General features: G+C 63.7%; 55 protein-coding genes. 27 read left to right on the forward strand and 28 right to left on the reverse strand.

Annotated elements, in window-relative coordinates; translation table 11 throughout:
• Window positions 1–111: 111 nt before the first annotated feature.
• The 4 genes from VLT15_01110 to VLT15_01125 all read left to right on the forward strand — a co-directional run bounded on the left by VLT15_01110 (window position 112) and on the right by VLT15_01125 (window position 3,538).
• A complete protein-coding gene (locus VLT15_01110; GenBank protein ID HSR43812.1) occupies window positions 112–963 on the forward strand; it encodes an ArsA-related P-loop ATPase in 852 nt (283 codons plus the stop codon).
• Window positions 960–1,742, forward strand: coding sequence for an AAA family ATPase (locus VLT15_01115; protein HSR43813.1), 783 nt, complete (start codon window positions 960–962; stop codon window positions 1,740–1,742). The genes VLT15_01110 and VLT15_01115 overlap by 4 nt, the downstream gene beginning before the upstream one ends.
• On the forward strand, window positions 1,739–2,506 hold the full coding sequence (locus VLT15_01120; protein HSR43814.1) for a DUF166 family protein: 768 nt from the start codon (window positions 1,739–1,741) through the stop codon (window positions 2,504–2,506). The genes VLT15_01115 and VLT15_01120 overlap by 4 nt, the downstream gene beginning before the upstream one ends.
• Window positions 2,507–2,590: 84 nt before the next feature.
• On the forward strand, window positions 2,591–3,538 hold the full coding sequence (locus tag VLT15_01125) for a sigma-70 family RNA polymerase sigma factor (GenBank protein HSR43815.1): 948 nt from the start codon (window positions 2,591–2,593) through the stop codon (window positions 3,536–3,538).
• A gap of 57 nt (window positions 3,539–3,595) precedes the next feature.
• Here VLT15_01125 and VLT15_01130 read toward each other — a convergent pair whose 3' ends face one another.
• Window positions 3,596–3,901, reverse strand: a complete 306-nt coding sequence (locus VLT15_01130) for a WhiB family transcriptional regulator (protein ID HSR43816.1) — start codon at window positions 3,899–3,901, stop codon at window positions 3,596–3,598.
• Between the two features lie 416 nt (window positions 3,902–4,317).
• On the opposite strand from VLT15_01130, the gene VLT15_01135 reads away from it, so the two are divergent.
• Window positions 4,318–4,875 (forward strand): DUF4870 domain-containing protein, encoded by a 558-nt coding sequence (locus VLT15_01135; GenBank protein ID HSR43817.1) that lies wholly within the window; start codon window positions 4,318–4,320, stop codon window positions 4,873–4,875.
• A 4-nt stretch (window positions 4,876–4,879) separates the two neighbouring features.
• On the opposite strand, the gene VLT15_01140 is transcribed toward VLT15_01135, so the two are convergent.
• Both VLT15_01140 and VLT15_01145 read right to left on the reverse strand, forming a co-directional pair.
• Window positions 4,880–6,541, reverse strand: a complete 1,662-nt coding sequence (locus VLT15_01140; protein HSR43818.1) for a GMC family oxidoreductase — start codon at window positions 6,539–6,541, stop codon at window positions 4,880–4,882.
• Between the two features lie 55 nt (window positions 6,542–6,596).
• Window positions 6,597–7,604 carry an adenosine deaminase gene (locus tag VLT15_01145; protein HSR43819.1) on the reverse strand — a complete coding sequence of 336 codons (1,008 nt, stop codon included), beginning with the start codon at window positions 7,602–7,604 and terminating at the stop codon, window positions 6,597–6,599.
• Window positions 7,605–7,707: 103 nt separating this feature from the next.
• Between VLT15_01145 and VLT15_01150 the strand changes: the two genes are divergently transcribed.
• Entirely contained in the window at window positions 7,708–9,075 is a 1,368-nt protein-coding gene (locus VLT15_01150; protein HSR43820.1) for an 8-oxoguanine deaminase, read from the forward strand.
• Between the two features lie 16 nt (window positions 9,076–9,091).
• On the opposite strand, the gene VLT15_01155 is transcribed toward VLT15_01150, so the two are convergent.
• From VLT15_01155 to VLT15_01165, 3 genes are read right to left on the reverse strand one after another with little or no spacing between them, the layout of a single operon-like run.
• On the reverse strand, window positions 9,092–11,314 hold the full coding sequence (locus tag VLT15_01155; protein HSR43821.1) for a molybdopterin cofactor-binding domain-containing protein: 2,223 nt from the start codon (window positions 11,312–11,314) through the stop codon (window positions 9,092–9,094).
• The gene (locus tag VLT15_01160) at window positions 11,311–11,775 is read right to left on the reverse strand and encodes a (2Fe-2S)-binding protein (GenBank protein HSR43822.1); all 465 of its coding nucleotides are present in this window, start codon (window positions 11,773–11,775) and stop codon (window positions 11,311–11,313) included. Before VLT15_01160 ends, VLT15_01155 begins: the two co-directional genes overlap by 4 nt.
• Window positions 11,772–12,572 carry an FAD binding domain-containing protein gene (locus tag VLT15_01165; protein ID HSR43823.1) on the reverse strand — a complete coding sequence of 267 codons (801 nt, stop codon included), beginning with the start codon at window positions 12,570–12,572 and terminating at the stop codon, window positions 11,772–11,774. Before VLT15_01165 ends, VLT15_01160 begins: the two co-directional genes overlap by 4 nt.
• Window positions 12,573–12,665: 93 nt before the next feature.
• On the opposite strand from VLT15_01165, the gene VLT15_01170 reads away from it, so the two are divergent.
• Window positions 12,666–13,352, forward strand: coding sequence for a hypothetical protein (locus tag VLT15_01170; GenBank protein HSR43824.1), 687 nt, complete (start codon window positions 12,666–12,668; stop codon window positions 13,350–13,352).
• A 33-nt stretch (window positions 13,353–13,385) separates the two neighbouring features.
• Here the strand turns inward: VLT15_01170 and VLT15_01175 are convergent, their stop codons facing one another.
• From VLT15_01175 to VLT15_01190, 4 genes are all read right to left on the reverse strand, one after another.
• Window positions 13,386–14,375: a zinc-binding alcohol dehydrogenase family protein gene (locus VLT15_01175; protein HSR43825.1), complete on the reverse strand. Its 990-nt coding sequence runs from the start codon at window positions 14,373–14,375 to the stop codon at window positions 13,386–13,388.
• Between the two features lie 143 nt (window positions 14,376–14,518).
• Window positions 14,519–15,736, reverse strand: a complete 1,218-nt coding sequence (locus VLT15_01180; GenBank protein HSR43826.1) for an ABC transporter substrate-binding protein — start codon at window positions 15,734–15,736, stop codon at window positions 14,519–14,521.
• 85 nt (window positions 15,737–15,821) lie between these two features.
• The gene (locus tag VLT15_01185) at window positions 15,822–17,228 is read right to left on the reverse strand and encodes a TRAP transporter large permease subunit (protein ID HSR43827.1); all 1,407 of its coding nucleotides are present in this window, start codon (window positions 17,226–17,228) and stop codon (window positions 15,822–15,824) included.
• Complete coding sequence (locus tag VLT15_01190; GenBank protein ID HSR43828.1) at window positions 17,228–17,959, reverse strand: TRAP transporter small permease subunit; 732 nt, start codon at window positions 17,957–17,959, stop codon at window positions 17,228–17,230. Before VLT15_01190 ends, VLT15_01185 begins: the two co-directional genes overlap by 1 nt.
• 83 nt (window positions 17,960–18,042) lie before the next feature.
• Here VLT15_01190 and VLT15_01195 point away from each other — a divergent pair, with 83 nt between their 5' ends.
• Window positions 18,043–18,747, forward strand: coding sequence for a serine protease (locus VLT15_01195; protein ID HSR43829.1), 705 nt, complete (start codon window positions 18,043–18,045; stop codon window positions 18,745–18,747).
• Here the strand turns inward: VLT15_01195 and VLT15_01200 are convergent.
• Both VLT15_01200 and VLT15_01205 read right to left on the reverse strand, forming a co-directional pair.
• A complete protein-coding gene (locus VLT15_01200; protein ID HSR43830.1) occupies window positions 18,744–19,196 on the reverse strand; it encodes a hypothetical protein in 453 nt (150 codons plus the stop codon). The two genes, VLT15_01195 and VLT15_01200, sit on opposite strands and share 4 nt — an antisense overlap.
• A gap of 29 nt (window positions 19,197–19,225) precedes the next feature.
• Entirely contained in the window at window positions 19,226–20,026 is an 801-nt protein-coding gene (locus tag VLT15_01205; GenBank protein HSR43831.1) for an NUDIX hydrolase, read from the reverse strand.
• Window positions 20,027–20,140: 114 nt separating this feature from the next.
• Between VLT15_01205 and VLT15_01210 the strand changes: the two genes are divergently transcribed.
• Window positions 20,141–20,932 (forward strand): DUF5996 family protein, encoded by a 792-nt coding sequence (locus tag VLT15_01210; GenBank protein HSR43832.1) that lies wholly within the window; start codon window positions 20,141–20,143, stop codon window positions 20,930–20,932.
• Window positions 20,933–21,073: 141 nt separating this feature from the next.
• Here the strand turns inward: VLT15_01210 and VLT15_01215 are convergent, their stop codons facing one another.
• Both VLT15_01215 and VLT15_01220 read right to left on the reverse strand, forming a co-directional pair.
• Window positions 21,074–21,706, reverse strand: coding sequence for a response regulator transcription factor (locus VLT15_01215; GenBank protein HSR43833.1), 633 nt, complete (start codon window positions 21,704–21,706; stop codon window positions 21,074–21,076).
• Entirely contained in the window at window positions 21,703–22,959 is a 1,257-nt protein-coding gene (locus VLT15_01220) for a PspC domain-containing protein (GenBank protein HSR43834.1), read from the reverse strand. The genes VLT15_01215 and VLT15_01220 overlap by 4 nt, the downstream gene beginning before the upstream one ends.
• Before the next feature lie 112 nt (window positions 22,960–23,071).
• On the opposite strand from VLT15_01220, the gene VLT15_01225 reads away from it, so the two are divergent.
• The 4 genes from VLT15_01225 to VLT15_01240 all read left to right on the forward strand — a co-directional run bounded on the left by VLT15_01225 (window position 23,072) and on the right by VLT15_01240 (window position 26,785).
• Window positions 23,072–24,244: a PspC domain-containing protein gene (locus tag VLT15_01225; GenBank protein ID HSR43835.1), complete on the forward strand. Its 1,173-nt coding sequence runs from the start codon at window positions 23,072–23,074 to the stop codon at window positions 24,242–24,244.
• Between the two features lie 2 nt (window positions 24,245–24,246).
• Window positions 24,247–24,510: a hypothetical protein gene (locus VLT15_01230; protein ID HSR43836.1), complete on the forward strand. Its 264-nt coding sequence runs from the start codon at window positions 24,247–24,249 to the stop codon at window positions 24,508–24,510.
• Window positions 24,511–24,597: 87 nt separating this feature from the next.
• Window positions 24,598–25,587: an LLM class F420-dependent oxidoreductase gene (locus VLT15_01235; protein ID HSR43837.1), complete on the forward strand. Its 990-nt coding sequence runs from the start codon at window positions 24,598–24,600 to the stop codon at window positions 25,585–25,587.
• A gap of 7 nt (window positions 25,588–25,594) precedes the next feature.
• A complete protein-coding gene (locus VLT15_01240; GenBank protein ID HSR43838.1) occupies window positions 25,595–26,785 on the forward strand; it encodes a GNAT family N-acetyltransferase in 1,191 nt (396 codons plus the stop codon).
• A gap of 33 nt (window positions 26,786–26,818) precedes the next feature.
• Here the strand turns inward: VLT15_01240 and VLT15_01245 are convergent, their stop codons facing one another.
• From VLT15_01245 to VLT15_01275, 7 genes are all read right to left on the reverse strand, one after another.
• A complete protein-coding gene (locus VLT15_01245) occupies window positions 26,819–27,793 on the reverse strand; it encodes an NADPH:quinone oxidoreductase family protein (protein ID HSR43839.1) in 975 nt (324 codons plus the stop codon).
• A gap of 3 nt (window positions 27,794–27,796) precedes the next feature.
• Entirely contained in the window at window positions 27,797–28,978 is a 1,182-nt protein-coding gene (locus VLT15_01250) for an acetyl-CoA C-acyltransferase (GenBank protein HSR43840.1), read from the reverse strand.
• Window positions 28,979–29,019: 41 nt separating this feature from the next.
• On the reverse strand, window positions 29,020–29,934 hold the full coding sequence (locus VLT15_01255) for an SDR family NAD(P)-dependent oxidoreductase (protein HSR43841.1): 915 nt from the start codon (window positions 29,932–29,934) through the stop codon (window positions 29,020–29,022).
• A gap of 14 nt (window positions 29,935–29,948) precedes the next feature.
• Window positions 29,949–30,407, reverse strand: a complete 459-nt coding sequence (locus tag VLT15_01260; protein HSR43842.1) for a MaoC family dehydratase — start codon at window positions 30,405–30,407, stop codon at window positions 29,949–29,951.
• Window positions 30,408–30,417: 10 nt separating this feature from the next.
• Window positions 30,418–31,458 carry a phosphotransferase family protein gene (locus VLT15_01265; protein HSR43843.1) on the reverse strand — a complete coding sequence of 347 codons (1,041 nt, stop codon included), beginning with the start codon at window positions 31,456–31,458 and terminating at the stop codon, window positions 30,418–30,420.
• 211 nt (window positions 31,459–31,669) lie between these two features.
• Window positions 31,670–32,176, reverse strand: a complete 507-nt coding sequence (locus VLT15_01270; protein HSR43844.1) for a hypothetical protein — start codon at window positions 32,174–32,176, stop codon at window positions 31,670–31,672.
• 53 nt (window positions 32,177–32,229) lie between these two features.
• Window positions 32,230–32,682 carry a DUF732 domain-containing protein gene (locus VLT15_01275; protein ID HSR43845.1) on the reverse strand — a complete coding sequence of 151 codons (453 nt, stop codon included), beginning with the start codon at window positions 32,680–32,682 and terminating at the stop codon, window positions 32,230–32,232.
• Between the two features lie 84 nt (window positions 32,683–32,766).
• Between VLT15_01275 and VLT15_01280 the strand changes: the two genes are divergently transcribed.
• The gene (locus tag VLT15_01280; protein HSR43846.1) at window positions 32,767–34,857 is read left to right on the forward strand and encodes a S9 family peptidase; all 2,091 of its coding nucleotides are present in this window, start codon (window positions 32,767–32,769) and stop codon (window positions 34,855–34,857) included.
• Between the two features lie 28 nt (window positions 34,858–34,885).
• On the opposite strand, the gene VLT15_01285 is transcribed toward VLT15_01280, so the two are convergent.
• Genes VLT15_01285 through VLT15_01305 form a run of 5 tightly spaced genes read right to left on the reverse strand, consistent with a single transcriptional unit; the run spans window position 34,886 to window position 40,009 of the window.
• A complete protein-coding gene (locus VLT15_01285) occupies window positions 34,886–35,752 on the reverse strand; it encodes an ornithine cyclodeaminase family protein (GenBank protein ID HSR43847.1) in 867 nt (288 codons plus the stop codon).
• Window positions 35,752–36,990, reverse strand: a complete 1,239-nt coding sequence (locus tag VLT15_01290; GenBank protein HSR43848.1) for an FAD-dependent oxidoreductase — start codon at window positions 36,988–36,990, stop codon at window positions 35,752–35,754. Before VLT15_01290 ends, VLT15_01285 begins: the two co-directional genes overlap by 1 nt.
• Window positions 36,991–37,024: 34 nt before the next feature.
• The gene (locus tag VLT15_01295) at window positions 37,025–37,624 is read right to left on the reverse strand and encodes a TetR/AcrR family transcriptional regulator (GenBank protein ID HSR43849.1); all 600 of its coding nucleotides are present in this window, start codon (window positions 37,622–37,624) and stop codon (window positions 37,025–37,027) included.
• 56 nt (window positions 37,625–37,680) lie between these two features.
• Window positions 37,681–38,817, reverse strand: coding sequence for an acyl-CoA dehydrogenase family protein (locus tag VLT15_01300; protein ID HSR43850.1), 1,137 nt, complete (start codon window positions 38,815–38,817; stop codon window positions 37,681–37,683).
• Window positions 38,810–40,009, reverse strand: coding sequence for an acyl-CoA dehydrogenase family protein (locus VLT15_01305; GenBank protein ID HSR43851.1), 1,200 nt, complete (start codon window positions 40,007–40,009; stop codon window positions 38,810–38,812). The genes VLT15_01300 and VLT15_01305 overlap by 8 nt, the downstream gene beginning before the upstream one ends.
• A gap of 83 nt (window positions 40,010–40,092) precedes the next feature.
• Here VLT15_01305 and VLT15_01310 point away from each other — a divergent pair, with 83 nt between their 5' ends.
• The 3 genes from VLT15_01310 (at window position 40,093) to VLT15_01320 (ending at window position 42,802) form a co-directional block, all read left to right on the forward strand.
• Window positions 40,093–40,878: an SDR family oxidoreductase gene (locus tag VLT15_01310; GenBank protein HSR43852.1), complete on the forward strand. Its 786-nt coding sequence runs from the start codon at window positions 40,093–40,095 to the stop codon at window positions 40,876–40,878.
• Between the two features lie 66 nt (window positions 40,879–40,944).
• Window positions 40,945–41,919, forward strand: a complete 975-nt coding sequence (locus VLT15_01315; GenBank protein HSR43853.1) for a nitronate monooxygenase — start codon at window positions 40,945–40,947, stop codon at window positions 41,917–41,919.
• 127 nt (window positions 41,920–42,046) lie between these two features.
• A complete protein-coding gene (locus tag VLT15_01320) occupies window positions 42,047–42,802 on the forward strand; it encodes an SDR family oxidoreductase (GenBank protein ID HSR43854.1) in 756 nt (251 codons plus the stop codon).
• Window positions 42,803–42,873: 71 nt separating this feature from the next.
• On the opposite strand, the gene VLT15_01325 is transcribed toward VLT15_01320, so the two are convergent.
• Window positions 42,874–43,332, reverse strand: a complete 459-nt coding sequence (locus tag VLT15_01325) for a PaaI family thioesterase (protein ID HSR43855.1) — start codon at window positions 43,330–43,332, stop codon at window positions 42,874–42,876.
• Window positions 43,333–43,386: 54 nt separating this feature from the next.
• A complete protein-coding gene (locus VLT15_01330) occupies window positions 43,387–45,513 on the reverse strand; it encodes an acylase (protein HSR43856.1) in 2,127 nt (708 codons plus the stop codon).
• A 95-nt stretch (window positions 45,514–45,608) separates the two neighbouring features.
• Between VLT15_01330 and VLT15_01335 the strand changes: the two genes are divergently transcribed.
• The 10 genes from VLT15_01335 to VLT15_01380 all read left to right on the forward strand — a co-directional run bounded on the left by VLT15_01335 (window position 45,609) and on the right by VLT15_01380 (window position 57,170).
• On the forward strand, window positions 45,609–45,998 hold the full coding sequence (locus VLT15_01335; protein ID HSR43857.1) for a PPOX class F420-dependent oxidoreductase: 390 nt from the start codon (window positions 45,609–45,611) through the stop codon (window positions 45,996–45,998).
• Window positions 45,991–47,166 (forward strand): aminotransferase class V-fold PLP-dependent enzyme, encoded by a 1,176-nt coding sequence (locus tag VLT15_01340; protein HSR43858.1) that lies wholly within the window; start codon window positions 45,991–45,993, stop codon window positions 47,164–47,166. Before VLT15_01335 ends, VLT15_01340 begins: the two co-directional genes overlap by 8 nt.
• Window positions 47,167–47,303: 137 nt before the next feature.
• Window positions 47,304–48,512 (forward strand): hypothetical protein, encoded by a 1,209-nt coding sequence (locus VLT15_01345; protein HSR43859.1) that lies wholly within the window; start codon window positions 47,304–47,306, stop codon window positions 48,510–48,512.
• Between the two features lie 201 nt (window positions 48,513–48,713).
• Window positions 48,714–49,658: an ATP-binding cassette domain-containing protein gene (locus VLT15_01350; GenBank protein ID HSR43860.1), complete on the forward strand. Its 945-nt coding sequence runs from the start codon at window positions 48,714–48,716 to the stop codon at window positions 49,656–49,658.
• Window positions 49,655–50,377 (forward strand): ABC transporter permease, encoded by a 723-nt coding sequence (locus VLT15_01355; GenBank protein HSR43861.1) that lies wholly within the window; start codon window positions 49,655–49,657, stop codon window positions 50,375–50,377. The genes VLT15_01350 and VLT15_01355 overlap by 4 nt, the downstream gene beginning before the upstream one ends.
• 137 nt (window positions 50,378–50,514) lie before the next feature.
• Window positions 50,515–52,713: a catalase/peroxidase HPI gene (katG, locus tag VLT15_01360; GenBank protein ID HSR43862.1), complete on the forward strand. Its 2,199-nt coding sequence runs from the start codon at window positions 50,515–50,517 to the stop codon at window positions 52,711–52,713.
• Window positions 52,714–52,864: 151 nt separating this feature from the next.
• The gene (locus VLT15_01365; GenBank protein ID HSR43863.1) at window positions 52,865–54,469 is read left to right on the forward strand and encodes a cation:proton antiporter family protein; all 1,605 of its coding nucleotides are present in this window, start codon (window positions 52,865–52,867) and stop codon (window positions 54,467–54,469) included.
• Between the two features lie 170 nt (window positions 54,470–54,639).
• On the forward strand, window positions 54,640–55,107 hold the full coding sequence (locus VLT15_01370) for a sigma-70 family RNA polymerase sigma factor (GenBank protein HSR43864.1): 468 nt from the start codon (window positions 54,640–54,642) through the stop codon (window positions 55,105–55,107).
• Window positions 55,097–56,605 (forward strand): hypothetical protein, encoded by a 1,509-nt coding sequence (locus VLT15_01375; protein ID HSR43865.1) that lies wholly within the window; start codon window positions 55,097–55,099, stop codon window positions 56,603–56,605. The genes VLT15_01370 and VLT15_01375 overlap by 11 nt, the downstream gene beginning before the upstream one ends.
• A gap of 22 nt (window positions 56,606–56,627) precedes the next feature.
• A complete protein-coding gene (locus VLT15_01380; GenBank protein ID HSR43866.1) occupies window positions 56,628–57,170 on the forward strand; it encodes a hypothetical protein in 543 nt (180 codons plus the stop codon).
• Window positions 57,171–57,396 lie beyond the last annotated feature (226 nt).

The following is a 57,396-nucleotide window of genomic DNA, read 5'->3' on the forward strand; positions in this document are numbered from 1 at the left end:
GTGGGAGGCGATAGTGCCGCGCCTCGTCACAGAAGCCGGGCTTCTGCCGCCGGACTTCACCCCCCCGCCTGCCCACGAGGACCTGGTCGCAGCAGGTGCCGGAGCGAAACGGTGAAGATCGCCATCGGCGGCAAAGGCGGAGCAGGCAAGACAACACTGTGCGCGCTGCTGGCAGAGACCTATTCCGAGACGGGCCGGCGGGTACTCGCAGTCGACACGGATCCATCGCCGTCCCTGGCGCAGGCTCTGGCGGTTCCGGACCAGGTGCGGTCGGCGCTGCATCCCATCGCCGAAATGGGAGACCTGATCGAGGACCGTACCGGCGCCCGACCCGGCGCAACGGGCAGCTTCTTCACATTGAACCCGCGCGTGGATGATCTGCCCGATCGCTTCAGCGTGGTTCATCGCGGGATCAGGCTCCTGGAAATGGGGAGGGTCGAGTCGGGCGGCTCCGGCTGCATCTGCCCGGAGAGCGCCCTACTGCGAGCCCTGCTGGCCCAGCTCCTCTACCGGCCGGATGAGGTGCTGCTGCTCGACATGTATGCAGGCGTCGAGCATCTCAGCCGGTCGACCGTCGACTTCGTCGATGCACTGGTCGTCGTCATCGAACCGACCAGGCGAAGCCTCTTGGTAGCTGCTCAGATCGAGACAATGGCTCGTGACATCGGCCTCGACCGGATCTGGCCGGTCGGCAATCGAATCCGCAACAGGGAGGACCGGGAGTTCCTCGAGAGTGCCGTCGGCCCCCTCCTCGGATACCTCCCGGACGACCCAGCCGCCATCGACGCAGATCGCGACCGCACGCCCGTCTACCAGGCTTCCGGGCAGCTGCGCACGGCGGCCGCCGCGATCGCCGGTGAGCTCGATCGAGTCGTGCGGAGCGAGCAACAAGGCATCTCTGCTCCGGGCGGCGCAGCCTCTCCATTCCTCACCGCCGGCGGGTCGACGGGAGACGGGCGATGACTACCACGATTGCAGTGGCAGGCAAGGGCGGCGTCGGCAAGACGACGTTGGCCGCATTGATCGTCAAGTACCTGGGCGCCGTGAATGGTCCGGTCCTCGCCATCGACGCCGACCCGAGCAGCAACCTCAACATGCTGCTCGGTCTCGACCTCGAATCAACGGTCGGGGACATTCGAGAAGGCCTACTCGCGCAGGTGAGAGGTGGCGTTTCGAACATGGGAGGCGGGAACGCCGGGCCTCCGGCGGGAATGGCCAAGGGCGACTATCTCGATTACGAGATCCGCTCGTCGTTGGCCGAGGGTGTCGACTTCGACCTCATCGTGATGGGGCGCCCGGAAGGACCCGGCTGCTACTGCGCGGTCAACAACACGCTGCGCCGGGTGATCGATTCCATCAGCGAGAACTACCGCTACGTCGTCGTGGACAACGAGGCAGGAATGGAGCATCTCAGCCGCCGGACGACCCGCGACGTTGACTTTCTGCTGATCGTTTCGGATCCGACCCGCCAGGGGGTGGTCGCCGCCAACCGGATCGCCGCCCTTCGTCGCGAACTGGACATTCAGGTCGCAGAGGCATATCTGATCGTCAACAAGCTGCGCGGCGAAATGCCGCCTGCTTTGGAGGACCTCATCGGAAACCCGGATTGCCCTCTCCTGGGCACAGTCCCATACACCCCCGCAATCACCGACTTCGAGTTGTCCGGACGGCCGCTGGTCGAACTCGACACCGATTCGAGCTCCTATGCCTCCCTGGCCGCCCTGCTCGGAACGATCCTGTGAGCGAACCCGGCTTGCGAATCCTGGCGATCGTGACAGGCGAATACGGGAAACGTCAGGTCGCCAACATCCTCGAGCGCGGCCCCTCGACCTGGCTGGTGAACGATTGGCGGCCCCCGTCCCCACTTCCCCATATGATCGACGATCCGGATGAGCTGGTACCGGAAACACTGCCGCCCTCGGATCTGCTCCTGTCTTTCGCCGAGACACCGGCCGTCGCACAGCTGCTACCCAGAATCGCAGCGATCACCGGCGCCGGATCGGTGATCGCCGGGGTCGACAACGAAACCTGGTTGCCCAGGGGCCTGGCCGCCCAGCTCATCGGTTGGCTGGGCGAGATGGGTGTCACCTGCATCACGCCCAAGCCGTGGTGCTCGCTGACCCAGACCCAATACGGCGTCAGTCGAAGGCATCAGGAGCCCTATGACGACCGCCATATCGCCGCCTTCGCGCGCTGGTTCGGCAAACCCGACCTCCGCGTGTCGGTCGATCCGGCAACACGGACCATCACCGCGGTCGAAGTGCTGCGGGACGCCGTCTGCGGAAGCGCCGCCTTCGTGGCCGCGCAACTCAAAGGCATGCCGGTGGACGACGCCGAACAGGCGGCCGGGTTGCTGCATCATCACTATCCCTGCCTGGCCGGCATGAACGTGGACGCAGATTTCAACGACACTCTCATGCACGTTTCCGGCAATGCCTTGAAAGAATGCATTGCGGAACAGACCCGGTCGTTCAAGCTCGTCAACTTCATCGTGCCCGGTCGGTGATCCGATCGGAGCATGCCCGGACCCGCCGGCCGACCGCGTGGAGATACCCGATTCCGGACGCCGGTGCATCTACCATCCGCGGCGATGGCGAACCCAACATCGAGACGAAAAGCCGCGGAGACCGATGCACGCGAGGACGCCGTCAGGCAATACCTGGACGAGATCGGCAAATATCCGCTGCTGGACGCAGACGACGAAGTCGACCTGGCCAAGCGCATCGAACGCGGCAACCGCGCCGCCGATGCCCTGGAGCAAACCGAACTGAGTCCCACCGAGCGGGCCAAACTTCAGGCCCTGGCCAAGCGTGGAGTGGACGCCCGGCGCCAGTTCATCAACTCGAACCTTCGTCTGGTCGTCTCAATCGCCAAACGGTATGCGAAGTCCGACCTGCCTTTCCTGGATCTCGTGCAGGAAGGAAACCTCGGACTCATCAGAGCTGTTGAGAAGTTCGAATATCGGAAAGGCTTCAAGTTCTCCACCTACGCCACCTGGTGGATCCGCCAGGCCATCACCCGGGCCATCGCCGACAAGGGCCGGACCATCCGCGTGCCGGTCCACATGATGGACACGATCGGTCAAGTGCGCACAACCGAGAATCACCTGTTCAAAATGCTGGGACGCATTCCCACGGCCGACGAGATCGCCCTCGAATCCGGGCTGACGGCCGCCCGTGTACGCGAAGCGCAAAAGGTGGCACCGGAACCCGTGTCGCTGTTCGAGCCGGTCGGCGAAGACGACGCCGTCCTGGGTGACTTCATCGAGGATCACGACGCGACCACACCGTTTGAGATGGTTGCCGCCGGTTTCGGCCGTGCGGATCTCGAACGGGTCATGATGAAGTTGAACGACCGTGAACGCACTGTTCTGGCAATGCGCTACGGGCTCGAGTCCGGAATCCCCCAGACGCTCGACGAAGTCGGCCGCCATTTCAACCTCACCCGCGAACGTATTCGACAGATCGAGGCAAAGGCCCTCGCCAAGCTGCGGCATCCGTCTGCACCGGGAAGTCTCCGCCACCTGCTGGCCAGATAGGACAGACGCGGTTCGGCCCGGATGTCACACACCCGGGCCGAATCCTGAGGATGGGCCTCACGCAGTTCTGACCAGATCCCACAACTCGTTGCGGTTCGCCTCGAGTGGCAGTTCGACATCGTCCTTGCGGGGGCGCCCTCTGGTCCGTTTCCGGTAGAACGGTGCACCGTCCCAGAAGATGACGCCGCCCCAGACGCCCCAATCCTCGCTGTTTTCCAGGGCGGCCTCCAGGCACTCGATACGAACCCTACATCGGAAACATATCGCCTGAGCCGCCGTCAACTCATCAGGTTGCTCACTGAAGAACAAGTCTCCCTGTCCCCCATCGACGCATAACCCTTGCTGGTAGATCTCGTACACCATGATGTGCCCTTTCAAGAAAAAAACCGCCTTGCTTGCGCTTGGCGGCCTTGCTCGTTGAGGTTTGAAAGTCCTACATCATGAAACGAGCGGCCGCTCACGCGCGCCGGAAACCGTCGGGAGCATCCCGAACAGCTTCGTTGCGTTGTGTGACGACCGAATAATCATCAACCCTGCCTTGGTTACGTCAGGTCAACATATCGAAAACGAGCGCAAGCGTCAAGGTAATAAAGTCCATAGGTTCTAGGTTCTAGGTTCTAGGTTCTAGGTTCTAGGTTCTAGGTTCTAGGGCAGTAGGCCATCGGCAACCGGCAACGACAGGCGGCCGGTTGGTTCTTCCCGGGTATTGCGGCCGAATGCTGGTACCGCTTGGCCCGCAGCCGTTAGTGTTCGTCCCGACTCATCTGGAGGAACACGCGATGGCCACGTGCAAGAACTGCAAGGCAGAACTCACGGAGGGATACGATTTCTGCCTGGCGTGCGGCATGCCGGTCCCGACCGATATTGCGGTCCCGAATCTCGGCGAGCGACCCGAACCCGAGGTCCTCCCTCCACCGCCGCCGGCCGAGCAACCCCCTTTCATGCCGCCCCCACCGCCGGCCGGCCGGGAATCCCCGCCCGCCTATGCCGGCGGGGGCATGCGTGCGGAGGACGAACGCACCTGGTCGATGGCCGCCCACCTATCGGCGTTCGTGCAACTCGTCGGCATCCCCTCAGTCGTCGGGCCGCTCGTGGTGTGGTTGATCAAGAAGGACTCGTCGCCGATGGTCGACGCCCACGGCAAGGAAGCTGTCAACTTCAACATCTCGATCATGCTGTACGGGGTGATCTCGTTCCTGCTGTTGTTCGTGCTGATCGGCTTCCTGCTGCTGCCGGTGATCGGGGTCGCCTGGTTCGTCCTGGTGCTGGTCGCCACCGCGAAGGCCACCAACAACGAGTTCTACCGCTACCCGCTGACGATTCGTTTCATCAAGTAGCCGGCTACATCCATCCGATTGACCCGCCGGCTGAAGCGGGAACGATCGGCGCGTTGGGCGGGACGGGATCGATCCTCGAGTATCCGGCGCCCAGATCGGGCCTCCGGTCCTCCTCACCGCGGTTGGGCCACAGCGCTACCGCCCGCTCGGCCATCGCCGTTATTGAGAGAGAAGGGTTGACCCCCAGATTGGCACCCACCGCCGCTCCGTCGATGACGTGCAACCCGGGATACCCGAAAACACGGTGATAGGGATCGACCACGCCCTCTGCGTCGGTAGCACCGATCGGCGCCCCTCCCAGAATGTGGGCCGTCAGGGGCACGTCGAGAAGCGCCTCGTTGATGGAGCTGCCGGGGTACCCGCCGATGGCGGCGGCCGCCGCCCGGGCCGCCTCATTGGCGATTGGAATGTATGTGGGGTTCGGTTTCCCCTGGTCCGGGGTGGTCGTGAACCGGCCATTCCGGCGCAGCAACCGCAGACTGTTGTCGAGACTCTGCATCACGAGCAGGATCACCGTCCGCTCCGACCAGTGCCTCAGGTTCATGGCGCGCAGGACCTTGAGCGGACTCGCCAGGGCCGCACCGACGAACCTCATCCAGCGAGGCATCTTTCCACCGCCGTCCACGAGGATCGTTGTCAGCAGTCCCATCGAGTTGCTGCCGACCGGATAACGCACCGGTTCAATATGAGTATGTGGTTCCGGGTGGATCGAGGAAGTGATCGCCACTCCCTCGCTGTAGTCGACTGACGTGTCGCGCGCGCTGGCCCCGAGGATCGCCTCGCTGTTGGTGCGGAACTGATATCCGAGGCGATCAGACAGGCCGGGCAGGCTCCCCTCTTTCAACCGCAGCAGAAGCTTCGACGTTCCCAACGCTCCGGCTGCGAACACCACCTGCTCGGCCGTCAGCGTCTTCGGCTTCTTGTTGAACCAGGAGCCGGGTTTCTCTGCGACAACCGAGTATCCGCCGCCGGCCAGCGGAATCACGTTTGTCACCTGGTGGAGCGGATGTACCTCGGCACCGTGTCGTTCTGCCATATAGAGGTAGTTGCTGTCGAGGGTGTTCTTGGCGTTGAAACGGCATCCGACCATGCAACCGCCGCATTGCCGGCATCCCGTCCGGGTCGGTCCCTCGCCTCCGAAATAGGGGTCGGGAACCTCGACCTTCTCCTCACCGAAATAGACGGCGACCGGCGTGGGACGGAATGTCTCCTCGACGCCGAAATGGGCCGCGACCTCCTTGACCACCCGATCCGAGTTTGTTTCGGTCGGGTTGTCCTCGACCCCGAGCATCCGTTCTGCCTGGTCGTAGAAGGGATCGAGTTCATCTGCCCAGTCGGTTATGTCACCCCACTGTGGGTCTGTGAAGAAGGCCTCGTGCGGACGGTACGAGACGTTGGCCCAAACGAGTGACCCCCCGCCGACACCCGCACCCGAGAGGATCATGACGTGTTTCAACAGCGAGATTCTCTGGATGCCGCGCATTCCCAGTCGCGGGAACCAGAAGAAGCGACGCGAGTCCCAGTTCGTCTTGGGGAGCGTGTCGGCGCTCCACCGTTTGCCGGCTTCGAGTACGCCTACCCGATATCCCTTCTCGGTGAGTCGCATGGCTGCGACACTGCCACCGAACCCGCTACCGATGATGATGACGTCGTAATCGTGGCTCACGGCACGATCCTAGGAGAGAAGTCACGGGCGGCGGGTCGTCGGTCGCGAACAGTTCTCATCGGCTTCCGGCGACGTATTCGTTCAACTTGGCGAGAAGACCCTGTTTCTCGTCTTCCGGCAGGAACGTCGCCTCGATCGAGTTGCGGGCGATGCCTGCCAGTTCCTCGTCGGTCAACTCGAGGGCAGTCTGAACTCTCTCGTAGTTGGCACCTATGTAGCCGCCGAAATAGGAAGGGTCATCACTGTTGATCGAGACGTTGAGCCCGAGCTGGAGCATGTCGCGTAACGGATGATCCTCGAGCCGCCCGACCACCCGGAGTTTCAGGTTCGAGAGCGGACAGACGGTCAGCGGCACCTGCTCGGCGACCAGCCGATTCACCAGGGCTTCGTCTTCGAGTGCACGATTGCCGTGATCTATCCTCTCGGCTCCGAGAATATCGAGCGCCTCCCATACGTACTCAGGAGGGCCTTCCTCGCCGGCGTGTGCCACAACCCTCAAGTCCTCGTCTCGAGCCGCGGCGAACACTTCTGCGAAATCTCCGGGTGGATGACCGACTTCCGAAGAGTCGAGCCCGACGCCCAGCAACAGATGTCGATAGGGAAGGGCAGCCTCGAGAGTCGCCATTGCCTCCGCCGCGGGCAGATGACGGAGGAAACACAGGATGAGACCGGACGAGATCCCGAGGCTTTCCGTCGCTGCATCCAGTGCATCTGTGATGCCGCCGATGACGGTACCGATCGGCACGCCCCGCTCCGTGTGGGTCTGCGGATCGAAGAAGATCTCGGCTCTCGCCACCCCGTCCTTCGCCACACGGTCGAGATACTCGAAGGTCAAGTCGAAGAAATCCCGACGTGTGAGCAGCGTTCGGGCGGCCTCGTAGTAGACGTCGAGAAACGACTGGAGGTTCGTGAACTCATAGGCGGCTTCGACTTCCGAGACGTTCGAGTAGCTCAACTGCACCCCGTTGCGTTCACCGAGCGCCAGCATGAGGTCCGGCTCGAGAGTACCTTCGATATGCACATGTAACTCGGCCTTGGGCAAACCCTTCACGAACTCAGTCACGGTACCCCTTTCGGTTCTCTTGGAGTGAGACTATCCGGCCGACCGCGCCAAATGCGTCCTCGACTACCGCGCAGCCGGTGGTCGGGCCACTAACTTCGAAGCTATGAGCACACTTCTTGTCCGCAACGCGGCCGTCGTCGCCACCATGGACGACGAGCGGCGAGAGATCCCCGACGGCGGTTTGTTCGCCAGAGATGGATGGATCGAACAGGTAGGTCCCACCGATCAACTTCCCACCTCGGCCGACGAGATACTCGACGCCCGCCACCATGTCGTTCTGCCCGGTCTGATCAACACACACCATCACCTCTACCAAACCTTGACCAGAGCGGTCCCGGCTGCGCAGGACGCCGGTCTCTTCGGTTGGCTGAAGACCCTCTATCCGATCTGGGCCCGAATGACCGGCGCCGACGTGTTCATCTCCACACAGGTGGGGTTGGCGGAACTCGCATTGTCCGGTTGCACCACCGCCTTCGACCATCTCTATCTGTTTCCGAACGACGCCAGACTGGATGATGAGATCGAGGCTGCGGGCACCGTGGGCATTCGGCTGCACGCCTCCCGCGGGTCGATGAGCCTCGGAGAGACGGACGGTGGACTCCCCCCCGATTCGGTCGTCGAGTCGGAGGATTCAATCCTGGAAGACACACGTCGCCTGATCGAGACTCACCACGATGCGGAACGCGGCGCCATGGTCAGGATCGTGGTCGCTCCGTGCTCCCCGTTCTCCGTCACAAGCGCCGGGATGCGGGAGTCGGCCGAGTTGGCCAGGCAGTACGGAGTGCACCTCCACACCCATCTGGCCGAAACGATCGACGAGCAGGAGTTCTGTCTCGAGATGTTCGGGTTGCCTCCGCTGGCCTATGCGGAGAGCGTGAACTGGGCGGGGCCGGACGTATGGTTCGCCCATGCCGTGCACATCGACGGGCCGGGCGTCGAATGGATGGCTTCCACAGGTACGGGCGCCGCGCACTGTCCTACTTCGAACATGCGGCTCGCCTCGGGTATCGCTCCGGTTCGCTCCTACCTCCAGGCCGGTGTTCGTCTCGGCCTGGGCGTTGATGGTTCGGCATCCAACGACGGATCACATCTCCTCGGGGAGGTTCGCCAGGCGATGCTCTTGAGCAGGCTGGCGGCGTCCCCGACGCTCGAGGGCGGCCCGCTTCTGACCGCCCGCACCGCCCTCGAGCTGGCCACCCGGGGCGGAGCCGAGGTTCTCGGCCGCAACGACGTCGGTTTCCTGGCGCCGGGATTGGCCGCCGATTTCATCGCCATCGATCTGAATCGCCTCAGCTATGCAGGGGCGCTGCACGACCCCGTCGCCGCAGTCGTGTTCTGTCAACCAGGCACCGTCGACTTCTCGTTCGTTCACGGCCGCCGCATCGTCGACCGGGGACGGTTGACCACACTCGAACTCGGGCCGGTCGTGGAGAGCCACAACGCAGCGGCCCGGCGCCTGGTGAACGGCTGAGCACTCCCCACCGGCGCTATAGAGCGATGTCCTCGGGGCGAACCGGGACTCTGGTGAGTGCCTTGCCGGTCGCGTCGCGAATCGCCGCGACGACCGCCGGAGTGGAACTGATGGTCGGCAGCTCGGCAAAGCCTTTCGCTCCGAAAGGCCCCCAACTGGAAGGCTGCTCGATCAGGACTGCCTCGACCGGAGGAGCATCGAGGAACGTCGGCAGCAGGTAGTCGGTGAAGTTGGGGTTTCGAACGATGCCGCGGTCGACGATCAGTTCCTCCATGATGGCGAGGCCGATGCCCTGCATCGTCCCCCCTTCGATCTGCCCTATCACGGACATCGGGTTGAGCGCGAAGCCAACGTCCTGCGCCGTGTCGATCTTGACCACCCTGACCAGGCCGAGCACCGGATCGACGTCCACGACGGCCCGATGCGCCGAGACGGCGAAGTCGACGTGGAGGTTTCCCTGTCCGTTCTCATCCGGTTCATCCGATCCCCGATGCCGGTGCCGGACATGGGCGGAGAAGTCTCCGGCAAGACACGCCTCCGGCAAAGTCGCCACGAGCCGGTCCCCGCGCCAGATGCCGTCTCTCGAAAGGCCGTCTGCGTCGAAGTGCTCGAGAAGTTCGCTCCTGAGTTGCTCGGCTGCTTTCAACACGGCACCACCCGACATCTGCGTCTGTCGGGAGGCAGACGTGGAGCCGGCCGAGCCGATCTTGGAGGTGTCGGCGAACACGACCCGGACGTCCTCGATACCGGTAACGCTCCTCGCAATCTGCTCCAGCACGGTCACCATTCCCTGCCCGACCTCGATGGCCGCCGTGTGAATATCCAGGCCGACCGGTGTCAAGGTGACCCGCGCCTCCGCGTAGTCGTCGAATCCTTCAGAGAACGCCAGGTTCTTGAAACCCACCGCGTAGCCGACACCGCGGACAACGGCAGAGGCGGGAGTGGTCAGTCCGGTTCCCCCCGGAAGTTCTCGAGGATCGATGGAGATCGCCTCATCGGGAAGCGGCATCGCCCGCACCGATTCGATCACCTCTCGGGTCGGAAGAGGTTCGGTTATCAGTTGTCCCGTTGTGGAGAGCACGTCGCCCGGACCGATCGCGTTGCGCAACCGGAACTCGAGGGGATCCATGCCGAGTTCCTCGGCGAGTCGATCCATCTGCGATTCGACGGCGAAGCCCACCTGCACGGCCCCGAATCCTCGCATCGCACCGGCCGGCGGATTGTTGGTTCGTAGGGCGAATCCGTCCACGAACACATTCGGACACCGGTAGGGCCCTACGGCAAAACCCACCGCGTTGGCGATGACCGCCGGGCTCGTCATCGAGTACGCCCCGCCGTCGAGCAGCAGTTTCGCATCCACACGCACGAGATTCCCGGCGCGGTCCGCCTCGTGCCGGTAGTACATACGCGCCGAATGTCGCTTCACGTGGGCGGCGAAGCTCTCCTCCCGTCCGAACACCATCCGCACCGGCCGCCCCGTCCGGAGGGCCAGCAGGCACAAGTGCGTCTGGAGGCTCAAGTCCTCGCGGGCACCGAACGCTCCGCCGAGCCCGGTCGGGTGAACCCGCACCTCTGCGGGTTGAAGCCCGAGGCACTCGACGATCTGCTCGTGATCGACATGTGTCCACTGGGTCGGCCCGTAGACGTCGACGCCGCCTGCGCCGTCCGGCACTGCGATACCCGCCTCGTTGCCGAGCGGCGCCTGATCCTGTGTGGCGGTCTCATAGGTGGCCTCGACCACCACTTCGCCGTGCACGCCCCGGTCACCGCGATAGGAGACGGCCTTCCTCAAAACCTCGTCGCGCGCCAGAGCCTCATCCACATCCGTCAAAGGGTCGAGAGGCTCATAGGCCACATCGATTGCCTGCGCCGCTTGCGCGGCGGTCGTGGGATCGTCGGCCGCCACGATTGCCACCACTTCGCCCCAGTAGCGGATGGTTCCATCGGCCAGTACTGGTTGGTCGGCGACTATCTGACCCTGGAACCGCTTGGCGGGAAGATCATCGTACGTGAGGACCGCCTGCACGCCGCTCATGGCAAGGGCCGGACCGACGTCCAGATGCGTCACCCTGGCATGAGCCAGCGGACCGCGTCGCGCCGCGCCCCACAACATGTCCTGGGCATAGAGGTCGGAGGCATAGGCGAAGCTCCCGGTCACCTTCGGAATCGAATCAGGACGGGGAACCGATTCACCCACGCCCCTGCGTACCTTTCCGGCGGTCTCGGTTCGCGTGGTCATAGCTCATCCACCTCGATCAGGCTCATGATCGCCCGCTCGATGGCACCGTATCCGGTGCATCGACAGAGATTCCCCGACAGTGCTTCCCGGATCTCACCGGAAGTAGGCGAAGGATTGCGCTCCAGCAGGTCGACGCCGGCGACTACGAACCCGGGAGTGCAGAAACCACATTGCACGCCTCCATGGTCGATCAGCGCTTGTTGCAGCGGGTGGAGCTCGCCGTCGGAGACGATCCCCTCGACCGTCGTCACCGGCAGATCGTGAGCGTCGGCCGCCATGACCAGGCAGGAACACACCAGGTCACCATCGAGGAGCACCGAGCAGGAGCCGCACTCCCCCTGCTCACAGGCGTCCTTCGTGCCGAGCAGATTCAGTTCATCCCGCAGCACCTTCAACAGGCTGATCGGCGTGGTCACTTCCGCGTCGAGGACCTCTCCGTTGACTATCAACCGGACGTTCATGCCAGGCACCTCTCCAGAGCACGGCGGGCGAGCACACCGACGGCCATCCTTCTGTACTCCTCTGTCGATCGATGATCGGTGATGGGTCGCGCTTCCTCCGAAACGAGCCGCTGAAACTCATCGAGTGCTGTTTCACCGGGCGCAGCTTCTCCGGTGATCATCTCCTCGGCCCGCCGGGCACGGAGAACCGTGGGTCCGACTGCGCCCATCGCCACCGTCGTTGCTCCCGCTCGATCCCTGGTGACACAGACGGAGGCAATCGCGATCACCATCGCTTGTCTCACCCCTATCTTGGCGAACGCCGTCCGCTCCGGCACGACCTCCGGAAGGTGGGCGCCGAGGATCACCTCGCCCGGCTGCAATGCGTTCTTCTTCGGCCCCGTGAGGAACTCGTCCCATCTAATCAGTCGAGATCCGGCACTCGAGACCAGCTCGACCGTGGCGTCGATTGCAGCCAGGAACGGCAGGGCATCTCCTGCCGGACTGGCGGTTCCGAGATTTCCCCCGATGGTGCCGGCCGCTCGAATCTGCGGTGAACCGACCGTCCTGGACAGCTGGGCAAGGGCCTCTGTTTCACTGTGCTCCAGCCGTGCGTAGGTGACGCCGGAACCGATGAACGTGCTGTTCCAGATCTTGAGTTCCTGCACATTCCTGAGCGAGATGACGTTGTCCGGTCGCAAAACTCCTGCATTGACCAGAACCATGGAATCCGTGCCTCCGGCGAGGAGCAGAGCGTCCGGGAACGACGCGAGTGCATCAAACACGCCGGCCAGGTCCTGGGGTCGAACGATCTCCATGAGTGACACGCTAGTGGGCCGTCGGCACGACTGTGGAACAAGACCCGTCCGGCACCGGCTAGCTTCGTATCGAGCGATTCGGAGGTGACGCACGTGGCCGACATCGAGGCAGTTCTGGAAACATGCGAGAGGCGGTTGGAGGCCGGTTCACCCGTTCAACTGGGGGCAGAGGGATTCTGGACGGTGATCGGGCGGGTCAAGCGGGATCCGGCACTCGTAGAGAAGTACGCCGATCGGATCGGCCACATCGACAGACTCGCCTTCGAGGCCTGGGTGTTCCGCAGTTTTTCGATACGGTTCGGCGAGGTCTTGCTCTGGTTCGGAACGATCGTCGGTCTGGCGATCATCTCGGCGGGCTATTACGTCGACGAACCCTGGAGCGCCTTGCTGCTCCTTGCCGGCACCGGAGTGCTTCTCACCACTACACACGGACTCGGCCACCTGATCGTCGGCCGGATGGTCGGTATCCGGTTCACGCACTGGTTCATCGCGGGATTGAGCCGCCCGCAACCGGGCGTCAAGACCGACTACGCCAGCTACTTGCGGGTCCCGGCTCGCAAGCGGGCCTGGATGCATGCCTCGGGTGCCCTCGTCACCAAGGCTATGCCCTTTCTGATGCTGGGTGCTGCCTGGGGCATGGAAGCCCCCGGCTGGTCGTGGATTGCGCTCATCGGACTCGGCCTGGTGTTGATCACTACCGATGTGACGTTGTCGACCAAGCAATCGGATTGGAAGAAGTACGGGCGAGAAATGGCTATTGCACGGGAACTCGGCGAATAGCAGAGGGGGTCAGACTCTCCGCGAATGCTCGAACTAACCCATCAGAAGGACGGCTGTACCTCCAAGAGACCCGGCCCGCAGCGCACCGAGTGCCTCATTGGCTCCGGCCAGAGGATATCCGTCCGTTGTGGTGACAACCGGAATCCGGACCGCCAGATCGAGGAACTCCAGCGCATCGCGCCGCGTGTAGTTGGCAACGCTGCGTATCTGCCGCTCCAACCACAGGTCGTCGTAGTCGAACCGGGGAACCTCGTCGAGGTGGATGGCGTTTATCGCCACCACTCCTCCCCTTTCCAGCGCCCGGAGGGCCTGGACGACCACGGAGCCGGCCGGTGCAAAGGTGATTGCCGCGTCGAGCCGTTCGGGCGCCCGGTCGGCATAGCTTCCGGCCCAAACTGCCCCGAGTTCGATGGCCCGCCGTTGTTCGGACTCAGATCTGGTGAAGACGTATGTCTCACAACCCCAGTGGGCAGCCACCTGAATGGTTAGTGATGCCGACGCCCCGAAGCCGAACAGGCCGAGCCGCCCCCCGGGCTGGATCCCCGCAACCCGCAGTGACCGGTAACCGATCACACCGCCGCACAACAGGGGGGCGAGCTGCGGGCCGGTCGGTCCGGCTGGAAGCGGAAATGCGAAGTCGGCCCTCACCTTCACCTGGTCGGCGAATCCACCGTCCCGATCCCAACCGGTGAAGCGGGCGAACCTGCACAGATTCTCACGTCCGCCGGCACAGAACACACATTCCCCGCACGCCCCGGCCACCCATCCGACGCCGGCCCGGTCACCGATCTTCCAGCCCGCCACACCCGCCCCGAGCGCGGCGACGGTCCCGACTATCTGATGACCCGGCGTGACGGGTAGCCGGTGTGCCTCGATGTCGCCCTCGACCAGTTGAAGATCCGTCCGGCAAACCGCGCAAGCTTCGACCTCGATGGCCAGCTCGAGTGGGGCGGGCTCGAGGTCGGGCAGTTCGACGAGCTGCAGAGGCGAATCCTCGACGGATGACTGCCGGACGAGTCGCATGGCGCGCATGCCTTGAGTCTGCCACGGTCGAACCGCGTTCAATGAAGAATCGGCCTTAGACCAGGCGGATGCGAAGGTGGATCAAAACGCGGCGAGGCCCGGCGATACCGAACGCATCGCCGGGCCCACCGTTGATTAGGCCGTTACAGAGTGAAGGCTCGGAGCATCGATGACTCGGCCAGAGCATGCCACTCCTGCACCGAGTCGCGGAACTGACGCCACGGGCCGAGAATCTCGTTGAACCGGCCGTCGGTAGCGGCAACCTCGTCGAGCACACCCTCGAAGTCGGTCTTGAAGGCCGTCAAGACGTCCTCGGGGAACTCCCTGATCTCGGCAACCTGCTTGACCTGGGCGAGGGCATCCGAGTTGAGCACGTCGTAGTTGGCCATCGTGCCGAGATTGGCTGCTTTGGCGGCGTTCTCCACGGCGGCTTGATACTCCTCTGGCAGTTCATTCCACAAAGTCAGCGGCATCTGAACCTCGAGCGTCGAGCCAGGCTCCCACCACCCCGGGTGGTAGTAGTAGAGCTGGCTGCCGAGTTCACCCAATCCGAGGATGAGATCGTCGTACGGTCCCACCCACTCGGCCGCGTCGATCGCCCCTGTTTCGATCGATGTGATGATGTCGCCACCGGCCACAGTCACCTGCTCGGCTCCGAGATTGTTGAAGCTGCGGCCTGCCAGACCGGGAATCCTCATCTTGAGGCCCTGGAGATCGGCGACCGAATTGATCTCCTTGGTGAACCAGCCACCCATCTGCACGCCTGTGTTGCCGGCCGGGAACTGGATGAGGCCGAACTCTTCCGCGTAGTACTCGCGCAGCATCTCCAGACCGCCGCCCGCGTAGAGCCATGCGTTCTGCTGGCGTGAGGTGAGGCCGAAAGGCACAGCCGTTCCGAACTGCGTCGCCGGGCTGAGGCCTACGTAGTAGTAGGACGCGGTGTGGCCTGCCTCGGCGCCACCGTCGCGCACCGTCGGCAGAACCTCGAGGCCACCGACCAGCTCGCCGGCCACGCGCGGAGTCACGGTGAACTTTCCACCCGTCATCTTCTTCAGTTCGTCGGAGAAGATCTGGGCTCCGGCTCCAATGGTCCCGATCAGCGATCCGGGCCAGCTCGTCGGCATCTGCCAGTTGAGAACCGGCAGGTCGGATTGCGACAGAATGACTTCGGTGATCTCCGTGGTGTCATCGGCCAGGGTGGTGCTGACCGCGGCGTCTTCGTCACTGCTGCATGCTGCCAGGATCGATCCGGCAGCAGCAAGTCCGGCGACGCCGATGCCACTCTTGATGAAATGGCGTCGACTTACGCTTAGGTCTTCGACTCTTTCGTCCGTCTCCTGCGGAGATACGTGCTGAGACATGTCGCGGTCCTCCTCCGATCGCTCGAACCGTTTTAGCACGCCGCCGTAGGTGATGTCGACCGATCGCGAGAAAAAATGATCCGGTCTATCCGCTCGGCACGAAGAGATTGAAGGACGCCTCGACGATTCCGGGGAAGAAACCCAGAACCAGGAGCGCGAGCCCCTGAAGGGCCATGAAGGGCAGAGCACCCTTGTGGATGTCTGCAGTTTTGACCTCGGGCGGAGCGACGCTCTGCAGGTAGAACAAGGAGAAACCAACCGGCGGCGAGATGAAGGCCATGTTCAGGTTCACCGCCATCATCACCGTGAACCAGATCTTCTCCTGGATGGTGAACCCGAGCGTGTCCATCGCCGGCAGGAATATCGGGACGACTATGAACGTGATCTCGAGGAACTCGAGGTTGATCCCGAGCAAGAAGACGGCAATCATCGCCACGATCACGAAGCCCGTCTTGCCGCCGCCTATGCCGGCCAGGAAATCGGCAGTGGCGTCGGACCCTCCGAGCTGGAGAAACATCAGCGAGAAGAAAGAAGACGCAAACAGAAGTGTCATCACCAGGACGCTGATGTTGGCGGTCGATCTGGCAGCTTCCCGGAGCGCTTTGGGTGTCAACCGCCAGCGCGGTGTGATGTGCTGCGCACCAGCCTTGATGAGTATCTTGTCGAACAGGTAGGCGAGCACGGCCAGAAGGAGAGCTCCGAAGACGCCGACGGCTCCGGATTCCGAGGGAGTCGCAATGCCCGCGAAGATCGAGTACAGGACCCCGATTATCAACATGATGATCGGCACCACGGAGAACAGGACCTCGAGAGCCAGCACCTTGCCGGTCAGAGTCCTCTCCTCGATCGGCATGGCCGGACCGACGCCGGGACGGAGGTAGGAGATGCCCACCGCGTATGCGATATACAGGCCGCTGAGGATGAGGCCCGGTATCAATGCACCGGCGAACAAGCCGAGAATGCCGACGCCCATCTGCTGAGCCAGCAAGATCAGCACCAGGCTCGGGGGAAGCAACTGCGCGAGGGTTCCGGACGCGGTGATGACCCCTGTCGCCAGCTTGTGGTCGTAACCCAGGCGGACCATCGTCGGCAAAGACAGCAGGCCCATCACGATCACCGTGGCGGCGACGACACCGGTTGCAGCTGCCAGCAAGGTGCCGACCAGCACAACTGCGGCGGCGACCCCTCCCTTGAGCGGTCCGAGCAGCATCCCTATTGCATCGAGCAGCCGCTCGGCCAGGCCCGATCGCTCGAGAATCGCTCCCATCAATACGAAGAACGGAACCGCCAGCAATGTGGAGTCCGACACGGCTCCGAACCACCTGCCCGGCAGCACGTTGAGAGTGCCGGGATCAAAAGTCCCGGTGAGATCACCGATGAAAGAGAAGAGAAGGGCGGTCGAGGCGAATGAGAACGCCACGTTGTATCCGATGAGGATCAACACCAGGAATATGAGGAACATGACGAGTGAGAGGGCGACGCCGAGTTCCATCATTCCACCCGCAAAGGCGCTTCGTAGGCAGCGACTCCGGCCAGTTCCTCGTGCCCGAGCAGGACCAGGATCTGCTTGATGATCTCGGCAACGATCTGAGTGGCCATCAGGAAGAATCCAATGAGGATGAGCAACTTGATCGGACCCCTGGGGAGCCCGCCGGCATCTGTCGACTGCTCCCAGATCTCCCACACCTTCCAGGTCGACCACGATCCGTTGAAAGACCGACCCATTCCGGACAAGGACCAGGCCCACAGGACCTTCATCGACAGGACCAGGAACGGCAGGAAGAGAAACACGTGTATGAACAGATCGATGACGGCTTTCGTCTTGTTGGAGAAGTCGGCCCACCAGAAGTCGATACGGGGATTGACCCCTTCACGGACGCCGTAGTTGAAACCGAGGAGGAAGAGGGCCCCGAACAGCATCCATTGGAGGTCGAAGATCTCACCGACGATCACATCGCGTTGTATGAACCGCGCCGCATAACGCGTGACGACGTTGAAGAGACCAAGAAGGAAAACAACCCATACCAGCCCCAGCGAAACGCTTCCGGTGAAGGAAGTGAACGCCTCGATGGCACGACGCAACCGGAAAAGCAGGCCCACCATCCCGCCGGGAATCTCTATGGGTTCCGCCAGTTCGCGATGCCTGGCAAGTCCCTCCAGAAGGTCCTCGGCAGCCTGCGTAGCGTCGGATTTCGAGCCCGTTTCGCTCAATAGCCTCTCCATGCGTGTGATACGTTGGGATTCTCACGTTACCGCAAACGGTTCTCCGGAGCGCTCAAAAGTGGAGGGACTCTCTCATACGCAAGTTGCGAGTAGCCAGAGCGTTGACGTTTGCGGCTTTTCTCCTTGCGGCGAACGGCTGCGGATCAGACACCCCCGCCGCCAGCGGCGAACCTACCGCGAATGAGTTCAATGCCGCCCGGCGAGCCGCTCGAATCGAAACGACCGGATGCGGCCTGGCCCCGGACCGGACCGGGTCCGGAGTGGCGGTCGGCGATGGTCTTGTGATCACCGTCGCCCACCTGGTTGCCCGCGCCGACACCATCGAGGTGACGGTCGGGAACGGCGAGGCAGTCGAAGCCGCCGTCACGGCCGTCGACCTGAATCTGGACCTGGCCGCCCTTCGGATACCGTCCAACGGAATACCCGACATCGAACTGGCGGATGCAGCCAGAGGAACAACGGGGCTCATCGTCGGCGGAGCGGCCTCGGGCACGGTGGCGTTCGAGGTGAAAGATGTGGTCAGCTTGTCGATCGAGGAGGTTCTCGGCAGCGCCCGGCACAGCCGATCGGGCTATGAGCTCCGGTCCGTCACCACCACGGGAGATTCGGGAGCGGGAGTCTACGATCCCGAACACCGACTGATCGGTATCGTGTTCGCCACAGGACGTGACGGTGAGTCCACCTGGATCACATCCAGCGCCGAGGTCGCGGGTTTCCTCGCCGAAACCGGTGGCGACCGCACACCGATAGCCTGCAACGCAGAGAGTTCCCGGCTCGAACTCCCCTAGGGTCCGGCCCGGCCGGCAATTCGGTTGATGGCTTGTTCGGACGACCTGGGAACCGTGTAGACCGATCCGGCAATCTCCCAGTCGGCGGCGAGCACGGTGCCCCCGACCGGCTCGATCGCAACGTCCGCCGGCAGCTTCTCGATCATTCTGGTGGCCGCTTGTCTGATCCGGCTGGCCTGCAGCAGGATCACCCCCGTGGAGGTCAAGGCCACCACCTTGTAGTCGGTTGAAGCCGCCACGGCGAGCGCGGCACCCGCCAGACCGATCACGACACGCGTCGCCCAGTCTTCCCAGCCGACCCATTCCGCCACGATCACCATCCCCACGAAGGAGGCTATCCCGAAAGGCAGCATGAGCCGGTGACGTCTCCACATGTACGCCGCGTCGATCACATAGGTTCCGTCGTCGAGGAACCGCGCGATCGATCGAAGAAGATTGGCCTTGCGCACCGTCGGGTCAGGTTACCCGAGCACAGGCGTCACATTTCCTCGACTACCCCGAACGACTCATGGCGAACGACGACCCGATCCCCCAGGCGGACGATCTCGGGGCCGATCCTCAGCGGGGTCCGGCCGGCGGCCCACTCCACGGCAGCCCGAGCCGTCGGGTGTCCTGCCAGTTGCTCCAGGTTCTTGCGGGTGGGGAGGATGACCGTTGCCCTGCCCTCGGCGGCCGCCGCCAGCGCCCGATTCGGCGTGGTCCAGACGGAATGCACGGTCTCGACCCGGTCGTGCCCGGCCTGCTGATCCTCTGGAGCCACCGCAACGAAGAAACGCGTATCGAATCGGCGGTGAACACCGATGGGGGTCACCCACCACGACCACCAGACCAGCGAACCGAGATCCAGGGTGAGGTTCTCCGAGCGAAGCCAGTCTGCCCAGTCCCAGTGCGCTTGCCTCGCGTTGAGACGCTCCCTTGCCGCGCTGAACGACGTCGACGCCAGATCTTCAGCAGCCAATCGCTCCCCGGCGCGGGTGGCGAACAAGAGTCCGGCTTCCTCGAAGGTCTCACGCACCGCCGCCACGTAGAGGCGGAGAGCGAGATCAGGCGCGACACTCATCCGCTCACCTTCCGAATGCGGGTCTATCCCGCTCCACAAGTCGGCGTCCAGATCGTCGGAAGCGTCCAGCTTTCCCCCCGGAAACACGTATGCGCCTCCGACGAAATCGGAATCGAGGTGGCGCTCCAGCATGAGGACTTCGACGCCGTCCACTCCATCTCGCAGCACCATCACCGTTGACGAGTCGACGGCGGGAACGGGCGGGCTGGATTGGCTCATGACCCGCAGTGTATTGACAGTCTGCTTCGTGCGGTGCGGATGCGAAGACAGATCGGAATGGATCGGGCCGGCCGATGGTTGAACGCACCGGACCGCCGACACCGGAGCAGATCGATGACATACCCAACCCTGACGGACCGATCACCGACGATCGTTTCGATGCACGCGTACAGCAGGATTCTCGGATCCATCCGTGGCGCACAGTCGGAGCCTCATCCCCGCTGGTGGCATGCTTCCCTGCAGGTCACGCCCGAAGGTCTGGCCACCGGGGACTTTCCGCTGGAAGGGTCGACCGGCCGCCTCGTGCTCCAACCGGGCGGCCGGGTGATCAGTGGAACGGGAACCAACGGCGATTTCACCGTCGCACTTGCCGGTTCGGCCGCCACCGTGGGCCGACAGGTCCTGGACGGACTCGGCGCAACGATCGACGTCGACCCTGAGAGCTGGAATGCCATCGCAGCCGGCGAATATGATGCCGCCGTCGCAGATCACTATCACCGGGCGCTGCTGACGGTCTGGGAGACGCTGGAGGAGAGCGCAGGTTGGATCGCGGTAGATACGGGTCCACTGAATCTGTGGCCGCATCACTTCGACGTCTCCTTCGAATGGTTCAGCAATGCGGTCGAGGTCTACCAGGAAGAAGGCGGCCCGAAGGAGTACAACAAGCAGGTCGGCTTCGGCTTCAGCCCGGGAGACGACGGCGACCCGCAGCCCTACTTCTATGCCAACCCGTGGCCGTTCGACGAGGCGTTCCGAGCGGTGGAGCTTCCGGAAGGGGCCTCATGGCACGCGGAAGGATGGTCGGGTGCGTTCCTGCCCTACTCCGCGGTCGTCCAACGTGGGTCGGGGCTCCTGGCGGAATTCTTCAGCGTGGTCTTCGACGGAACGCGTGAGGCGTTGAGCTGAGACCCAAATACGCCCGTGGTCCGAAGTCCTGGGTCCTGGGTTCTAGGTTCTAGGTTCTAGGTTCTAGGTTCTAGGTTGCAGGTGCAGGTTCGAGGTCGTGGAGCGCAGCACTCAGAACCTGGAACAGGCCGCCGCCGGCGCCTACACGATCCTTCGGTCGCTGGCCCAGCGCGCCAGCTCGTAGCGGCTGGAGAGCTGCAGCTTCCTGAGCACGGCGGACACGTGTGATTCCACCGTCTTGACGGAGATGGACAGCTTGGTAGCCACCTGCTTGTACGCGTAGCCGCGGGCGATCAGACGCAAGACCTCGCGTTCGCGAGAGGTCAGCTGATCCAACTCCGGGTCGGCCGGCGCAGGCACGGTGTCGGCGAAGGCGTCCAGCACGAAGCCTGCCAGGCGCGGCGAGAAGACCGCGTCGCCGTCGTTGACACGGCGGATCGCATCGGCCAGTTCCGCAGGCGCAATCGACTTCGTCACATAGCCCCTGGCACCGGCCCGGATCATGGCGATAACGTCTTCGGCTGCATCGGACACAGACAGGGCCAGGAACTTGATGTCGGGGTTGGTCTCGAGCACTGCGTTGACGACTGCCAGACCTCCGCCGCCCGGCATGTGGACGTCGACCAGCACGACGTCCGGCAGCGTGGAGCGGATCCGTTCGATCGCGTCGTCGACGTCCGAAGACACACCGGCCAGGGCGAACACCTCGCTCAACTCGGCCTTGACTCCCGACAGGAAGAGCTGATGGTCGTCGACCAGGAATACGTCGATCACGTTAGCCTCACAGACATATGTACTTCGGTTCCTTCCCCGGGGCCGCTGCTGATGACGGCTTCGCCACCGGCTCTCTCCATCCGACCGATGATCGACTCTGAAATGCCTTTACGATCCGGGTCGGTTCCCTCGAGAGCGAAGCCGCACCCCTGATCAGAAACGAACACGTCGGCCGTGCCGTCGGAGGCTTCGGCAAACACCGAGATCAGCCCGGCTCCCGAGTGTTTGGCCGCATTCGTGATCGCCTCGCCGGCCGCGGCTACCAAGGCTCGCACCGCCTCGTCCATCGGGGCGTCACCGACTACCACGACATCGATCGGGACCTGATGGACCGATTCGAGCCGGGCCGCCGAACCCTCGAGGGCCGACCGCATGGTCTCGCCGTCCGCCGAAGGCTCGGGGCCGTACAGCCAGCCGCGCAGTTCACGCTCCTGCTGACGGGCCAGCATCGCCATCGATTTCGGATCATCCGTTCGCTGCATGAGAGCAAGGGTCTGCAGGACCGAATCGTGGAGATGAGCGGCCATCTCGGCCCGCTCTTCAGACCTGATGCGCTCACCACGTTCCGCCCCCAACTGACCGACCAGCCTCCACACCCACGGACCAAAGATGAGCAGAATACCGGCGATCGTCAACCCCACAGCCAGAGAAACACTTCCCACCAGTGCGTAGGCATCTACGGAGTTGAGATAGATGGCCAGACCACCGGTCATGAGTACCCCGCCGGCCATGATTCGGACCGCCACCGATCGCCAGTTGCCGCCTTCCCCCACGAATGTCTGTGTCGCCCATCGGCTCCGCCGTGACGGATCGACCCGCGACCAGGTCAGGGCAAAGCCGAACGAGATGAAAGTCGCCGACCAGACAAGCGAGTCGCCGAACCAGGATCCCAGGCTCCTCAACGTCAGAAGCACTCCGGCGAAGAGTATCCAGAGCGCCAACCTCTGACGCGGGAGCCGAGCCGCGAATCGCTCGCGCATCACGTCGACCCTCTCGGCGGGGACCTCATCGAGTGACAGGACCCACAGGACGCCGTACAACAGCAGTCCGATTCCGCCGGCAAATGCCAGCGAGACAAAGGCGGCCCGGACGTAGACGACCTCGATCTCGAGCACGTCGGCGATGCCGCCGCTCAGGCCGGCGACCATGCGGTCGTCGACGCTGCGCACGAAGGCGAAGCGCCGGCGCTGCGTTTGCTCGACTGTCTGGTCGGTGATCGAATCCTCCTCGGGCTTACGCGAGAATGATCCCACAGCAGAGAACTCCACCCAACAAGGGATCACCCTCACAAAACCCTGATCTCTCAGGGAATCGGTGGGGCCATACCTCATAGACGGGACCGACGCAGTGCAGGACGATGCGGGCATGTCAAACGAAACGAATCTCCAGCAGCCGCCCGCCGGCACCGAAGGACAGCCGGTTGGTGGTGGTGTAAGGGGTTCCCGCCCACCCCTCCGTCGAACCGACGGGATCCTGGGCGGCGTCGCGGCAGGCACGGCCCGCTACTTCGACGTGGAACCATGGATCATTCGGCTGCTCTTCTTGCTGCTGATATTCCCGGGTGTCGGCATATTGCTGTATGCAGCCGGGTGGCTCCTGATTCCGGCCGAGGGAACCGACCACTCGATCGGCGAGCGGTGGCTCTCGAAATTGGGCGGTGACAGCATGATCGGGACGATCCTGATTGTCCTCGCCGCCATCTGGCTGGTGGCCCTGCTCTCCGATGGAATCGGCGGGTTCGGACTCGCCGTTGCTCTGCTCATCATCGGCATCCTCCTCTACAAAGGAGAAATCGGGCAGAGCAAAGGTTCCCGAGACCCGGCAGCACCCGTATCTGCCGGGATGCAACAGACGACACCGAAGGTTGAAACGAGAGAAATCATGCCCCCACTTCCGCCGACACCCGCATACCAGACACCTCCACCTCCCCCCAGGCCGAAGAGACCGCGCTCGATGCTCGGCCGGTTGACGTTCGCGGCGATTCTGGTCGGGGTCGGGAGCATGGCGATCCTTGATACCGCCGGCGCCATCGAACCCTCCAGCCGGCACTATCTGGGACTTGCACTCGCAGTAACGGCCGCCGGCCTCCTCGTAGGAACCTTCTGGGGCCGGTCGCGGGCGCTCATCGCTCTCGGTCTGGTGCTCCTGTTCGCTATGGGTGGTGCGGTGATCACCGACGTGGTGACCGACATCGAAGCCACCACAGAGCTGTATTCGCCGGCCTTCGTCAACGAGATCCAGGCGGACTACCACCTCGATGCGGGCAAACTGGTGCTCGACTTCACAGACCTGGACCTTGCCGGCGAGACCGTCGACGTCAGAGCCGACATCGGCGCCGGACAAATCGAGGTCAGATTGGCGGCCGACCAGGGAGCCGACGTCGAAGCCCGCACGGGCATCGGACGGGTGGAAGTCTTCGGACGCTCGAGCGAAGGCCTCGGAGTCGGTCGAAGCGACGACTTCGCCGGCACGTCCGGAACATTGATTCTCGATCTCGACGCAGGCGTGGGCGAGATCGTCGTGACGCAGGAGAGATGACGATGCAAGAACGACACCAAATGGACATCCTTTCCCTCGTATTCGGCCTTCTGTTTGCAGCGCTGGCGTTCCCGGTTCTGGTAACCGACACACCGCTGGACTTCGAGGCCGGCTGGGTGGTGCCGGCCGTGATCGTCGCCATCGGCGTCGTCCTCGGCGCCAGCGCCTTCCGCAGGCGTCCGGACGAAGCGACGCTCGAATCCTCGGCCGACCCGGCCGTGGCCGCCGCCATGGGTGAACTCCCCGACTCACCCGAGTTCGAATAGCGGTCGCGCAGCGGTAACTCCGCCAAGACCAATACCGAGAGGCCGGTGCCCACAGGCACCGGCCTCTCCCTTGCTATCGTCGCAACCATGCGTTTTGGAGCTTTCATACCCCAGGGCTGGCGTCTCGATCTCGTCGGACTCCCGGCTGAAGAACAATGGCCGGCGATGGTCACCGCCGCGAAGACGATCGAGCGACTCGGGTTCGAGTCTGCCTGGGTCTACGACCATTTCCACACGGTGCCGAAACCCACCCAGGAAGCGACCTACGAGGCGTGGACGCTCATGGCCGCACTGGCTGCCGTCACCGACACGGTTCGCCTCGGCCAGATGTGCACGTGCAACTCGTACCGCCCGCCGTCCTACCTCGCCAAAGTGGCAGCCAACATAGACGTCATCTCGGGCGGCCGTCTGGAGATGGGCATTGGAGCCGGCTGGTACGAGCACGAGTATCTCGGGTACGGGTACGGGTTCGACAAACCGTCGGTGCGAATCGGCATGCTGCGCGAGAGCGTTGAGATCATGCAACGGATGTGGACGGAAGAAGAGGTCACCTACGAAGGCAAGTATTACCGGCTCGCCGGCGCGATCAACCAGCCCAAACCGGTGCAGGATCCGCACATCCCATTCTGGATCGCCGGCGGTGGAGAGAAACTGACCCTGAACGTGGCTGCCCGGTATGCCGGGTACACGAACTTCGGTGGCACGATCGAGAACTTCAAACACAAATCCGAGGTACTGGCCGGTCACTGCCGCGAGGTAGGCCGCGACTTCGACGCGATCACTCGGTCGGCGAACTTCAACGTGATCATTGGAGAAACTGAAGCCGACGTGAAGGACAAGTACGACTGGCACCTCGACCACTACACCCCGCTGATCGGCGCCGAGCGGGCCGAGAGAACCATGCGGAACTTCGATGGACCGGGAGGACTCGCAGGCACGCCGGAGCAAATCGTCCGGAGCCTCCAATCCTGGGAGGCAGCCGGTATGGGCTACTCGATCGTGTACTTCGCCGATGCCGCCTACGACACCTCCAGCATGGAACTGTTCATGCGGGAGGTCGTCCCGCATCTGCGCTGAGGAACAGATGTCCGACCATGAGGAGCTGGTCGTCAGGGTCGGACGGCCCGAGGACGCCGACGGAATCGTCGCCCTGGTCAACGAACGGATCGGCACGGAGGACGGGCCGGAAGCTCGCCTGACGCTCGACGATCCGCGCTTCGGTCCCGGCGGCTGGACGGTAGCGGCAGACGGCGACCGGATAGTCTCGGTTCTCGGACTGTTTCCCGCCTCGACGCGTGTCGGGAGCGTCGCGGTGCAGTCCGCCTTCATCGAGTTCGTGGCCACAGCGCGAGACTACGAAGGCCGTGGACTAGTCCGGGACCAAATGGAGCTGGCGCATCGGATATCGGCTGAACGCGGCGACCTCATCATGTGGATGGTCGGCATTCCCTACTTCTACCGGCAGTTCGGATACGAGTACGCAGTGCCAACGCCGCCCACGATCGCCGTCACGGGATCGGGGGTTGGGGCTGCCCCGGACCTGTCCTTCCGGGTGGCAACCGCAGACGACATCGACACGGTCACAGCTCTGCAAGGCCACATGGCGGCCTCCGCCGTGATCGTCGCTGAGCACGATCAACTCCTGTGGTCTTGGTATATCGCCTCACCCGTCTACCGGGTGGTGATAGCCGAGCGGCAGGGAACGCCGGTGGGAATGATGCGCATCTACGACGATGACGGTCACCCGCTCGTATTCGACGTGGCAGCCGGGGACCCGGCCACGTTTCTCGCCCTGGCAGGGGAGGCTGCCGGGCCGGGCGGCACAGCCACCGTGGCGTTGAGACCCGGCCTCGAGGACTTCGCAAGTGGCCTGGGCGAGACCGACCGGGACGGTTACGCCTACTACACGCGCGTCCCCGACCCCTGCGCGCTACTAGAGGCGGTGCTGCCGGAACTCAACTTCCGGATGGCCGACTCAGGGGCAGAGTTCGAGGACGGCGAGCTCCTCATCTCCCTGTACAGAGAGTCGATAACCGCGCAGATACGCAACGGACAACTCGAGTCGTTCGGGCGCGGCGGCACCGTGCAAGCACCCGTTTCGCAAGGAGGCTGCGGCGTTCCCCCGGATCTGATCGCTCACCTCATCCTGGGACCGCTCGGCGCCCTGGAACTGGAGCGGCGCCACGCAGACGTCCTCCTGGGCAGACGACGGGAGTTGATGGATGTTCTGTTTCCGCCGCAGACGGTCGACGTTCAATCGTGGGTGTGGCCGTAGGAAGAGAACACGGGCACCCGGCGTGAGAGAACCTCAGACGGTGAGGACTACTTTGCCTCTGGCCCTTCGCCCGGTGAGCGACCCGAACGCCTCTTCGTAATCCTCGAGCCGAAATACGTCGGTGACCCTTGGATGCAACTTGCCCTCGTCCACCATCGAGAACAGCTCACCGAAGTTCTGCATCGAGGCGGCCGGGTCACGGCCGGCCCAACTCCCCCAGAAGACGCCGACAATCGAGAGTCCTTTCAGAAGGGCCAGGTTCAAAGCGATCTCAGGAATGGGCCCTGCTGCAAAGCCGATGACCAGGAAGCGACCGTTCCACGCTGTGGAACGCAGGGCAGGTTCGGAGAGATCTCCCCCGACCGGGTCGTACACGACGTCCGCTCCGGCACCGCCGGTGAGCTCCTTGATGCGGCCGCGCAGATCCTCGGTCGTGTAGTTGATGCCCTCGTCGGCGCCCATGTCGGCGGCGAAGACGAGTTTCTCGTCTGTAGACGCGGCGGCGATCACCCTCGCCCCCATCGCCTTGCCGATCTCCACCGCCGACGAACCGACGCCGCCTGCCGCACCGAGCACGAGCAGCGTCTCACCCGGCTGCAGACCGGCACGCTGCTTGAGCGCGTAGTAGGAAGTCCCGTAGGTGAGACCGAATGCGGCGGCTTCTTCGAAACTGAGCTTGTCCGGCTTCGGCATCAGCGAGTGAGCCGGAACCTTCCATTTATCGGCGAACGCTCCGACGAGGCCCATCGAGATGAAGGGAGCTCCGATCGGAACGCCGGCAACACCTTCACCGACCGCCGAAACGACTCCGGATGCCTCACCGCCCGGGATGAACGGCAACTCCGGCTTCATCTGGTACTTGCCCTCGATGACAAGCGTGTCCGGGAAGTTGAGGGCGGCCGCCCGAACGTCGAGGACGACTTCGCCCGGCCCGGGAACCGGATCCGGCAAGTCGACGAGAGAGAGCTTCTCCGCCGGCCCGAGCTCAGAACAGACCACTGCCCTCATGAGCTATGCCACCTCGAACAGGCCGGCTGCGCCCATACCGCCGCCGACACACATTGTGTTGACGACATACCTGGCGCCGCGGCGCTTTCCCTCGATGAGTGAGTGTGCGACCATTCGCGATCCGCTCATGCCGTACGGGTGCCCGATCGAAATGGCGCCACCGTTGACGTTGTAGATCTCGTTGTCGATACCGAGTTCGTCGCGGCAGTAGATGGTTTGCACGGCGAATGCCTCGTTGAGCTCCCACAGATCGATGTCGTCGATCGTCAGATTGAAGCGCTCGAGGAGTTTTGGAACGGCGAACACGGGGCCGATTCCCATGATGTCGGGATCGGTGCCGGCCACCGCGATTCCCCGGTAGTAGCCGAGTGGCGACAGGCCGCGACGCTCGGCCTCCCCGGCTTCCATCAGGACACATGCCGATGATCCGTCGGAGAGCTGACTGGCGTTGCCGGCGGTGATGGTTCCGTCTGGAAGGACGACCTTCAGGGAGGCAAGGCCTTCGAGCGTCGTGTCGGCCCGGTTGCCTTCATCCTTGCTCAGCGTGACTTCATCGATGCCGACTTCGCCGGTCTCTTTGTCCATGACCATCTTCTGAGCCGTCATCGGCACGATCTCGTCATCGAACTTCCCGGCTGCCTGAGCAGCGGCCACTCGCTGCTGGCTCTGCAGGCCGTACTCGTCCTGCGCCTCACGGGCGATTCCGAACCGCGCGGCAACTACCTCGGCCGTCTGCAACATCGGCATGTAGGCGTGCGGGTAGTTGGCGATTACGTTCGGATCGATGAACCTATCGAGCCGCATGTCGTTGGTCTGAACGAGGCTGATCGACTCGACGCCGCCACCAACGACGATGTCCATCTGGTCGTGAATGATCTGCTTGGCGGCGGTGGCGATCGCCATCATGCCCGAGGAGCACTGACGGTCGATTGTCATGCCGGGAACGGTCGACGGGAATCCGGCGGCCAGGACCGTGGTCCGCCCCAGGTTGTATCCCTGGGTGCCCTGTGCCTGCGCACAGCCCATGATCACGTCGTCGACCTCGCCCGGTTCGATACCTGCCCGCTCAACGGCGTGACGCAGGCTGTGTGCGGCCAGCGTCGGCGCCTCGGTGTTGTTGAAAGCTCCCCGATAGGCCCTTCCGATAGGTGTGCGCGCAGTCGATACGATTACCGCTTCTCTCATGAAACTCTCCTCATGTTCTCGTCGTGGACCTATTCGTTTGTCTAGAGGGAGAGGCCCAGCTTGGCGGCAGCCTGTCCGAGGAACTTCTGCGTTTGCAGGCCTCCCATCTCCAGGGCCAGCTGCCCTTCTTCGTCGGCGATTTCCGCCCAGTGCTGTGCGACTCCTTCAGGCGTGACCTCATCCGGCAGCAGGCTCACGCCGGTTGTCTCGTGGATCCTGGCGACTGCGAACGAACCTGCGCCTGCCGAGAGAATCGTCCGGCTGGGCGCGTCCTCTGATACGAGGTAGACCAAACCGGCGGAAACCGACTCTGGAGTCAGGAGAGGGGCAATCGCATCGGGAATCAGGCCTTCCAGCATCCGCGTGGCAGCCGCCGGTGCAAGGCAGTTGACCCGGATGTTGTACTTGGCCCCCTCGAGATGAAGAGTATTCATCAGGCCGACGACGCCCAGCTTGGCCGCCCCGTAGTTGGCCTGGCCGAAGTTGCCGTACAGGCCGCTCGAAGAGGTCGTCATGACGACCCGCCCGTAGCTCTGTTCACGCATCAGGGGCCAGACGGCCTTGGTGGCGTTGACCGAACCCATCAGGTGGACGTCCACGACGGTCTGGAAGTCGGACAGCTCAACGTTGGCGAAGGACTTGTCACGCAGGATGCCGGCGTTGTTGACCAGGATGTCGACGGAACCCCACTTCTCCTTGGCTTCCGCCACCATCGCCGTCACCTGATCGAAGTCGGTGACGCTGGCCCCGCTGGCCATTGCTTCGCCACCCCTCTCGACGATGAGAGACACGACTTCCTGCGCAGCATCGCTGGATGATCCCGTTCCGTCCAGAGACCCGCCGAGATCGTTGACAACGACTCTTGCCCCACGTTCGGCCAGAGCCAGAGCGTGGGCCCTTCCCAGGCCTCGTCCCGCCCCGGTGACTATCGCTACCCGTCCGTCGAAATTGAGCATTGCTGTTTCCTCCGTTACTGAACTACGAACAGTGAGAGCGTTTCGGCGACCAGGGCGGGTTTGTCGGAACCCTTGATCTCGATGGTGACGTTGGACTTGAAGAGAAACCGGCCCGGTCCCTTCGGCGTCACCTCGGCGAGATGAATCCTGGCGCGCACGTCGCTTCCCACCTTCACGGGTTCCAGGAATCGCACCTTGTCGGACCCGTAGTTGATGGCCATCACGAGCCCCTCCGGAATGATCCCGGCGGCGGCCGTGAGGTAGGGAATCAGTGAAAGGGTGAGGAACCCGTGTGCGATCGTCGTCCCCCACGGGGTCATCTTGGCCGCCTCCGGGTCGACGTGTATGAACTGGTGATCGTTGGTGGCTTCCGCGAACGCGTCGATACGGTCCTGATCCACGGTGAACCAGTCGGACTCTCCGATGTCTGTGCCTACGTAGTCGGCCAGCTGGTCGACGGGTACAACCTTCATCGTCATACTCCTATCTCGAATCTCTCAACTTGTCTGCGGCGGCTTCGGCGAGCGAGACGGCCTGGGCGGCGAATAGTTCCTCGGTCGCCGGGTCCACCTCGCCGTACGCGCCCCCTGCGTACCGCGTGTAAACACCCTCCATGATCATCGCCAGCTTCCAGGTGGAGAAGGCGACGTAGAAATCGATCTGGCTCACGTCCAGGCCCGAACTCTGCGCGTAACGCTCGATGAGCGCGGCGCGGGGTGGGAACCCCTCGATGCGGCTCGGCGAAGGCGGGAACGGCGCCGGTGGATCGCCGGCCTCCTGCCAGGCCGACAGGACGGTCCCGAGATCGGCGAGCGGGTCACCGAGTGTGCACAGTTCCCAATCGAGGACTGCCAGGACGTTGCCTTCCGCATCCACCCGGACGTTGTCGATCCGGTAATCACCGTGAACGACCGAAACTCGCTGCTGGGCGGGGATGGTGGCGGCGAGGATGTCGTGGGCCTCCCTGGCACCGGGCAGCTCCCTGGTCTTGGCCGCCTGCCACTGATGATGCCAGCGACGGAGTTGCCGCTCGAAATAGCCATCGTGGCGACCGAGATCCCCGAGTCCGACTTCGTGAACGTCGAATGCATGCAACTCCGCCAGCGTGTCCATCAGCTGCATCGAGACACGATGGCGTGACTCGATGGGCAGGTCGCGCTCGGCGTCCTCTGCCAGTTCCACGGTGAAACCGTCAACGTATTCGGTCACATAGAACTCCGCACCGGTCACCGACTCGTCATCACAGAATCCGATGGTTGCCGGCACTCGATAGCCACTGCCTGCCAGGGCCGTGATTATCCGGTACTCCCTGCCCATGTCGTGCGCGGAAGGCAGCCTGCCGGACAGAGGGGGCCGCCGGAGCACCCATCGCCTGTCGGCGGCATCGGTCACGACGTAGGTGAGGTTGGAGCGGCCGACGCTCGGACGATCGAAGCGGAGCGGTTGGTTCACGTCGGGAACCCGGGCGGCCAGCCAACGGGTCACCTCCGCGACGTCTACTCCGGTCGACGCTTCGTCTGCCACCGTCGCTACTCCCTTTCGCCGTACTCGACACTAGTGACCGCGCCACTGCGTGCGATCGCCCCACTCCGGGGTCGATCGGCATGCTCTTCATATTAGTGATCGTTAACTTGCATTTGCTCAGCGCGCCGGCGAGACGGCGCGAGCTGAGGGTTTCGAGTTACCAATCGGGAGTTACGAAGTACAAGACGCCGGGTGCGGATCCCGAGTTGGGTCAGTCGTCGCCGTCGGTGCCCTTGTCGTTGCGACCGAGGCCGCGACCCGGCTTCTCGACGGTGAAAGCCTCAACGGCCTTGACCATTCTCAGCGCCTTGTCCCCGCTCGGAGCAAGCGTTGATGGGCTGAGCTCGTGCGACAAAGCAGCATGGACCAGCTCGGCGTGGCCACGCCCGTACGCATTGCCTTTACCGCTGTCGTTCTTCTCGTAGCCCTTCAGCTTCAGGGCTGCGGCCTCCACCCTTTGCTGCGCTCGTGCCAGACCGGTTGCATGATCAGGATTGCCCAGCGCGTGGATCGGTATGCCCGTATCGGGGTTGCGAGTCTCGGCCGCTTCCAACATGGCCAGGGCTTTCGAACTGCCACGAACGAGTCCCTCAATCGCCTTGTCGAGGACATGCTGCGCCGGCCCGGTTTGACTGTCTGCCGTTGCTGCCGGCGCCGGTCCCACGACCAGTGCGATCGATAGTCCGGCTGCTGCCACTGTGAGTGCTGTTTTTCCCATATCTCGCTCCTGTGAGTGAAGTCGCAGCAAGGCGCCGGACGTTACGCCGATACTCAGCGGTGTTCCGGACAGACGATTTCGATCGATGCGCCCAGCAGCACTCCGGCCATCAGCCCGTCCTCTTCGTCGACGTCCACGAGTCCACCGTCTGAAAGCCGGTCGAGGTATTCGGTTAGGAGTTCTTCTGCGGTCATGCCCTCCTCCAGGAGATCACAGAACAACTCCGCCGTGGCTATGAAGACCTCCGGATCCTCGAGGGCGGCACCCTCGTATGTGGTTGATTCCATGGCGCTTTCGACGGCCGCGATGAGAGCTGCATAGTCGGGTACGAACTCGTCAACCGGCGAAGACGTAGCAGTCGTCGAGGGAGCCGGCGTGGTGCTCGACGGGAGCCCGGCTGCCGTGGGCGAGGTTGCAGTGCCTTGCTCATTCGCTTGCCCGGCACACGCGCTGAAGAGCACGAGAGTGGCGATCAGGAGCGAAGGGCGATGACGGGCACTGGCCATAGTGAATGATCGGCGGGACCTCTGGTGAACTCAAGCACTCTCTGCCGAACACCTCCGGTTGCCGCCGGTTAGGCTCGGTCGCCGATGTCACACGAGGGAGCCATGTCCGTCCAACCGCCGGTTGCCGATCGCAGACCCCATTCAACGACCAGCCACGGCCATACGAGAGAGGATCCGTATGCCTGGCTGAAAGACGTGAACTGGCAGCAGGTGATGCGAGACCCATCCCTCCTCGATCCCGACATCCGCGCTCATCTCGAGGCGGAGAACGACTACGCCGACAGTCGGCTCGACGGTGCATCCGGTCTCCGCGACGAGCTCTTCACCGAGATGAAGGGACGGATCAAGGAAGACGACAGTTCGGTCCCTACCCCGGACGGGCCGTGGGAGTACTACCGCCGCTTCGATACGGGCGGTCAGTATCCGATCTTCTGCCGCAGACCTCTGGATTCAGACGAGGAAGAGATCCTCTTCAACGGGGATCTCGAGGCGGAGGGCAAGGAGTTCTTCCGTATTCACACGCTCGAGCCGAGCCCCGATCACCGGTTGCTCGCCTACTCGGTCGACGTTCACGGGAGCGAGTTCTACACCATCCGGGTACGCGATCTCGACAACCTCGAGGACCTCGATGATCTTGTCGAGGATGCGAACGGCACAATCGAATGGTCGGCCGACTCCACGGCCTTCATGTACCTGAAGCTCGATCAGAGCAACCGCCCCGTCTGGGCCTACTTGCACGGGCTCGGGACCGATCAAGCCGAGGACGGACTCATCTACGAGGAACCCGACGCGGGTTTCTACGTAGGACTCGGCAGGACCGAGAGTGGCAAGTACATCGAGATCGCGGCAGGAGACCACGAAACCTCCGAAGTCAGGCTTCTGGATGCGGCCCGGCCAACCGGCCCGCCGGTCCTGATCGCCGCACGCCACCCGGGCGTCCTCTACTCGATCAGCGAGCAAGGCGACCGGCTCTACATCAACACGAACGCGGACGGAGCCGAAGATTTCCAGATAGTCACCGCCGAAGCATCGGCCCCCGGACGCTGGTCGACTCTGATTCCACATCGGCCCGGCACCCTCATCCTGGGCGCGGTCGCCTTTCGGAACCACCTTGTCCGCCTGGAAACCGAGGAGGGTCTGCCGCGAATAGTCATCCGTGACATCGATTCAGGCGATGAGCGCTCGATCGCGATGGACGATGCCGCCTACGACCTGGGATTCGCCCCTTTGCGGGAGTACACCGACACACTCCGATTCACCTACAGCTCGCCGTCTACCCCGCTGCGGGTCTACGACTTCGATCTGGAGACCGGCGACCAGACACTGCGCAAGGAACAGGAAGTACCGAGCGGACACGATCCCAAGGACTACACGACCGCACGGGTCTTCGCGACCAGCCACGACGGCGAGCGTATCCCGGTAACACTCCTGTACAGGAGCGGCCTGGACCTGGACGGTTCGGCACCCTGCCTGTTGTACGGATACGGATCGTACGGATACAGCATGCCGGCTTCCTTCAGTACGAATCGATTGAGCCTCGTCGATCGGGGCTTCGTCTACGCGATCGCCCACGTCCGCGGTGGCAAAGAGGGCGGTTATCGCTGGTACACGACGGGCAAGCGAGAGCACAAGCTCAACACGTTCCTCGACTTCCTGGCCGCTGCCGGGGCCCTGATCGAGATGGGTTTCACATCGGCCGGCAAGATCGTCGTCTTCGGAGGAAGCGCCGGAGGGCTCCTGGTCGGGGCCACCGTGAACATGGCTCCTCCCGGATTGCTGGCGGGCGCCATCGCCGAGGTTCCGTTCGTCGATGTGCTCACGACGATGCACGACCTGGATCTGCCGCTCACTCCGATGGAGTGGCCGGAGTGGGGCAACCCGATCCAGGATCCGGCCGCATACGAATACATCGCCTCGTACTCGCCCTACGACAACGTCGAAGCGAAGGAATACCCTCCGATGCTGGTCACCGCCGGACTGACGGACCCGCGGGTCACCTACTGGGAGCCGGCCAAGTGGGTCGCCAGGTTGCGTGAGATGAAGACCGACGACAACCTGCTGGTATTGCGCACCCGTATGGGAGCCGGCCACGCCGGAGCCTCCGGCCGCTTCGACGCCTTGAAAGAGCTGGCAGAGGACTACGCATTCGCATTGATGGTGACGGACTCAGGCTGAGTCCGTCACGCCCCCTCACCAAACCCGTTCACCCAAACTCCGCTCCGATGCCCAGGCGGGCGGCATTGCGCAACGCGGTCACGGCGGCGGCCACGTCCTGGCTGGCGATGCCCACCGACTTGAAGACCGTCGTGCCCTGGGGCGCCTCGAGCCTGCCCTCCAGCACATCGGTGATCGTGGCATCGGGGGTGCGTCGCACCCGGATCAGATCTCCGGCTTCGGCGGCGGCTGCATCCAGATCGTCGACGACCACGAACGCCTCGCTCAACAAAGCGCCCGGCAGCTCCACCATTTCGGGTGTGAACGCCCCGACCGCGTTCACGTGGGTTCCCGGCCTCACCGCAGAAGCGGAGAACAGCGGTTCACGAGCGGGCGTAGCGCAGGAGACCACGTCCGCCTGCTCGACCGCCGCATTGGCGTCCGGCTCCACCTCACCTCCCACGCGCTCGGCCAGAGCACGCGCCCGGGAAAGCGACCTGCTCCACACGATCACTCGCTCGATGCGCCGGACCTCCCTCACGGCGGCCACCTGATCGAACGCCATAGCTCCGGCACCCAGCATGGCCATGGTCGCGGTCTGCTCGGACGCAAGTAATCGCGTGGCGAGCCCGCAGGCCGCACCGGTCCTGATCGAAGTCAAGGTCGATCCGTCGACCATGCCCAACGGAGTTCCCCGCTCGTCGAAGACCGCCACCACACCGATCGGGTTGCCGGGCACGATCGAGACGACTTTGACCCCTGTCGTTTCACCCACCCTTCCCGGCATGAACAGCGAACCCCCGAGCAGCCGGCGGAGCGGCACTTCCCGGTTCGATGCGAACGCGGCCTCCATCGACTCGATAGCTTCCGACATCGGCAGCGCCAGCCGCAAGTCCTCCGGGCCCAGCCAGTACATCAAGCGAGCACACTCTTGGCGGCCACATCGATCGGATCCCTGTCGACGGAGAGCAGAGACATCGGCACATCGGTGTCGAATGAGGCCCGCTCCCCGGTGATCGCCTGGGCGACCATCGATCCGATCATGGGTGCGAGTTTGAATCCGTGCCCGCTCAACCCGTTGGCCAGCCAGTATCCGTCCATTCCACTGGGACCGACAACGGGATGCACATCGGTGCGGTTGATTGTGTAGAGGCCGGCGATACCGGTCACTCCCCCGCGATGAGGAAGCCCGGGAATCCGATGATGAAGACCGTGGATCTTGATGTCGCGAAACGCCGCGTCGGCACTCGTCTTGAAGTGGTCTGGGTCTTCCACCCGCTCTCGCTCGTCTTCCTCCAGGACCGAACCGAACAGGATCCGGCTGCCGGCTGCGTCGGGCCGTAGGTAGATGCCGGTCGACGCTTCCACGACTATCGGAAGCGAACCGAGCTCCTGGGGCCAGTCCCGATAGACAACCTGAACCCGGGTTGGTTCCAACGGCCAATGAAGATCGAGTCCGGCCAGCTGGTTCAGCCGATTGCACCATGGACCGGCCGCATTGACGACCAGACCGGCTTCGATCGCACTTCCGTCGGCGAGTTCGATCCCGGCGACCCGTTCTCCGTCCTTGCGGATGCCGGTGACCCCGGAGCGGAAACGGACGGATCCTCCCCAGTTGCGGGTCGCTTCGATGAGATCCGCGTTGGCTGCGGACGGATCGGCGTAGCCGGCATCCTCTTCGAAGACCGCCAGTTCGATCTGACGGCACTCGTGTTCCACCGCGCCGGTCAGGTCGAAAGGTGCAACGCAAGTCGAGAGGCTGGGAAACCGCGCGGTGATTTCGTCGGAGGAGAGCAGCGAGATCGCCACTCCTGCTTCTCCGAGGCGGTCACGCTCCGCTTCGAGACGGGCCCTGTCCTCGTTGAGCAGCCACAACACCCCCGTGTGCGTGAACTCGTTCCCCGGCCGCTTCAGTCCCGTGAACTCCGCCCAGTTGCGATAGGCGGCCAGTCCGTCACGCGCCAGGCGGATGACGTCCGGATTGGAGTAGCGGCAACGGCAGATGGACGAGGAAGCGCCGGTCGAGCCCTCCGCCGGCCCGGCTCCCTTGTCGAGCAACGTGACGCTCAGCGAGGACCGGCGAGCGATCTGATAGGCGATCGCGCTCCCGACGATCCCGGCCCCGACGACGACGACATCAGCGGTTTCACTCATGGAGCCAGGCTACCCGTCACCCGCCGGATTCCACCTAGAACGCCTCAAGTGATTTCCTGGCCATGTCGTGGAGGATCATGCGGTGCCGCGGGTTGGCGATGCTGTAGACGACGTTGTCACGGGCGGCCGATCCGATCAGTCCCATCACTGCGTGCGCCGCAGCTCTCGCCTCGTCGAGAGTCAGTTTCGGGTGCAGCTTGATGATCACTTCAGCCCAGGTGTCCGTGTAGCGCGCATCGTTGCGTTCCGCGGCACGCTGGTAGTAGTCGGGAACGTGACGGAGCTCCCGCACGAGCAACATCAGCGCTTCCCCTTGTTCCAGGGCCAGGGTCATGTGAGTTTCGATCAGCACGTCGAGCGCGTCCTCGGGTTCGAGACCCTCGAGCCGTTCAATGGCACCGCGCAAGAGTTCCCAGATGCGGTCGAACACGGCGAGCAGTATGTCGTCCTTGCCGGCGAAATGCCTGTAGAGGCCCGGTCCTGTGATCCCGGACGCGGCGCCGATCTCGTCGATGGAAGTGGCGTGAAAACCGCGATCGTCGAAGAGTCCCATGGCCGCATCGACGATCTGTTCCCGGCGCTTTCTACCCCGCTCGGTCGGCGCTTCCTGGGTGGCGGCTTCGCTGGATTCCATCATCGGTTCTCCGGGGCACCGGCCCAGAGGCCGGGGCCCGGGGAGTCCCCCTTCGCTCAGATTCCGATAGCCTCGGCCAGTAGCCGGCGCTGGTGGTGGACGCCACCAAACATCAACGACGTGCTCTTGGCGCGCTTGAAGTACATGTGCGTGTCGTGTTCCCATGTGAACCCGGTTCCTCCGAGAACCTGGATCGTGTCCGACGCAGCCGTCAGATATGCCTCGGAAGCCACGGACTTCGCCAGCGGTGCAGCAATCAGCATCTCGCCGGGATCATCGACCACACGGGCCGCGTGGTATGCGGCCGATCTGGCGTGCTCGACCGAGACCAGCATGTCGGCGAGACGGTGTTTGATCGCCTGGAACGAGCCGATCGCCCGGCCGAACTGGAAGCGGGTCTGCGCATGCTCGACTGAGGTCTGAAGGCACCACTGGGCACCGCCGACCTGCTCCAGGGCCAGTGCCACCGAAGTGAGACGGAGAACGCGGTCGAGGACCGGTCCGGCCGAGCCTTCTTCGCCGAGCAACGCCTCATCGCCCAGACGAACACCGGAGAAAGTGACGGTTGCCTGCTTTCGCGTCGCATCGAGCGTGTGGACGGGCTCCACCGACACGCCCTCCGCGTCGGCCGGAACCAGGAAGAAGCTCAAGCCGCCCGGAGTGTTCGCCGCGGTGATGATCGTTCCGGCAACTCCGCCGAAGAGGACGTGTTGCTTGACTCCGTCGAGGACCCAGGCGTCGCCGTGGCGACCGGCGACCATGGAGATGTCGCCGGGACCTGCACCCCGCGGCCCCTCAAACAGGGCCATTGTCATGACCGACTCGCCCATCGCAATGCCGGGGAGTAACTCTTTCTTCTGCGCATCGTTCCCACCGAGGAGAATGGCGTTGGCAGCCATGACCACCGTCGAAACGAACGGCCCCGGGAAGAGACTGCGTCCCATCTCCTCGAGTACCACGCTCAACTCGGCGAAGGTGTATCCGGCACCGCCGTACTCCTCCGGAATCGCCAGCGAATGCCAGCCGAGTTCGGCACCGGATTGCCACAGCGCGGCGTCGAACCCCGTTGTCGAGTCGGCCATCTCCCGGACTTTCGCGGCAGGTACCCGATCCTCGAGGAACTGACGGGTGGTCCGGCGAAGCATCTCCTGTTCCTCCGTGAGTGCGAAGGTCACGCGGGGTGTTTCAGCCACGGGGCACCTCCTTCCACGGTAGGTCTTTGTCGACGCGCGGCTCTCCGGGGAGACCCAGGACCCGCTCGCCGAGGATGTTGCGCATGATCTCCGAGGTCCCGCCTTCGATCGAGTTGGCACGGGCCCGCAGGAAATTGCGCTGCGGGGTTCCTTCGGCTTCGAACTCGGTCGGACGGTGGAGTACGTACCCGCCCGGATACAGAGTGCCGTCCCATCCCATGAGCTCGACGGTGAAAGCGGTGATCGCCTTGTTCAGGTCGGCCCACGCCAGCTTGCCGGTGGAGCCCTCAGGACCGGGGACGCCCGCCTTGCGCATCTGGTTGGCCCGCTCGACGGTCAGCCGGAGCGCTTCCCACTCCGCCCAGTAGCGGGTGAGCTGATCGCGTAGCGCCGGATCGTCGTGGCCGTATTCCTTCCAGGCCTTCAGAGCGTCTTTGATCGATCCGCTTCCCCGCGGCAGCGAGCGGCTGCCTATGGCCACCCGCTCGTTCATGAGCGTCGTCATCGACACCCGCCACCCGGCACCCACCTCATCGAGACGATAAGCATCCGGGATACGCACATCGTCGAAGAAGACCTCGTTGAACTCGGCCTCACCGGTGATCTGATAGAAGGGACGAACGTCGACGCCTTCGGCTTCCATATCGACGATGAAGTAGGTGATGCCTTTGTGCTTGGGGACATCCGGGTCGGTCCGGACGGGCAACATCCCCCACTTGGCGATGTGGGCAAGGGTGGTCCACACCTTCTGTCCGTTGACGATCCATTCGTCTCCGTCGCGCACCGCTTTGGCAGAGAGGTTGGCGAGGTCGGATCCGGCACCGGGTTCACTGAACAGCTGACACCACATGTCCTCCGTTGTGAACATGGGCCTCAACCACATGCGCTTCTGTTCGTCTGTGCCGTGGGCGGAGATCACTCCGGCGCCCATGCCGATTCCGAGCAGATTGACTTCTCTGTTCCAGGTCGGCGCCCCGGCTGCGGCGATGCTGCGCTGCACGAGACCCTGGTACTTGGGGCTGACCCCGAGACCACCGAAACCCTCCGGATATTGCACCCATGCCAGGCCCAGGTCGTATTGCCTGCCCCAGAACTCCTGGGGTTCCACGGACGGGTCGTATCCGCTGAGAAGCTCTTCGATCCTCTCGGTGACCAGCGCCTCCGCCTTGTCGACGGCGATCGTATCGCTCATTTGGCGCTCCTCCATCGTGACGGCTATTCGTCCACCAGTTAGTGTACGTTAACAATAACAGCGCGAAGCATACTGGAGGAAGGGTGAGGGTCGCGGGCAAGACGATCGTGGTTACCGGAGGAGGAAACGGGATCGGCGCGGCACTCGCGGCGAAGTTCGCGGACGAGGGCGCCGGTGGTGTTCTGGTGGCCGACATCGACGGAGCGGCAGCCCGGGAAGTTGCAGGCCGCATCGGCGGACTTGCCGTCGAAGCCGACGTCGGCGATGAGGCAGCCGTGCGGCACATCGTTTCGTCGGCCGAGGACGCGTTCGGCCCCATAGATCTGTTCTGTTCGAATGCCGGAATCGGACCTATCGGAGGTCTCGAGATGCCCAATGAGGCATGGCAGGAGATCTGGAACGTGAATCTCATGGCCCATGTTTTCGCGGCACGAGCCGTCCTGCCGTCGATGCTGGCACGCGGCGACGGCTACCTCCTCCAGACTTCGTCGGCAGCCGGACTGCTGACGAACATCGGAGCAGCCGCCTACTCGGTCACCAAACACGCCGCGGTGGCCCTGGCGGAGTGGATGTCGGTCACCTACGGCGACGGCGGCATCAAGGTTTCGGCGCTGTGCCCGCAGTTCGTGAATACTGCGATGTTGGACGCTCCCGATGCCGATCCGGCCATCTCGGCGTGGGTGCGCCAGAACACCATCGAGCCCGAGGAAGTAGCCGAGATCGTCGTACAGGGCCTGCAGGAGGAACGCTTCCTGATACTGCCCCACCCCGAGGTCGGAGAGTTCTTCCTCCGCAAGGCAACCGACTACGACCGCTGGCTGCACGGCATGCGACGCCTGCAGAGACAGATCACGCTCCCGGCGCAGTGACGTTGGCCCCTAGCCGGACCGCCGCAGAGCAGGCATCGTAGAACCCGCACAACAGAAGGAAGGTTCATGAAGACCAGAATCACGGAAATGTTCGGGGTGGAGCATCCGATCGTCCAGGGTGGACTGATGTGGATTGCCAACGCCGATCTCACCTCGGCGGTCGCCAACGCCGGGGCGATGGGATTCATGACGGCCCTGAGTTTCGAAACGCCGGACAAGCTGCGCGAGGAAATCCGTCGCTGCCGCGACCTCACCGACAAACCCTTCGGCATCAACCTCACCTTTCTCCCGACGCTCCGGCAGCCGGACTATCCGGCGTACCTCATGGCATGCGCGGAAGAAGGCATCGAGTTCATCGAGACGGCCGGACGAAATCCGGAGCCGTACATGGAGCACCTCAAAGCGGCCGGGATGAAAGTGATCCACAAGTGCACGTCCGTCCGTCATGCGCTGAAGGCGCAGGCGATCGGATGCGACGCGGTTTCGATCGATGGGTTCGAGTGCGCAGGCCACCCCGGCGAGGACGACGTCACGTCGCTGATCCTCATCCCCATCACGGCCGACGCCTTGGATATCCCGATCGTGGCTTCCGGAGGTTTCGGAGACGGCCGCGGCCTGGCCGCCGCGCTGGCGCTCGGCGCCGACGGCATGAACATGGGGACGCGGTTCGTCGCCACCCGGGAGGCCCCCCTGCACCAGAACTTGAAGCAGGCGATGGTCGATTACGGCGAAACAGACACCTCCCTCGTAATGCGCTCCCTGCGCAACACGGAACGCGTCCTCACGACCGAGACGGCCAGGAAGGTCATCGAGATCGAGTCGACCGGAACGGCGACAATCGCCGACATCGCCCAGTATGTCTCCGGCAAACGCGGCTACGAACAGGTTCTGAAACAGGGCAATGTGCAAGAGGGCGTGATGGCAGCCGGCCAGGTGATGGGCCTGATCCACGACATCCCCACGGTGAAGGAACTGATCGACAGGATCATGGCCGAAGCCGAAGAGGTCATCGCCGGCCGTCTGGCATCCATCAACGCCTGATAGCTACCCGTTCTCGGGTGAGCTGGCACCGGAGGCCGCACTTCGAGCGGGCCGGCCGGAGGAGCCAGAACGGCGCCCGCCGCGCTCACGAACTACGGTGCAGTCGCCCGACTAGAAGGAGCAAGGGATGTTCGACCTCACCGGCAAAACGGCAATCGTCACCGGCGGCAATGGTGGTATCGGGCTGGGCTTCGCCCGCGGCCTCGCCAAGGCCGGCGCCAATTTGGCGATCTGGGGACGGAACGCCCAGAAGAACGAGAGCGCAAGAGCCGAACTGGGAGCACTGACCGACGTACTGGCGCTGCAATGCGATGTCGGTGACGAGGCTGAGATCGAACACGCCTTCGCCGAGACCGTTGACAGGTTCGGCCGGGTGGACTCGGTGTTCGCCAACGCCGGGATCGGTGCACCTGCCAACCGGTTCACGGAAATGACCCTCGACGAATGGCGAAGCATTTTCCGTGTGAACATGGAGGGCGTTTTCATCACGTTCCGGACGGCCGTTCGCCACATGATGGAGCACGGGCAGGGCGGTTCGCTGGTCGTGACCAGCAGCGGATCTGCGGTCTTCGGCATGCCGCGCGGACAGCACTACGCGGCGACGAAAGCAGGAGTCAACGCTCTGATCCGCGGGCTGGCGGTGGAGTACGGCAAGCACGGGATACGGGCCAACGCGGTTATGCCCGGTTGGATCGATACCGACATGACCGCTGAACTGCTGGCCAGCGAGCGCTTCGAGCGCGGCGTCCTGCCGCGCATTCCCAGGAAGCGCTGGGGCCTTCCCGAGGATTTCGAGGCGATCGCCGTCTATCTGGCCGCCGACGAGAGCGCCTGGCACACCGGCGACGTGATCAACATCGACGGCGGCTACGCCGTCGCCTGACCCCCATACAACCTTTTCGCGCGACATTCGGCAGCCATAGGCTCGGAATGTCGCGCGAAAACGGGGAACAACTACCAGCGGTGGTAAGCCGGGTGGCCCTCTTCGACGGCCACGAAGGTGGCCCGGGATGTGGCACAGACCCGTCCGCCGGAGAGCAGTTCGGTCTCGATTACGGCCTTAGGGTCCTTCGATTCGACGACTCTTGCTATCAGACGCACGGGCTGATCCGACGGCGTCGGGCGGATGAACCCGACCTGGAGATCGGCCGTAACGGTGACCGGGGGACGATCGGCTCCGCGCTCGTTCATCAGGTGGATCGCGGCGGTCCAGTTCGAATGGCAGTCGAGCAGCGCCCCGATGATCCCGCCGTTGAGAGCACCTTCGAAAGCCTGGTGGTGCGGCTGCGGTGTCCAGTCGGCCACCACGGTGTCGCCGTCGACGAAGCTCTTTATCCGGAGGCCGAGCCCGTTGGCGGGTCCGCAGCCGAAACAGATGGTGGCCGGACCGAACGTATCCTGGAGGCTCTTCATCAGAGCGAGAGTAACTGATTACTCACCGCGACCGGCAGGTGGGTCGCTTCTGCCTCACTCCCCCGGCCGGTACTCCGATTCGAGGTTGGCGAGAATGTCGGCCTCGTTGAACCAGACCGGCCGGAGCCGGCGCTCTGCGAACAGCGCCGCCTGGTCTGCGAAGTGGGGGGAAGCGCCGTCGTGTACGGCGGACCCGAACTGATGCACTGCCTCGGAGGTCACAGAGCCGTCCGAGTGGAACGTGACGATCAATACGTAGGCGTCGCCGGCGATTCCCTCGAATCGACCGTCTTCCAGGTCACCGTAGACGGCGTGGAGCAGGTCTGGACCTCCGCCGATTCCGATGTCGAGGTCACCGCGTACGAGGCGGTTCACTTCCGACCACTTCGGAGCTATCGACCCCCGGCTCTCCTCGAGCCTTGCCACGACAGCCCGCATGGCCGCCTCGAGTTCGGTATCGCCCACCTCGAGCGCCGACCCCATCTGCGACGGATCGAAGTCGACATCGGCCTCCAGAAGCTGCGCCAGGAGCATGATGACGAGGCCCGTGGCCGGATCGTCGGGATCAGCCTCCCGATCCCACGAGGCGAGAAGATCCAGTGCCCCGTCCAGGTCCGCGGCCCACTCACTTCCCAGGATCCGGTCGACGAGGAGGGCCGGAAGTGAATCCTCGTCGTATGTCATGTCCCATTTGATGGCCTTCAACTCCTCCGGCGTGATCGATTCATCGGCCGCGAACAACTCGAGGGATCGAAGCGACCTGTTGGTCTCCTGATCCTCAACTCCCATGAAGGCCGGGAAGTCCAACGGATCGAGCCCTTCGGGTCCGGCGGTGAAGGGCGTCGAGTTGGAGTTCTGGATGAAGCCGCCGGCCGGGTCCACGACCCACGGCAACCGGTCGAGCGGGACGTAGCCGTCCCACAGGGTCGCCCGCGTGTTGCCCGGCACGTATCCGGACCAGTCGAAGGCCGGGTCGCGGTCGGGAATCAAACCGTGATAGAGATAGGCGATCTTGCCTGTACGGTCGGCGTATCCGACGGAGAACGAAGGCAGCCCATCCTGGCGTTTCAGGGCCGCCTCCCAATCTTCGAATGTCTTTGCCTTGTTCATTTCGAAGAGTTGCTCGACCAGGCCGGTTTCACCCATGCCCGCATAACGGATCGCGTACGTGCCGTGGTCCCGGCGCACGACCGGGCCGTAGATGGACCACAGGACTTCCTGGGAGAATGTCCATCGCAGGCGCCCCAGCAGGCGCACCTCGATCGGGGCCTCTCCTACTTCGAGGGTCAGCCATTCTCCGTCCACCCGGTATCTGTCGGGGTCGTCCGGGTCGATGTCGAGTTCGTAGACGTCGATCAGGTCGGGACGGTTGACGGTGAACGACCAGGCGAGGTCGCGATTGTGCCCGAGTGCCAGCACCGGCATGCCCGGAAACAACGCCCCGGTCATGTCCCAACCCTCATCGCTGGTGACGTGGGCTTCGTACCATGCAACCGGGCCGGTCCAGGGTTGATGTGAGTTCGATACCAGCATCGTCTCGCCGCCCGCGCTCCGATTGGGCGAGACGGCGAACACGTTGGATCCGTATCTGACCGCAGGTGATCCGGCGGCCGACAGGTCGGGACGCTCATCCTCGAAAAGGGATCCGATTGTTGCCTCGAGTCCGAAGAAGAGCGGGACCTTCTGTGTGAAGCCGGCCACTATGTCTCGCCCGGACATCGGAAACAATCCGACCAGTGCCTCATCGGGATGGAGTTGCGCGTAATGGTTGACCCCGTCGGCGTACGCCTCGCAGATTGCCCGGATTTCCGGCGAGAGCTGCGCCCAGCCGGCTTCCACAGTTTGCGGGATGCGCAATAACTGGACGAAGTAGTCGACGGGGGCAGAGTCCGGCCCGTACACGGAGGCGAGTTTCCCCCGTGCGGCGAGGGCGGTCTGCTGGATAGTCAGGAAATCGTCTTCTGCGTGGGCAAAGGCGAGCCCGTATGCCGCGTCGGCGTCGGTCGCTCCCCATACATGCGGTATGCCGTAGGTGTCGCGCCGGATGACCGTGTCGTATGTGCCGGGGGCCGGAGCGACACCATCGACCTCCCCTGCCGCCGATTCGGGCCAAAACAGCCAGGCCGACAAGACGACCAGGACCCCGGCAGTCGAGAGAAGCCACCTTTTCCAACGAGACATCGGCGGAACGGTATCAGGTGCAGGTTCGTTGCCGGGAACCCAAGGTGGCGCCGGACCGGCCCACCGGTCCCGTACCGCCCAATACACTCCCCCGCATGAAGCTCACACCGGCACAACTCGAGTTCCTCTCGGAACGGCACCTCGGCACGCTCACGACCCTCCGTCGCGACGGCAGCCCGCATGTAGTCGCAATCGCCTTCACTTACCTCCCCGGAGACGGATCGGTCAGCATCATCACGAATGAGGGATCGCAGAAGGTCAGGAATGTCGAGGGATCGGCCCGCGCCGCAGTGTGCCAGGTGGACGGGGGCCGCTGGCTCACGCTGGAAGGCCCGGCAACCGTGCACCGCAGCGCGACCGAGATCGCCAGAGCGGAAGCCGCCTTCGAATCCCGCTACCGGCCGCCCTCCGACAATCCAAAGCGCGTGGCGATCGAGATCTCTGTCGACCGAGTTCTCGGATCCGGAAGCCTCGGGCATGCGTGAACACTGGGATCTCGAGGAGGGGATCAGCTTCCTCAACCATGGATCCTTCGGGGCGACACCGCGCGCCGTGCTGGAAAGCCAATCCGCTCTCCGGCGGCGCATGGAACTGGAACCCGTCCGCTTCTTTCGAGATGAGCTCGAAACGCTCGGAGAATCGGCCCGCGCCGAACTCGGCCGCTTCGTCGGTGCCCATCCCGCCGACCTGGCTTTCGTCCCCAACGCCACCACCGGCGTCAACGCCGTCTTACGATCGCTCCCCCTGGACGCCCGCGACGAGATCCTGATCACCAACCACGGCTACAACGCATGCTCCAATGCAGCCCGGTTCGCGGCTTCCCGAGCGGGTGCGACTGTGGTGACCGCACGCATCCCGTTCCCTCTCGACGATGAGGACCAGATCGTGGAAGGCGTCCTGGAAGCGGTGAGTCCTCGAACCCGGCTGGCCGTGATCGACCACGTCACCAGTCCCACCGCCTTGATCTTCCCGATAAAGGAAATCGTCGCCTCCCTCGCCGACGCCGGCATCGACACACTGGTCGATGGAGCCCACGCCCCGGGCATGCTGGATCTGGACATCGAGGCGATCGGAGCCGCCTACTACACCGGCAACTGCCACAAGTGGATGTGCGCACCGAAGGGAGCGGCCTTCCTCCATGTACGTCCGGACCGGCAGGATGGGATCGTCCCAACGACCATCAGCCACGGCGCCAACTCCACGCGATCCGATGTCTCGAAGTTCCGACTGCTGTTCGACTGGACCGGCACCCACGACCCGAGTTCCTATCTCTCGATTCCCGCCGCCATCGCAACCGTCGATGCGATGGTCGACGGCGGCTGGGCGCAAGTGATGCAACGAAACAGGGAGCTGGCGCGTTCGGCCCGTGATCTGTTGGTCGAAACCCTGGGCATTCCCAGTCCGGCCCCCGACAGAGTTCTCGGATCGATGGCCGCAGTTCCGTTGCCTGATGACGGCGCTCCTTCATCGACCGACGGGAGCCAGCCTCTGCGGGACCGGCTGCTTCGCGACCATCACATCGAGGTTCCCGTCCCCGATTGGCCGGCGTGGCCACACCGGCTGCTGCGTGTTTCTGCCCACCTGTACAACCGGCCGGATGAGTTCCACCGACTGGTCGATGCCCTCCGAGCGCTCGACATCGCCGTCCACTGATCGGGTCGAGCACCGGGAGGACGGTCGGAACCGTCAACTGGGCCGACGAGGCCGGAAGGGACGATGGGGGCAAACCCCCATAGCAACTCTTCCCAAGGTTTCGGACAATCGCGGCAGGCTTCGAACAAGGAGTTGCGATGACCGATAGCCGACATCCCGCACATCGACGCCGGACGAGACGCACGCTGATAGGCCTGGTGGTGTTCGTGGTCTTGTTCCACCTGGCCGGAGGGTGGTACTTCTCGGGCCTGATCAAGACGGACGGCCTCGAACCGCGTGCCTCGGAGCACAACTTCGGCGTACGGGTAGTCGAAGTCTCCAACCACTCGATCACGCTCGACGGAACAGACCGCCGAGCCATCGACCACCCCGGAATCATCGGATTGTGGTGGGAGGACGGCTACGGCCAGGTCGGCCGAATCCGCTCGACCGACGGCACCACCGTCAAACGTGACCTCACCATCTTCTATGGAGATCCGCCGCCGCTCTGCACAGCCGGAGATCTGGAACAATGCCCCGGGGTCGATCTCGAAGGCTTTGCATTTCCGAAGGACCCGTCCGATGTGGGCCTGACATTCGAGGAAATCACTTTCGAGTCCCCGCTTGGCCCGATGGGTGCCTGGCTGGTATCCCCGCCCGGTGAAGCCGGATCAATATGGGCGATTCATATGCACGGGTGGCGAACAGACAGACGGGAAGCTGTGCGGATGCTGCCTGCATACGCAGAATCCGGAGTCACGTCCCTCGTGATCGACTATCGAAACGACCCGGGTGCCCCCGCCGACCCGAGCGGCCTGTACAGGTTCGGGCGAACGGAGTGGGAGGACACCGAAGCGGCGGTTCAATACGCGCTCGACAACGGCGCCGACCGGGTCGTCCTCAGCGGTTACAGCACCGGAGCCACAGCCGAAATGGCTTTCCTCGCTTACTCTCCGCTCGCCGACCGCGTAGTCGGGGTGGTGTTCGACTCGCCCAACATAGACTTCGGGCGAGTGGTTTCCGACCAAGCGTCCAGGCGGACGATCCCCGGAACACCTATCCCGCTCCCGCCCTCGTTGACGGCAACGGCGAAGTGGATCGCCGATCTACGCTTCGATGTCGATTGGGACGCCATCAATTACGTGGACCGGGAGGACATCCTGCAGGTTCCGGCTCTGGTCTTCCACGGGATGAACGACCAGAGGGTGCCCGTTGCGGTCTCCGAGGACCTGAAGGCTGCCTACCCGCATCTGGTGACTCTGATTTCAGATCCGGAGGCCGATCACGTCCAAACCTGGAATGTCGATCCCGCACGCTACGAGGCTCATATTGGCGAGTTCCTTGCGGCGCTGGCAGAGGCGGGCTGATGGTTCGACATGGGACTGATCGGGTGCCGCAGCACAGAACCGGTCCACCGATGCCACCTATTCGGGCCCTTCGGCTCTATACATCCGGCCGGCTCACCTCCAGTGTGGCTTCTGGGAGCGCCAGACCCACCGCCCGTTATCGCCGGCCCGCCGGCTCGGGCCGGAGGGGAGGGCTTTCAGAGCTGGACCACCCGGAGAGTCATGACATCACCCGGCGAAGGCAATCCAACTGCGATTCAAACGCTCGACATATCAAGGAGATTCGGCGACTTCACAGCAGTGGACGGGGTTGATCTCTCGATTGAGCAGGGAGAGCTCTTCTCACTCCTCGGGCCCAACGGCGCCGGCAAGACGACCACCATCAAGATGTTGTGCTGTCTGCTCAGACCCACCGGCGGAACGGCCGTTGTGATGGGTCACGACATAGCCGACGACCCGTTGTCGGTGAAGCGCGTGATCGATATCTCACCACAAGAGACGGCCGTCGCCGGGCGACTCAACGCCCGGGAGAACCTGAGTCTCATGGCGGGCCTGAACGGACTCGAGAAACACGAGGCGAAGCGGCGGTCCGAGGAGCTGCTGCAGATGATGGGCCTGACTGAGAGGGCCGATGAGCGGGTGAAGAAGTATTCCGGAGGGATGAAGCGCAGGCTCAGCATCGCCATGGCTCTCGTCTCCAACCCTCAGGTGCTGTTTCTCGATGAGCCCACCCTCGGTTTGGACCCCCAGTCGAGAAGAGCCATCTGGGAGCACATCGAAGAGCTCAAAGGCGAGACAACGATCGTTCTCACCACTCACTACCTCGAAGAGGCCGACGCGCTGGCAGACAGGATCGCGATCATCGATGAAGGCAAGATCGTCGCGCTGGGGACTCCCACCGAACTGAAGGACGGTATCTCCGCCGGGCAGGTGACCGTGGTAGAGACGGACAACCCGACCGACGAATCTATCGACGCTCTGCGCGGGAGATACCGGGAAGTCAGGGCAGTCGACGGTGCGCTCGAGATCGACGGTGAAGATGTGAGCCTCTACGACATCGAGGATCTCCTGCGGCCCAGAGGAGTCACCATCAAATCCGTGTACAGGAAGCAGATCACGCTCGACGACGTGTTCTTGCATCTCACCGGAAAGCAGTTGAGAGAATGAGATCTCTGGAGCTGGCGAGAAGGAACTTCAAGGAGGTCTGGCGAGACCCCCTGTCCCTGGGAATCACCATCGCCCTCCCCGTGGTCCTGTTGCTCGTCCTTCAGGCATTTGGAGAGTTCGAGGACATCTTCGAGCCGACTTCCCTGACACCCGGAATAGCCCTGTTCGGTTTCGTCATGCTGATGTTCAGCTCGGCGATGATCCTCTCCCGGGACCGGGAAGACGCCCTCTTTGCACGGCTTCTGACCGCTCCGCTCTCGGCACGCGACTTCATTGCCGCCTATTCGCTGCCGTATGTATCGGTGGCGATCATCCAGGGCGTTGTGCTTTTTGTCATAGGTGGCTTCCTCGGGCTCGAAATGAACGGAAGTGTGTTGCTCGTCATCCTCGTCCTGTTCCTCATGGCAGTCCTCTACGTAGGCCTCGGAATGATCCTCGGGTCGCTCCTCGCCGTCGCGCCGATGTCCGGCGCATATGCGGTGGTCCTCCTCTTGACCATATTCGGAGGAGCCTGGATGGACTTGGAACAGATAGGAGGCGCGTTCCAGAGTGCCGGAAACGCTCTTCCTTTTGCACATGCTCTGGATGCCACCAGAAACATCATGATCGATGGTGCCGATCTCGGTGCCATCGGCACAGACCTCCTCTGGGTCTCTGCCTACACCCTGGCGATCGTCGCCCTGGCTCTGGTCCTGTTCAGAAGGAAGATGCTCGAGTAGCAGCCGGACGCTCGAGTCGACGCGGTCCGCCCGGAGTAGCCCGGTCCGTCTCCGATACAATGACGAAGAGAGCGGCATCGACAGGCAGAGCCCAAGCCAACGCGGGCAGCAATCATCACAAACCCGGGAGGGCCCAAGTGTCAGAGAACAGCGCAGGCAAATGCCCCGTGATGACGGGACTTCACACGGCGGTTGGATCAACTGCGAACCAGCACTGGTGGCCGGATCAGTTGAACCTGAGAATCCTGCGGCAGAACTCGCCGTCGTCCGACCCCATGGGCGAGGACTTCGACTATGCCGAGGAGTTCAAGACCCTCGACTTCGAAGGGCTCGCCGGGGACGTCGATGCGCTGATGACCCGGTCGCAGGATTGGTGGCCGGCCGATTACGGCCACTACGGGCCGTTCTTCATTCGCATGACGTGGCACTCGGCGGGCACCTACCGGGTCACCGACGGCCGAGGCGGCGGAGGTGCCGGCGCACAGCGCTTCGCCCCCCTCAACAGCTGGCCGGACAATGCCAATCTCGACAAGGCGCGCCGGCTGCTCTGGCCGATCAAGCAGAAGTACGGTCGGAAGATATCGTGGGCCGATCTGCTGATCTTCGCCGGGAACCGCGCCCTGGAGACGATGGGATTCAAGACATTCGGGTTCGGCGGGGGTCGCCGGGACATCTGGGCACCTGAAGAGGACGTCTATTGGGGTCCGGAGCGGGAGTGGCTCGGTGACGAGCGCTATAGCGGTGACCGGGAACTGGCCGATCCGCTCGGTGCCGTCCAGATGGGCTTGATCTACGTGAATCCGGAGGGGCCGAACGGCAACCCGGATCCGATGGCAGCCGCGATCGACATCCGCGAGACGTTCGCCCGGATGGCGATGAACGACGAGGAGACGGTTGCCCTCATCGCAGGAGGGCATACGTTCGGCAAGACTCACGGCGCCGGCGATGCCGATGCGTACCTCGGCCCTGAGCCCGAGGGCGCCGGAATCGAGGAGCAGGGTTTGGGCTGGAAGAACAGCCTCGGCACCGGTAAAGGAGCCGACACGATCACCAGCGGACTCGAGGGTGCCTGGACCCCTGACCCGATCACCTGGGACAACGGTTACTTCGAGATGCTGTTCCGGTACGAGTGGGAGCTGACGAAGAGTCCTGCCGGTGCGCATCAGTGGACCCCGAAGGACGTCGAGAGCCGGGACCTCGTTCCGGACGCGCACGATCCGTCGAAGCGACATGCGCCGATGATGGCCACGACCGACCTTTCGATGATCACCGATCCGGTCTACAAGGAGATCTCAAAGCGGTTCTACGAGAACCCGGACCAGTTCGCCGAAGCTTTCGCCAAGGCCTGGTACAAGCTGCTCCACCGCGACATGGGGCCCGTCGCCCGCTATCTCGGCCCATGGGTTCCCGATGGAGAACTGCTGTGGCAAGACCCGGTACCTGTCGTCGACCACGAACTGATCGACGACGAGGACATCGCCTCGCTCAAGGCCGAAGTCCTCGACTCCGGTCTGTCCATCTCACAGCTGGTGTCGACAGCCTGGGCATCGGCGTCGACCTACCGGGATACCGACAAGCGCGGCGGCGCCAATGGGGCGCGCATCGGCCTATCTCCTCAATCGGGGTGGGACGTCAACGTGATGTCCGGCGTCTCCCAGGTTTTGGACACCCTCAGAACGATTCAGCAGGGTTTCAACGGGTTGCAGAGCACCGGCAAGAAGGTCTCTCTGGCCGACCTGATCGTGCTGGGCGGGTGCGCAGCGGTCGAGGCGGCCGCTGCCCGGGGCGGACACGACATCCGGGTGCCGTTCTCACCGGGTCGCACCGATGCCACCCAGGAACAGACGGATCCCGCGTCGTTTGCCGTGCTCGAGCCAACCGCAGACGGGTTCCGTAACTACCTGCAGAAAGGCCACAAGCTTCGTGCCGAGCACCTTCTGGTGGACAAGGCGTTCATGCTGACGTTGTCCGCGCCGGAGATGACGGTTCTTCTGGGCGGCATGCGCGTGCTGAATGCCAACGCCGGGGGGTCGGACCATGGGGTCTTCAGCGACCGACCCGGGACGCTGACCAACGACTTCTTCGTGAACCTGCTCGATATTGCCACCGACTGGAAGGCGACCTCGGATGCCGGGGACGTGTTCGAGGGTCGCAGTCGGGCGACCGGTGAACTCCGGTGGACGGGCACCCGCACCGACCTCGTTTTCGCCTCGAACTCGGAGCTCCGGGCGATCGCCGAGGTCTACGGCAGTGTCGACGCCGAGCAGAAGTTCGTACATGACTTCGTCGCGGCATGGGACAAGGTCATGAATCTCGATCGCTTCGACCTCCAGTGATCTGAGCCGACGGAGGTCCGGTTGACGGATTACCCGGTTCCCTAGGCTCGGCTGAGGCGCCTACGGCCCGGCTCCGGCGTCCGGAGGCCGCAGCGCGCCGGACTCCCTGCTGGCGCCATCGCCGCGTCCGGACGGCCATAATGTGTCGCATATGGACCTCGTGCTGCTGGTCGTAGCCTTCGGCTTTGGATTCGCAGCCACCCGTATGCGACTTCCGGCCCTGGTGGGTTATCTGGCCGCCGGTTTCGTGCTTCATGCCGGCGGGTTCGAGGCGAGCGAGGCGCTCGAGACCATTTCAGAACTCGGCGTCCAGTTGCTGCTGTTCGGGATCGGACTCAAGCTGAGGATCGGTACCCTGGCTCGTCCGGAGGTGTGGGGAACGGCCACGATTCACCTTGCCTCCACCACGGCCCTGTTGACCGCCGTGCTGCTCGTCGCCGGGGCGCTGGGGGTCCCGATGGCTTCGACACTCGACCTGGGGCAGGTCGCTTTGATCGGCCTGGCATTCTCCTTCTCGAGCACCGTCTTCGCGGTCAAGACCCTCGAGGAGATGAACGAGTCCGGGTCGCTTTCGGGGCGAGTGGCGGTGGGTGTGCTGATCGTCCAGGACGTGGCCGCCGTCGCCTTTCTGGCATTGTCGACCGGAGAGTTGCCGACGTTGTGGGCGCTGCCGGTGGTGCTGGTGATCCTGGCGCTGCGACCTGCCGTCGGATGGCTGCTGGCACGGACCGGACACGGCGAGCTCCTGGTTCTGCTCGGCTTCGCACTCGCACTGGGGGTTGGTGCGGGAGGTTTTGATCTGGTGGGCCTGAAACCGGAGCTCGGTGCGCTGGTGACCGGGATTGTGGTCTCGTCGCACACTCGAGCGGATGAGATGGCCGACCGGTTGCTGGACTTCAAGGACCTCTTCCTGGTCGGCTTCTTCCTCTCGATCGGGTTGGCGGGGACTCCTCCGCTCGGCTCGTACGCTATGGCGACCTTGATACTCATGCTCATCCCGATCAAGGGGGCCCTGTTCTTCCTGGTTTTCACGCGATTCCGGCTGAGATCCCGCACCGCCCTCCACTCCTCGTTGACCCTGTCCACGTACAGCGAATTCGGGCTGATCGTGGCCTCGGCCGGCCTTGCCGGCGGGCATCTCGACCAAGCGTGGGTGTCGGCGATCGCAGTCGCCGTAGCCGCCTCCTTCGTCGTGGCCTCCGCGGCCAACTCGGCCCGCTACCGCATGTACGGCTCTCTGTCGGGTCGACTCGCCCGCCTGGAACGACACCCACCCCTACCAGACGATGCAGTTGTCGACTGCGGATACGCCCGGATCGTCATCTTCGGAATGGGCCGGGTAGGGACCGGCGCATACGATGAAATCATCGCCCGCCGCGGCGCCATAGTTGTGGGCGTGGACCGCAGCGACGAAACCATCGCCCGACACGACAGACACGGACGGAACGTGGTGCGTGGTGATGCGCTCGACCGAGATTTCTGGGATCGACTTCGTTTCCGGCACGATGTGGAACTGATCCTGGTGGCGATGGACAACCACCGCTCGAACCTCGAGTGCGTCCACCGAGCAAAGGAGTTCCTGCCGGAGGCCCACATAGCTGCGATCGCCACCTACCCGGACCAGGTCGCCGAGCTCAGGACCGCCGGTGTCGACGTCGCCAGGGATTTGTACGAGGAGGCCGGTCAGGGTCTCGCCGACGACGCCGTCGCGTCGGCGTGGGAGCGGTCTGCGGAACCGGAAGAACCGGACGTGTAGACCGGAGCGAGTGAGCCCGGAGCCGGTACACGAGAGCACGGGCAGGCAGTCTCGACCCGGTCGAGACCACCCGGTTCGACATTATTGAGCCGGGCTACGCCGCGCGGGCTTGTGGTAAGAACCCCGCCGCCGGACCTCTTCTAGATTGAGAGGACGGAGAGGCAGGGTTGTTGGAGATCCGGACAAGCTCGTTCACAGAATTCGTTCGAGCCGCGGAGCCGAAGCTCCGCCACGCGTTGATCTCCGCCTACGGCCGTCAGGAAGGTTGGGAAGCTGTGGCCGAGGCCCTTGCCTACGCCTGGGAACACTGGGACCGGATCCAGACCATGGAGAACCCGATCGGCTACCTATACCGGGTCGGCCGGAGCCGGGGTCGCTGGGGTTTCCGGCGGCCCCGCATCGTTCACGAGATGTACCCGGCGGCCGATGATTCGCCCTGGATCGAACCTGCCCTGCCGGCTGCCCTGCGACGGCTGTCACAGCGACAGAGGACGGCGGTGATGCTGGTCAAGGGGTTTGGGTGGACGTATCAGGAGGTTGCCGATCTGACCGGCATCTCGCTGAGTTCCGTCCAGAACCACGTGGAACGAGCTCTCAGCAAGCTGCGAGCGGACCTGGAGGTGGCCGATGGTCTTTGACCTGGAGGATCGGATTCGCGCCTATGCCGAACATCTGGATGACACCACACCGAGCGTTGGACCCGAGACGGCTCGGCGGATCGCAGAGCACCGGCCGCGCTCGACACGGTTGACGGCCGCGGTTGCTGCGGCAGGACTCGTTGTTCTGGCTCTTGCTTTGGTCGTAGTCCTGAATCCGTTGGGTTCGGAGTCGCCTGTTGTCGAGCAACCGGCGACCGTGTCCACGGCCGTCGCATCGGAACCCACGACGAACTCAGAAGCGGGCCCGACCGCTACCACAGGGACAGCCCCGACCACCACCACCGAGGCCCCCACGCCACCGGTGACGATGACCTGGACCCGCATCGAGTCCGACGTCTTCGGTGGATCCGGGCAGCAGTGGATCAGAGACATTGCCGCCGGTGGGTCGAGATTGGTGGCGGTCGGTGCGGACGGCTCGGGCGGTGATCTCGATGCTGCCGTCTGGTATTCGACCGACGGAAGTACCTGGAGCAAGGTCGTGCACGACGAGGCCGTCTTCGGTGGTCCGGGGGATCAGTACATGATGGCGGTCACGGCGGGCGGACCGGGGTTCGTGGCCGTGGGTGAAGATACGTCGGAGGATGGATCTTCCGGCATCTCGGCTGTGTGGATCTCCGAGGACGGGATCAGCTGGAGCCGGGTCCCTCACGACGAGGCCGCCTTCGGCGGTACGGAACAGACCAATGTCTTCATGAAGGACGTCACTGTGTTTGGGTCGGAGCTGGTCGCGGTAGGGGTGGAAGTCACTGAAGGCTCCGCCGACGCGGTGGCGTGGATCTCGGCAGACGGGATCAGCTGGGAGCGGGTCCCTCACGACGAGGCGGTGTTCGGAGGGCCACAATTCCAGGTCATGTGGGCAGTGGTGCCGGCCGGTCCCGGACTCGTGGCGGTCGGACAAGGCGGCGACCTGGCGGGGGAAAGCGGACCGGGCCAGCCGGCGGCAGTGTGGACTTCCACCGACGGCCGCGACTGGTCGCGAGTACCCGAACAGGCCGGATTGCTGAGCGGATACCCGGCCCGAGGACCCGACAACGGAGACTGGGCACGCATGGACGACGTGATCGTCGGTGGTCCCGGTCTGGTGGCCGCAGGTCGCGTGGGCAGATGTCAGGATCTCGCCTGCACCGAGGACGCAGCAGTCTGGACGTCGGTAGATGGGGTGACATGGGGACGAAGCACCATCGAGGAGGCAGTCGGCATGAACTTCGACCGGATCTTCGGAGTGAGCAGTTTCGGCGACCTCCTGGTTGCCACCGGAGTAGGCCGCGCCGCCGACGTGAACCTTGGGCCGGCCGTGGTCCGGACCTCGACCGACGGAGGCCGGACCTGGGATCGCGTAATGAGCGCCGCCGCCTTCGGAAAACTGAACGAAGGGCCGAATGCCATATATGCGTCGGTCGAGGTCGAGTCCAGCTTGATCGCAGTCGGCAGCTGGGGGTCGGACGCCGCCATATGGATCGCCACCAACGAAGAGTGACTCATACCGATAGGGGAAGACGATGAGAAAGACGACGAGCGTGATCCTGGCACTGGGAATACTGATGACTTTGCAGGCGCCGGTGAGTGCCAAGAAGCCGGTGCCGCCACCGGGACCGGAACCGATGATAGGCCTCACCTGCGAACAGTGGGCCGTCGAGCATCCCCAGTTCGCGCAGATTGGTGGCGCCGACAACGACTTTGAGCTGGTCCTCGACGCCGACCAACCGTCAGCCTGCATCGACGTCGCCTCGCTGCAAGGCACCTGGCGGATCGCCATCGATGCGGAGTCGGCGGCGTCTCTGGAGGTGCAAGTGAAGGACAGTGTCCCCGGCGACTTCTGCTATCGCGGGAGCTTCGGAAAGAAGAAGAACCCCATTCCCGACTCGCCGTGGATGATCGACGTCGAGATCCCCGCCGCCGCTATCGATGGCTGCACCCCCGGCGAAGTCGGCCTGGCGGCAGATCAAGATCCTGCCCTGGTGTTCGCGGTGGCCTACAGCCCCGAGAGGGGGACGACCGGCTCAAAGGTGACGATCCACGTCGACCTTCCGTCTCAGCCCTAGTCGTCTCACCGCGCCGCCACGATACATAGAAGCCGGGGTTGCAGTTCATCCCAGCATTCGCCGAGCGGGTGTTTTCCAGGCTCGGGGCTTTGGCCTCTTCCCCATTCGCGTTGGATTTGGAACGATGCAGGAGAGGTGAAAGGAGTTGGTCGTGCGAAGGCACACAGCGGTGTATGCACTGGCGGGACTGATTCTTGTCTTGTCAGCGTGCATTGCAACCGACACA

This window comes from Acidimicrobiia bacterium, from assembly GCA_035471805.1.
Lineage (GTDB): Bacteria > Actinomycetota > Acidimicrobiia > Spongiisociales > JAHEDJ01 > JAHEDJ01.

Coding starts and splice junctions, on each gene's coding strand:
- VLT15_01225 (HSR43835.1), top strand. CDS start 23,072: ATGTCAAACGAAACGAATCTCCAGCAGCCGCCCGCCGGCACCGAAGGA.
- VLT15_01235 (HSR43837.1), top strand. CDS start 24,598: ATGCGTTTTGGAGCTTTCATACCCCAGGGCTGGCGTCTCGATCTCGTC.
- VLT15_01280 (HSR43846.1), top strand. CDS start 32,767: ATGTCACACGAGGGAGCCATGTCCGTCCAACCGCCGGTTGCCGATCGC.
- VLT15_01180 (HSR43826.1), bottom strand. CDS start 15,736: ATGTCTCAGCACGTATCTCCGCAGGAGACGGACGAAAGAGTCGAAGAC.
- VLT15_01190 (HSR43828.1), bottom strand. CDS start 17,959: ATGGAGAGGCTATTGAGCGAAACGGGCTCGAAATCCGACGCTACGCAG.
- VLT15_01315 (HSR43853.1), top strand. CDS start 40,945: ATGAAGACCAGAATCACGGAAATGTTCGGGGTGGAGCATCCGATCGTC.
- VLT15_01340 (HSR43858.1), top strand. CDS start 45,991: ATGCGTGAACACTGGGATCTCGAGGAGGGGATCAGCTTCCTCAACCAT.
- VLT15_01175 (HSR43825.1), bottom strand. CDS start 14,375: ATGCGACTCGTCCGGCAGTCATCCGTCGAGGATTCGCCTCTGCAGCTC.
- VLT15_01185 (HSR43827.1), bottom strand. CDS start 17,228: ATGGAACTCGGCGTCGCCCTCTCACTCGTCATGTTCCTCATATTCCTG.
- VLT15_01210 (HSR43832.1), top strand. CDS start 20,141: ATGACATACCCAACCCTGACGGACCGATCACCGACGATCGTTTCGATG.
- VLT15_01160 (HSR43822.1), bottom strand. CDS start 11,775: ATGAACGTCCGGTTGATAGTCAACGGAGAGGTCCTCGACGCGGAAGTG.
- VLT15_01130 (HSR43816.1), bottom strand. CDS start 3,901: ATGGTGTACGAGATCTACCAGCAAGGGTTATGCGTCGATGGGGGACAG.
- VLT15_01335 (HSR43857.1), top strand. CDS start 45,609: ATGAAGCTCACACCGGCACAACTCGAGTTCCTCTCGGAACGGCACCTC.
- VLT15_01375 (HSR43865.1), top strand. CDS start 55,097: ATGGTCTTTGACCTGGAGGATCGGATTCGCGCCTATGCCGAACATCTG.
- VLT15_01355 (HSR43861.1), top strand. CDS start 49,655: ATGAGATCTCTGGAGCTGGCGAGAAGGAACTTCAAGGAGGTCTGGCGA.
- VLT15_01115 (HSR43813.1), top strand. CDS start 960: ATGACTACCACGATTGCAGTGGCAGGCAAGGGCGGCGTCGGCAAGACG.
- VLT15_01305 (HSR43851.1), bottom strand. CDS start 40,009: ATGAGCGATACGATCGCCGTCGACAAGGCGGAGGCGCTGGTCACCGAG.
- VLT15_01270 (HSR43844.1), bottom strand. CDS start 32,176: ATGGGAAAAACAGCACTCACAGTGGCAGCAGCCGGACTATCGATCGCA.
- VLT15_01330 (HSR43856.1), bottom strand. CDS start 45,513: ATGTCTCGTTGGAAAAGGTGGCTTCTCTCGACTGCCGGGGTCCTGGTC.
- VLT15_01125 (HSR43815.1), top strand. CDS start 2,591: ATGGCGAACCCAACATCGAGACGAAAAGCCGCGGAGACCGATGCACGC.
- VLT15_01245 (HSR43839.1), bottom strand. CDS start 27,793: ATGAGGGCAGTGGTCTGTTCTGAGCTCGGGCCGGCGGAGAAGCTCTCT.
- VLT15_01150 (HSR43820.1), top strand. CDS start 7,708: ATGAGCACACTTCTTGTCCGCAACGCGGCCGTCGTCGCCACCATGGAC.
- VLT15_01320 (HSR43854.1), top strand. CDS start 42,047: ATGTTCGACCTCACCGGCAAAACGGCAATCGTCACCGGCGGCAATGGT.
- VLT15_01345 (HSR43859.1), top strand. CDS start 47,304: ATGACCGATAGCCGACATCCCGCACATCGACGCCGGACGAGACGCACG.
- VLT15_01255 (HSR43841.1), bottom strand. CDS start 29,934: ATGCTCAATTTCGACGGACGGGTAGCGATAGTCACCGGGGCGGGACGA.
- VLT15_01250 (HSR43840.1), bottom strand. CDS start 28,978: ATGAGAGAAGCGGTAATCGTATCGACTGCGCGCACACCTATCGGAAGG.
- VLT15_01230 (HSR43836.1), top strand. CDS start 24,247: ATGCAAGAACGACACCAAATGGACATCCTTTCCCTCGTATTCGGCCTT.
- VLT15_01350 (HSR43860.1), top strand. CDS start 48,714: ATGACATCACCCGGCGAAGGCAATCCAACTGCGATTCAAACGCTCGAC.
- VLT15_01295 (HSR43849.1), bottom strand. CDS start 37,624: ATGGAATCCAGCGAAGCCGCCACCCAGGAAGCGCCGACCGAGCGGGGT.
- VLT15_01365 (HSR43863.1), top strand. CDS start 52,865: ATGGACCTCGTGCTGCTGGTCGTAGCCTTCGGCTTTGGATTCGCAGCC.
- VLT15_01380 (HSR43866.1), top strand. CDS start 56,628: ATGAGAAAGACGACGAGCGTGATCCTGGCACTGGGAATACTGATGACT.
- VLT15_01205 (HSR43831.1), bottom strand. CDS start 20,026: ATGAGCCAATCCAGCCCGCCCGTTCCCGCCGTCGACTCGTCAACGGTG.
- VLT15_01165 (HSR43823.1), bottom strand. CDS start 12,572: ATGGAGATCGTTCGACCCCAGGACCTGGCCGGCGTGTTTGATGCACTC.
- VLT15_01275 (HSR43845.1), bottom strand. CDS start 32,682: ATGGCCAGTGCCCGTCATCGCCCTTCGCTCCTGATCGCCACTCTCGTG.
- VLT15_01285 (HSR43847.1), bottom strand. CDS start 35,752: ATGTACTGGCTGGGCCCGGAGGACTTGCGGCTGGCGCTGCCGATGTCG.
- VLT15_01155 (HSR43821.1), bottom strand. CDS start 11,314: ATGACCACGCGAACCGAGACCGCCGGAAAGGTACGCAGGGGCGTGGGT.
- VLT15_01260 (HSR43842.1), bottom strand. CDS start 30,407: ATGAAGGTTGTACCCGTCGACCAGCTGGCCGACTACGTAGGCACAGAC.
- VLT15_01135 (HSR43817.1), top strand. CDS start 4,318: ATGGCCACGTGCAAGAACTGCAAGGCAGAACTCACGGAGGGATACGAT.
- VLT15_01325 (HSR43855.1), bottom strand. CDS start 43,332: ATGAAGAGCCTCCAGGATACGTTCGGTCCGGCCACCATCTGTTTCGGC.
- VLT15_01290 (HSR43848.1), bottom strand. CDS start 36,990: ATGAGTGAAACCGCTGATGTCGTCGTCGTCGGGGCCGGGATCGTCGGG.
- VLT15_01240 (HSR43838.1), top strand. CDS start 25,595: ATGTCCGACCATGAGGAGCTGGTCGTCAGGGTCGGACGGCCCGAGGAC.